Genomic DNA, 56793 nt, shown 5'->3' on the forward strand with positions numbered 1-56793 from the left:
CACCGGCTCACCGTGCTTCATGTGGACGACGATTTCGGCTCCATCGCCAAGGTGTGCCCGGACATCGCCATGGTGCGACTCCAGCCCCTCGACAGCCGAGCCCCCGGATCATGACCCGCCGCCCGCCGCACCCGCTGCCAGGCAATTCGTTCGACACCGGCCACCCCGCCCCGGCAGGGTTCGACCATGAAACCGCACCACTGGCCCCTGTACGGGCTCCGCGTCCGCACCCCCCGTCTGGAGCTGCGCCTTCCGGACCTGGAGCTGCTGGACGAGCTGGCCTCGGTCGCCGCCGACGGGGTGCATGACCCGGACACCATGCCGTTCACCGTCCCCTGGACCGACGGTTCGCCCGCCGAGCGCGGCCGGGCGGTGTTCCAGCACGTGCTGGCATCCGTCGCCAACTGGGCGGAGCGTGACTGGTCGTTGAGCCTCGCGGTGCTGCACGAGGGCCGGGTGGTCGGGCGGCAGGACGTGATGGCGAGGGACTTCGCGGTGACCGGTGAGGTGAGCACCGGGTCCTGGCTGGGGCTCGGGTACCAGGGGCGGGGCATCGGCACCGAGATGCGGGGCGCCGCGCTCCATCTCGCCTTCGCCGGGCTCGGGGCCCGTACGGCGGTCTCGTCCGCGATGACGGACAACCCGCGCTCGCTCGGTGTCTCGCGGCGGCTCGGCTACCTCCCGGACGGGCTGGAGACCGCCGCCCTGCGGGGTGCGCCCGTCACGCTGCAACGGCTGCGGCTGGAGCGCGGCCGGTGGGAGGAGCACCGCAGAGTCGAGGTCGCGGTGGAGGGGCTCGACGGGTGCCGGGAATTGTTCGGCGGGTGAACGGGGGGCTGCTCGCGCCGACCCTCGTGCCACACCCCCAAGTAGGCGTGGCACGCACTGAGTTCGGGCCGTAGGTTGTTCCTGCCGCGAACGTCACGGCCCTGGCATCAAGTTGCGCTTACGTGAAGAGGATGAGGAGAAGGCCTTGATCGTCGAGTACATCCGCTACCGGATAACCGATGCGGCACGCCGAGGCGAGTTCGAGGATGCCTACACGACAGCCTCGCAGCAATTAGATCTTGCTCCCCAGTGTCAGGGATATGAGCTCGCTCATGGCATCGAAGAGCCTGAGCGCTACATATTGCGCATCGTGTGGACCTCCGTGGCGGAACACGAACAGGGCTTCCGTCACGGCCCGCACTTCCCCCCGTTCCTCGCAGAGATACGGCCGTACATCGGGGACATCGAAGAGATGAAGCACTACGAACAGACAGCCGTGACCTCCGCTGCGGGAGGGCAGTCATGACCGAGCGTTCCCAGACCCTGGCCGATGCCGTCGGCGGGATCGACGCGCTCCGACGGCTCAGCAACACCTTCTACGAACACGTCCTCGCCGATCCCCTGCTCGCACCGGTCTTCGCGGACTTCTCCGCCACGCACATCGAGCACGTCGCCGTCTGGCTCGCCGAGGTCTTCGGCGGCCCCGCCGACTACACCGACCGGCTCGGCGGACACCAGGCCCTGCTGCGCTCCCACCTCGGCCTGCGGATCACCGAGGGGCAGCGTCTGCGCTGGATGGAGGTGATGAGGACCGCCGTCGACAAGGAACTCCCGGACGACGAGCTCCTGCGCCTACGCGTCATCGAGTACTTCGACTGGGGCACCAAGATCGCTCGCGATGTCTCCGCCGGGGACGCGGACGACGATCTGGGCGCTCCGGGCCCGACTCCCCGCTGGGGCTGGAACGGGCTCTCCTGACGCCTCCGACAGATCTTCCGTGAGCGAGGGCGTCGGCAGGGGCGTCGGCAGGTTCGACAATTCATGAGGTTAGGCTTACCTTCGCTCGAACCTGTCACCGGCCGGCCTCCGGCTCGTACGAAAGCGGATTCCGTCATGCGCACAACCCGACCGTCCCGCCCCACCCGCCGTGGCCTGCTGGCCATGGGCGGCGCCGTAGGTCTCGGCGCCGTCCTCGCCGCCTGCGGCGACAGCGACGGGAAGGACGCGGGTTCCGGCGGCTCCAAGAGCGCCGACGCCGGGCCGTGGAGCTTCAAGGACGACCGGGGGAAGACCGCGGAGGCCAAGTCCGTCCCGAAGAACATCGTCGCCTTCACCGGTGTCGCCGCCGCGCTCCACGACTACGGCGTCGAGGTCAAGGCCGTCTTCGGTCCGACGAAGGCCAAGGACGGCAAGGCCGATGTGCAGGCCGGTGACCTGGACGTCAGCAAGGTCGAGATCCTCGGCAACGTCTGGGGCGAGTTCAACGTCGAGAAGTACGCGGCGCTCGGCCCGGAGCTGCTGGTCACCGCGATGTGGGAGAAGGACGCCCTCTGGTACGTGCCGGACCAGTCCAAGGACAAGATCCTCAAGCTGGCCCCGAGCGTCGCCCTGTGGGCCGCCCAGACCACCATCCCGAAGGCCATCCAGCGCCACGAGGACCTCGCCGCGTCGCTCGGCGCCGACCTCAAGGCCAAGGCGGTCACGGACGCCAAGGCCCGCTTCGAGAAGGCGGCGGCCCGGCTGCGCGCCGCCGCGAAGTCCAAGCCGGACATCAAGGTCATGATCGGCTCGGCCAGCCAGGACCTCTTCTACGTCACGCTCGCGAAGACCGCCGCCGACACCCTGTACTTCCAGGAGCTGGGCGTGAAGTTCGTCGAGCCGAAGGTGAACTCGGCCGGCTTCTTCGAGGAGCTGAGCTGGGAGAACGTCGACAAGTACCAGGCCGACATCATCATGATGGACAACCGGTCCTCGGCGCTCCAGCCCGGCGCCCTGACCTCCAAGCCGACCTGGACGCAGCTGCCCGCCGTCAAGGCCGGCCAGGTCATCCCCCGTACCGCGGAGCCGATCTACAGCTACGACAAGTGCGCACCGATCCTCGAAGACCTCGCGAAGGCCATCGAGGACGCCAAGAAGGCCGCCTGACGCCGGAACCAGGCGCTCCGGTCGACAGCAGGTCCGAGGGTTTCAGCCGTCCGGCGATGGAGGACAGCGCCTCCACCGCCGGACGGCGGCCCGTCACCTCAGGTCAGCCCGCCGAAGCCGGCTCCGCCGGCCACGGCACCTGCGGCGACCGGTAGTAGTCGATGCCCATCGCGGTGAACCTCGGGCCGAGCGCCGCCAGCCGCAGCTTGTACGTGTCCCAGTCGTGCGTCGCCGCCGGGGACCAGCCCAGCTCCGCCGCCCCGGGCAGCCGCGGGAACGCCATCGCGTCGATGTCGTCGCTGTCCGTCAGGGTCTCCGCCCAGATCGGCGCCTCGACGCCCAGCACCGCGTCCGCCGGAGCACCGGCGAGATACGTCGCCGGGTCCCAGTCGTAGGAGCGCTGGACCTCGACCAGACCGGCCCACTTCAGGCCCAGTACGGTCTGGTCGTTGTACTTCATGTCCAGGTACACCCGGTCGGCCGGCGACAGCACCAGCCTGGTGCCGTTCTTCGCGGCGTCCACCACCTGCTGCCGGTCCGCGGCGGACGTCTTGTCGTAGCCCCAGTACTGGGCGACCGCGCCCTTGACCGGCGTGGCCCCGGTGATCTGGTGCCAGCCCATCACGGTCTTGCCGTGCTTGCCGACGGTGGCCTGCGCGTGGTTCATGATCTTGGCGTAGTCCTCGTGGCTGGTGGAGTGCGCCTCGTCACCGCCGATGTGGAGGTACCTGCCGGGGGTCAGCGCGGCCACTTCGCCGATGACGTCGTCGATGAAGTCGTACGTGACGTCCTTGCCCGCGCACAGCGAGCTGAAGCCGACCTCGATGCCCGTGTAGAGCGGCGGCGCGACGCCGTCGCAGTTCAGCTGGGCGTACGAGGCGAGCGCCGCGTTGGTGTGGCTCGGCATGTCGATCTCCGGCACCACCTCCAGGTAGCGGGAGGCCGCGTAGTTCACGATCTCCTTGTACTGGCTCTTGGTGTAGTAGCCGCCGGTCCCGCCGCCGACCTCCGTCGAGCCGCCGTACGTGGCCAGCTTCGGCCAGGAGTCGATGGCGATCCGCCAGCCCTGGTCGTCGGAGAGGTGCAGGTGGAACGTGTTGATCTTGTACAGGGCGAGCTGGTCGATGTACCGCTTGACCTCGGTGACCGAGAAGAAGTGCCGCGAGACGTCGAGCATCGCGCCCCGGTAGCCGTAGCGCGGCGTGTCGGTCACGGTGCCGCCCGCGACGCTCCAGGGCCCCTTCTGGCGGCTGTCCGACTCGATCCGGGCCGGCAGCAGCTGACGCAGCGTCTGGACGCCGTGGAAGAGCCCTGCCGGCTTCCGGGCGGTGATGGTGACGGAGCCCCGCCCGGAGGTCAGCGCGTACCCCTCCGCGCCGAGCTTGCTGTCGCTGGAGCCGAGCCGGAGCCGGATGCCGTCGGCGCCGCCCTTGGTGGTGACCGGCAGGGCGTAACCCGTGGACGGGCGCAGCACGCCCGCCAGGTACTCGCCGATCCTGCGGGCCTCGCCGGACGAGCCGTCGACCCGGATCCGGGTGCCGTCATTCAGGGAGTACGGGGAGCCGCCCGGTCGTACGGAGGCGGGGACGGGCACGAGCTGGCCGAGGGGTCTCGGCGCCAGGACCGCCTCGCTGCCCGCCGCGGACGCCGTGGGCGCCGCGCACGCGGTGGAGACACCGGCCGCGCCGATGAGCAGCAGCGAGCCGAGAAGTCGGGGTAGAGCATGGGGAAGAGCACTGCGCCGCGCGGTGTGCAGTCTCACAAGCCGGGTCCCTTTCTACGGGGTCACATCTGCGGATCTCCTGACCGACCGAACCGTCGCCATGCGTACCGCTTACCCAATGGATGGTCAAGGTGTAGACCACTTCCGCGCGTTGCCCGTGCCGGAACGTGGCCGACGTACTGCGGCTTATGGCCGAATTCATCCCGGCGGCCCCGTCCGTCACACGGACGAGCGGGTGTCACAGCCCGTCGGCCGGACCCACCCGAAACCTGCACTGACCACAGAACCAGGGCCACTCGCCCCGAGTCCTGCCCGATATCGGGCAGAATTGTTGCGCTGGAGCCCCTTCCATCGCAGTATCGACGAGTGCTCGAACGCCGCTCGTCGTATGACGACCTCATTGACCACCTGGTGCGCAGCACCGCGCTCCAGCGCGGCGAGGCCTCCCGGGTGATCCTCGACGTGCTGGCGTACTTCGACGAGACGACCGAGGACTTCGTCCGCCGCCGCCACCGCGAACTGCAGTCCGGTGGCCTGGTCAACGCGGAGATCTTCGAACGGATCGCGGCCGAACTGCCGCACCGGGCGGTCGCACCGCCGGAGCTGTCGCTCCGCCAGCTGCGCCGCATCGTCTACGGCTGAGACCTGCCCGGTACCGGGCAACCACTTACTTGCACGTCTTACGTGTACGTCTACTTGTACGTCGATGGATTGACGGAGGGGCAGGGACGCCATGTGCGGAATCGTCGGTTATATCGGAAAGCGTGACGTGGCTCCGCTGCTGCTGGAGGGACTGCAGCGGCTGGAGTACCGGGGTTACGACTCCGCGGGCATCGTGATCACCGGCAAGCCGGCGGCCGGTAAGCCCGCCACGCTGAAGATGGTCAAGGCCAAGGGCCGGGTCCGCGAGCTGGAGGCCCGGGTCCCCAAGCGGTTCACCGGCACCACCGGTATCGCCCACACCCGCTGGGCCACCCACGGCGCCCCGAGCGACGAGAACGCCCACCCGCACCTGGACGCCGGCGGCAAGGTGGCCGTCGTCCACAACGGGATCATCGACAACGCCTCCGAACTGCGCCCCCGGCTCGAAGCGGAGGGCGTCGTCTTCCTCTCCGAGACCGACACCGAGGTGCTGGTCCACCTGATCGCCCGCTCGGAGGCGGACACCCTGGAGGAGAAAGTCCGCGAGGCCCTGCGCTCCATCGAGGGCACGTACGGCATCGCCGTGATGCACGCGGACTTCAACGACCGCATCGTCGTCGCCCGCAACGGCTCCCCGGTCGTCCTCGGCATCGGCGAGAAGGAGATGTTCGTCGCCTCCGACGTCGCCGCCCTGGTCACCCACACCCGCCAGGTCGTCACCCTCGACGACGGCGAGATGGCCACCCTCAAGGCCGACGACTTCCGTACGTACACGACGGAGGGCTCGACCACGACGGCCACGCCGACCACCGTGGAGTGGGAGGCCGAGTCGTACGACATGGGCGGCCACGACACGTACATGCACAAGGAGATCTCGGAGCAGGCAGAGGCGGTCGACCGGGTGCTGCGCGGCCGGATCGACGACCGGTTCGCCACCGTGCACCTGGGCGGCCTCAACCTGGACGCCCGGGAGGCGCGCGGGGTCCGCCGGATCAAGATCCTCGGCTGCGGCACCTCGTACCACGCGGGCCAGATCGGCGCCCAGCTGATCGAGGAGCTGGCCCGCATCCCCGCGGACGCCGAGCCGGCCTCCGAGTTCCGTTACCGCAACCCGGTGGTGGACCCCGACACGCTGTACGTCGCGGTCTCCCAGTCGGGCGAGACGTACGACGTGCTGGCGGCCGTCCAGGAGCTCAAGCGCAAGGGCGCGCGGGTGCTCGGGGTGGTCAACGTGGTCGGGTCCGCGATCGCCCGGGAGGCGGACGGCGGTACGTACGTGCACGCCGGTCCCGAGGTGTGTGTCGTCTCGACGAAGTGCTTCACCAACACCGTCGTCGCGTTCGCGCTGCTCGCCCTGCACCTGGGCCGCATCCGGGACCTGTCGGTCGCCGACGGCAAGCGGATCATCGAGGGCCTGCGCAAGCTGCCCGGCCAGATCAGCGAGATCCTGGAGACCGAGGACGAGATCAAGAAGCTGGCCGCGGAGTACGCGGACGCGAAGTCGATGATGTTCATCGGCCGGGTGCGCGGCTACCCCGTCGCCCGCGAGGCCTCGCTGAAGCTCAAGGAGGTCTCGTACATCCACGCGGAGGCCTATCCGGCCTCCGAGCTGAAGCACGGGCCGCTCGCGCTGATCGAGCCCGCGATGCCGACCGTGGCGATCGTGCCGGACGACGACCTGCTGGAGAAGAACCGCGCCGCGATGGAGGAGATCAAGGCCCGCAGCGGCCGCATCCTCGCCATCGCGCACCAGGCGCAGGACAAGGCCGACCACACCATCGTCGTACCGAAGAACGAGAACGAGCTGGACCCGATCCTGATGGGCATCCCGCTCCAGCTCTTCGCCTACCACACGGCACTGGCCATGGGCCGGGACATCGACAAGCCGCGCAACCTGGCGAAGTCCGTCACCGTCGAGTAGCCGCGCCGCCGCCCCGGCCGCGAACGGCCCCGCACCCCCAGACCGAGCGGGGGTGCGGGGCCGCTTCCGTCCATCAACCGAGGCGGGGGCCGCCGCGGGACCTGTTCGCATGCAATCACACCATTTCCCAGCGGCTCTTATGCACCCCTCACAACCGCACAATCCACGTTTTCGGCTTGGCGGTTTGTTTCACCCCCCTGTTTTGGTAGTCGAGTTGACGCCATGCGCCGTACCGGGCGTCCGGAACGGGACCGGCCGCCCCGGAGAACCCAGAGGACGGTCGGACGGGTGCACTCGAACGAGCGAGGGAGAGCGAGGGGAACGGGGGGAGCGCGAGGGGCCGCTACGGGATGACGACGACCGGGCGCTGTGCGCGCCGCGCCAGCCGGCCCGCCACCGAGCCGAAGATCCGGCCGACGATGCCCTGGGTCGAGCCCACCACGATCGCGTCGGCCGAGTACTCGCGGCCGACCTCCTCCAGCTCGTGGCAGATGTCCCCGCCGCGCTCGACGAGCACCCACGGGACCTCGGTGAGGTAGTCCGCGCAGGCGAGCTCCAGGCCGAGGACCTCGGTCCGGTGATCGGGCACATCGACGAAGACGGGCGGCTCGCAGCCTGCCCAGACGGTGGTCGGCAGCCGGTTGGCGACATGGACGATGATCAGGCCGGAGCCCGATCTTCGGGCCATGCCGATGGCGTAGGCGAGGGCTCGTTCGCTGGAGGTCGAGCCGTCGAAGCCGACGACGACCCCGTGCCGGAACGCGGGATCGCAGGAATGACGTGTTTCTTCGACCGCCTGCGGGCCCGACTCGGGGTCGGCTACCTGCTTGCGGTCCGCGGGTTCAGGGATTTCGTGACCGGCCATCGGTGTCTCGGCGAAGAGAGTCCTCGTGAGGAGAGCGACTAGCGACTTGGGGAGCTGCGTCAGAGCTGTGTGAGAGCTGCGTCAGTGGGCGGTGTGGCGGTGTCCGGGAATCATCTTCCCAACCCCTTACCCCCAAGGGTACGGCGCCACTCCTCCACGGCCCAGACCCGCGCAAAGCGCGCGCGACGTTTCACGGAGCATGCCCGAGACCGCCCCGTATGGCAATGCCGGTTGCGCCGTACACCGACGTCGCGGGAGCCGGGCGGCCACGGTCGGCGGCCGGCGAGGACGCCGGACGCCGGTCCGGCCGGCCCGCCGCACGGCCACTTCTCCGCAGACCGACGGATTCACCGCCGGATCTCGCCCGGTTGCCGCCGATTCACCGTCGTCGGTCGACGATCCGTCGTCGGGTTGCGTTCGATCCGTCGTCGGGCTGTCGCCGAGTTGCCGTCGGTCCGTCGTCCGGGCTGTCGCCGGATTGCCGTCGGTCCGTCGTCGGAGGGTCGCCGGTCCGTCGTCGGGGTGTCCGACCGCTCGGTACCGACCTCCGCGCCGCCCTGCGGACCGGGTGGCGATACCGCGTCCGGACGCGTCCGGCCCCGCCCGTCCGGAACCCGCCGCACAGCCGGCGCGCCCGCACACCCCCCGATCGGCATCCGGACACCCCCGACGGCACCTCCCACCCCCTCCGGACCGGCCGAGGGGGGCGCATGGAGGCGGCCGTCCCTCCGGGGCGTGCGCCGGTTGAACGAATGATTTCCGCACACGCGACCGTATGTTTTCAGCCAACTTCATTCCCCAGCCAATCCCTTGCCGAAATGGCCGATCAACCCCCTTGCCAGCAGGCAGAAGGAGACCGCGCGGTACGCTTCCACCCAACGGGGACGGGCCATGAACGCCAGGCGCACTTCCCTGCACGACTCACGAGTGAAACGCTTCGTGATCGAATGCTTCCCGCCAGGTTGCCTTGTCGACATAAAGCCGGTTGGTGAACTTGTCACGACGGCACCACGGGACGCAGTAGATTCGATCTTGGGTGTCGAAGGCTGGGGACTCGTGCACGACCGAGGGGACAAGTGCAGGTGCGACAGGCCCGTAAGGACCAGGAAGACGCGAACACCGAGGGGGGCTTAGCGTCATGAGCCAGGACTCCGCCACCGCAACGGAGGCTGTACGGAAGCTGAGCGGGCGCCGGCGCCGGGAGGTCGTGGCCGTACTGCTGTTCAGCGGCGGCCCCATCTTCGAGAGCTCCATCCCGCTCTCCGTGTTCGGTATCGACCGCCAGGACGCGGGAGTTCCGCGCTACCGGCTTCTCGTGTGCAGCGGCGAAGAGGGACCGCTGCGCACCACAGGGGGACTCGAACTCACCGCGCCCTACGGGCTGGAGGCGATCAGCAGGGCAGGCACCGTCGTGGTGCCCGCCTGGCGCTCGATCACCTCGCCACCGCCCGTGGAGGCACTGGACGCGCTGCGCCGCGCCCACGAGGAAGGGGCCAGAATCGTCGGGCTGTGCACGGGGGCCTTCGTCCTCGCCGCGGCCGGACTGCTCGACGGCCGCCCGGCGACCACGCACTGGATGTACGCGCCGACGCTGGCCAAGCGCTATCCGTCGGTCCACGTCGATCCGCGCGAACTGTTCGTCGACGACGGCGACGTGCTCACCTCCGCGGGCACAGCGGCGGGCATCGACCTCTGCCTGCACATAGTCCGCTCGGACCACGGCACGGAGGCCGCCGGGGCACTCGCCCGCCGGCTCGTCGTGCCACCGCGGCGCAGTGGCGGCCAGGAGCGCTACCTGGACAGGTCTTTACCCGAAGAGATCGGCTCCGACCCGCTCGCCGAGGTCGTGGCCTGGGCCCTGGAGCATCTGCACGAGCAGTTCGACGTGGAGACGCTCGCCGCGCGCGCCTACATGAGCCGGCGGACCTTCGACCGGAGGTTCCGCTCGCTCACCGGCAGCGCACCGCTGCAGTGGCTGATCACCCAGCGGGTGCTGCAGGCGCAACGGCTGCTGGAGACGTCCGACTACTCGGTCGACGAGGTCGCGGGCCGCTGCGGCTTCCGCTCACCGGTCGCGCTGCGCGGGCACTTCCGGCGTCAGCTGGGCTCCTCCCCCGCCGCGTACCGGGCCGCCTACCGGGCCCGTCGTCCGCAGGGCGGAGGTCCGGAGCCGGCCGGTCAGGTCACCGAGCAGGTGGTGCCCGCCCAGGCCGGTCCCGGGAGCCGTCGCACCGTGGCAGCTCCCGCTCCCGCGGGCCAGTCCGGTGCTGTCCCGGCAGCGCTGGACCAGGGCCGCGGCGAGCAGGGGCGGCCGGGCTCCGACGCGTACGCGACAGGGCGCCCGGCCCTGCCGGGGCAGCGGAGTGCCCCGTAGGGTGGGGCGCATGAACGACCGCATGGTGTGGATCGACTGCGAGATGACCGGGCTCTCGTTGACGGAAGACGCACTCATCGAGGTGGCCGCGCTGGTCACCGACTCGGAGTTGAACGTGCTCGGCGACGGGGTGGACATCGTGATCCGCCCGCCGGACGCGGCCCTGGAGACCATGCCCGAGGTGGTGCGGCAGATGCACACCGCCTCGGGCCTCCTCGACGAGCTGGCCGGGGGAACCACCCTGGCCGACGCCGAGGAGCGGGTCCTGTCCTACGTGCGCGAGCACGTGAAGGAGCCCGGCAAGGCCCCGCTCTGCGGAAACACGGTCGGCACCGACCGGGGCTTCCTGCTGCGCGACATGCCGTCGCTGGAGGGCTACCTCCACTACCGGATCGTCGACGTCTCCTCGGTCAAGGAACTGGCCCGCCGCTGGTTCCCGAGGGCGTACTTCAACAGCCCGGAGAAGAACGGCAACCACCGGGCGCTGGCGGACATCCGCGACTCCATCACGGAGCTGCGGTACTACCGCGAGGCGGTCTTCGTACCGCAGCCGGGACCGGACTCCGAGCGTGCGAAGTCGATCGCGGCGCGGCTGTCGTCGCCCTCGGCCTAGGTTCAACGGAAAACTGCTGGTCACGGCCCTTCCGGGGGCCGCGACCGGCGGCGGAACAATGAGGGCGCGAGCACCCTCAAAGACCCTGTACACTTTTTCTCGGCCGGTCGGAAAGACGACCGGACGTGGTGGGTATAGCTCAGACGGTAGAGCACCTGGTTGTGGTCCAGGATGTCGCGGGTTCGAGTCCCGTTACTCACCCTGAATGAAGAAGGCCTGACCTGTGAAAACAGGTCAGGCCTTCTTCATGTCCGAGCTCCGGGAACGGCCCCGCGCCGCTGGCCGCCCGACCCCGCCTCACGACGAGTCGCGCACGACCAGTTCCGTCGGGAGCACGATCTGCGGCCGCTCGTCGCTCTCGCCCGCGATCAGGTCGAGGAGCACCCGGGTCATCGTGCGGCCCATCTCCTCGATCGGCTGGCGCACGCTGGTGAGGGCCGGGTCCATGTGGCGGGCCACGGCCGAGTCGTCGAAGCCGATGAGGGCCACGTCGTCCGGGATGCGCCGGCCGGCCTCGCGGAGCACCTGGCGGGCGCCCGCGGCCATCAGGTCGGACGCGGCGAAGACCGCGTCCACGTCGGGGCGGCGGTCGAGCAGCTCGCGCATGGCGCGGACGCCGCCCTCCTCGGAGAAGTCGGCGGGGGCGATCAGCCGCTCGTCGGGTTCGAGGCCCGCGTCGGCCAGGGCCTTGCGGTAGCCGTCCAGGCGTCGCTGGGAGGCGTAGACGTCGAGCCGGCCGGTGATGGTGGCGATGGAGCGGCGGCCCCGGGAGGCGAGGTGCTCGACGGCCCCTCTGGCGCCCTCGAAGTTGTCGGAGTCGACCGAGGGCAGCGGCTCCGCGGCGGACCTGCGGCCGTTCATCACGGCGGGCATGCCCAGCTGCTCCAGCAGGTCGGGCAGCGGGTCGTCCGCGTGCACGGAGACCAGCAGCACGCCGTCCACGCGGTGGGCGGTGAGGTACTGGGCCAGCCTGCGGCGTTCGCGGTCGCCGCCGACCAGGGTGAGCAGCAGCTGCATCTCGGTGTCGGCCAGGGCCGCGCCGACCCCCCGGACGATGTCGGAGAAGTAGGGCTCCGCGAAGAAGCGGCTCTCCGACTCCGGCACCACGAGCGCGATGGCGTCCGTGCGGTTGCCTGCCAGGGCGCGGGCGGCGCGGTTGGGTACGTAGCCCAGTTCGGCGACGGCCGCCTCCACCGCCTCCCTGGTGTGCGCGCTGACCCGCGGTGAGCCGTTGATGACCCGTGAGGCCGTGCCCCGGCCCACCCCGGCCCGTGCCGCGACTTCCTCCAGCGTGGGCCGGCCCCCGCTCCGTACTCGCGCTGCCGTCATGGCTGCCTCCCGTTCGCGGTCAATTTCTCACAGTCGGATAACCAAACCAAGTGCCGGTGTTGGCTCTGCTGACACTCGGCGGGACCGGTCGGCGCTCCCCCGCCCCCGCCGTGGGAGCGCTCCCACACTACTCGTGCGGTCAAGCGCTCGCGCGGGGCGGGGGTGCGGCCGCACCCCGGCTGACCTCAGGACACGACTGAGACCCGGCACCGGGCCGGGTCTCAGAGGCGGTGACCGCTCAGGCGGTGAAGATCAACTCCCTTGGAGGCGACGGGGGTTGACCGTCAGGGCTTCAGGCGGGGCCGGTCGGCGGCAGGCCGTGGCGGCGGATCACGTCGGCGTACCAGTGGGCACTCGCCTTGGGGATGCGGCGCTGCGAGGCGTAGTCGACGTACACCGCGCCGAAGCGCTTCGAATAGCCGTACGCCCACTCGAAGTTGTCCATCAGCGACCACAGGAAGTAGCCCCGGACGTCGGCGCCGTCGGCCACCGCGCGCTGCACGGCGTCGAGGTGGCCGTGCAGGTACGCGATCCGCTCGGGGTCCTCCACCCGGCCCTCGGGCGAGACGTAGTCGTCGAAGGCGGCGCCGTTCTCGGTGACCATCAGGGGCAGCCCCGGGTGGTCCCGGGTGACGTCCATGAGGAGGCTGTAGAGCCCGTTGGGGTCGATCGACCAGTTCATCGCGGTGCGCTCCTTCCCCTCGGCCAGGTGGAAGGCGACGTGCTCGGAGCCGGGCCACGGGGAATAGTCGCTGGCGCCGTGTCCGTCGTTGCGCGTGTCGCCGGAGCCCTCCGCGGGCGTGGAGACCAGCGTCGGCGTGTAGTAGTTGACGCCGAGCAGGTCGACCGGGCGGGAGATGGCGGCCAGGTCGCCGTCCTGGACCAGCTGCGACCAGTCCACCAGGTGCCTGGTGTCCGCGATCAGGTCCTCGGGGTACTCGCCGCGCAGCATCGGACCGGTGAAGATCCGGTTGCCCACCGCGTCGATCCGGCGGGCGGCGTCGGCGTCGGCCGCGCTCGCGGTGAGCGGGCGGACCTGGTGGAGGTTGAGGGTGACCGAGGTCTGCACGGCAGCGGGGAGTTGACCGCGCAGAACCTCGATCGCCCGGCCATGGGCGAGGTTGAGGTGATGGGCCGCCCGCAGGGCGGAGGCGGGCTCGGTGCGGCCCGGCGCGTGCACACCGGAGCCGTATCCGAGGAAGGCCGAGCACCACGGCTCGTTGAAGGTGGTCCACGTACCCACGCGGTCGCCGAGCGCGCCCGCCATGATCGCGGCGTAGTCCGCGAACCGGTCCGCCGTCACCCGCTGCGGCCAGCCGCCGGCGTCCTCCAGCTCCTGCGGCAGGTCCCAGTGGTAGAGGGTGGCGACCGGGGTGATGCCGGCTTCGAGCAGCTCGTCGACGAGCTTGCGGTAGAAGTCGAGGCCGCGCTCGACGGCGGGGCCGCGCCCGGTGGGCTGCACCCGGGACCAGGAGATGGAGAAGCGGTACGCCTTCAGTCCGAGCCGCTTCATCAGCGCCACGTCGTCGCGGTACAGGTGGTAGTGGTCGGCGGCGATGTCTCCGGTGTCGCCGTTGCGGACCTTGCCCGGCGTACGGCTGAAGGTGTCCCAGATGGAGGGGGTGCGGCCGTCCTCGGCCGCGGCGCCCTCGACCTGGTAGGCGGCGGTGGCCGCCCCCCAGACGAAGCCCGTCGGAAATCTCGTTGCCTCGGGCGCCTGCTTCGGGGCGATGTCGGGTCGTACAGCAGTCATGCGGGAGCGCTCCCAGGAGTGGACGGACAGGGGCGGGAAAGGGTGGTGCTCCGGAACCCGTACGGCCCGCGGTCAGGTACGGGCCGTACGGGACTTCCGGTACGGCCCCCGGTCGGGGACGGGCCGTACGGACTTCCGGCAGTGGTCGTCGGCGGGTGGTGGGTCAGCCCTTGACGGCGCCGGACATGATCCCGCCGACGATCCGCTTGCCGAAGACCACGAACACCACGAGCAGTGGCAGCGTGCTGATCAGCGCGCCGGCCATCACGATGCTCTGGTCGGGGGTGTAGGAGGCGCTCAGCTGGCCGAGGGCCACCTGGAGCGTGGGGTTCTGCTGGTTCAGCGCGAGGTAGGGCCAGAAGAAGTCGTTCCACGCCTGGACGAAGGTGAGCATGCCGAGCACCATCATCGCCGGACGGGCCACCGGCAGCACGATGCTCAGCACGATACGGAAGTTGTTCGCGCCGTCGATCTTGGCCGCCTCGATCAGCTCGTACGGGAGTGCCTCGCTCAGGTACTGCCGCATGAAGAACACACCGAACGCGCTGACCAGGGTCGGGAAGATCACCGACTCCAGCTTCCCGCCCCAGCCGAGGTCGGCCATCATCATGAACAGCGGGACGACACTGAGCTGCGGCGGGATCGTCAGGGTCAGGATGACCCCGGTCATCAGGCCGCCTCGGCCCCGGAACCGCATCTTGGCGAAGGCGTAGCCGGCCAGGGTGCAGAAGAACAGCGTCGCCGCCGTGATGCAGGACGAGACGATGAAGCTGTTGACGATCGCCTTGCCCAGGTGGGCCTGGTTCCAGGCGGCGTCGAGGTTGTGCATCAGCCGTCCGCCCGGCAGGAACGGCGGGGTGGAGGCCAGCACTTCGTCCTGGGTGTGGGACGCGGCCACCAGGGTCCAGTAGAGCGGCAGCAGCGAGCCGATGCCGACGACGGCGAGCGCGATGTAGGCGAACGGGCCGCCGTTCAGCTGCTTGCCCGCGCCGGGCTTGAAGCGGCTCGCTCGCTTCGGCGCGCGGTGCACGGTGGGTGCCGGGAGGGCGGTCCCCGGAACTTGGGTGGGGCTGGTGATGGTCATGGATATCGCTCCCGGTCAGACCGCGGATGTGCGTACGAAGCGGCCGAACAGCCAGTTGATCCCGGCGATGATCAGCAGGAGGGCGAGCATCGCCCAGGCGACTGCGGCGGCCGGACCGAGATGTCCGAGGTTCCAGCCGTAGTTGTAGAGGTAGACGCTGAGCGTCTCGTACTGATTCTCGTTTCCGCCGGTCGCGCCGAGCGTGCCGCCCTCCAGCAGCAGGGGCTCACCGAACAGCTGCATGGAACCGATGGTCGAGATGACGATCGTGAAGAGGATCGTGGGCCGCAGCGAGGGGATGGTCACCTTGCGGAACTGCTGCCAGCGCGAGGCTCCGTCGAGCGAGGCGGCCTCGTACAGATCGGTGGGTACGGCCTGCATCGCCGCCAGGTAGATCAGGGTGTTGTAGCCGGTCCAGCGCCAGATCACGATGACCGAGATGGCGATCTTGGACGTCCAGTGCCCGTTGGCCCAGTTCGTGTCGCCGAGACCGACGAAGTGCAGCACCCAGTTCAGCAGGCCGCCGTCGGCCCGGAAGACCAGGGCGAAGACCAGGGCCGCGGAGGCCACAGAGGTCGCGTACGGGGTGAGGATGATCGTCCGCCAGAAGGTGCTGGCGCGGAGCTTGTAGTTCAGCAGGTGGGCCAGGCCCAGGGCCACGAGCAGCTGCGGGACCGTCGACATGACACCGATCAGGAAGGTGTTGGAGACGGCCGTCCAGAACTCCGCGTCGTGCAGGATCTTGTCGAAGTTGCCCCAGCCGACCCACTCCATCTGGTTCATGCCGGTCATCTCGACCCGGTGCAGGGCGATCCACCCGGTGTAGATCAGCGGATAGAGCCCGAAGGCGCCGAAGACGAGGAAGAACGGGGCTATGTAGGCGTAGGGCGACGCCTTGTCGTCGAAGCGCCAGAGCCGGCTCCGCCACGTCTGCCGGCGGGCGTTCACCGGCTTCTTCTGGGAGCCGCGCGGTGGCGGAACGTATGCGTCCCGAGTGGGAGTCGAGGTGGCCACGGGCGGGAGTCCTTCCCTGGATTGCTTGGTTGCCCGGGTGCGGGGGGGCGGTGTCCGCGGTGGGCTTCCACGGGGCGGCCGGGGAGGTACCCGGCCGCCCCGTGGAAGCCCACCAGGAGACGGGGCGCGCCCGGCACGGGGCGGGGACACGCAGGTGCGGGCGGCCCGGAGGCCGCCCGCTGCTGCGACGGTCAGCCGATCACCTTGTCGATGGCCTTGGTCGCCGCGTCCCACGCGTCGTCCGGCTTGGTGCCGCGCTGCTCCATGTTGTTGATCTGGGTGGAGATGCTGTCCTTGATAGCGGCGTCCTTCGGGCCGAGCACGGTCTCGGGGATGGACTTGGCCTCATCGGCGTAGATCTGGCCGATCGGCGCGTCGTTGAAGTAGGGGAGCGTTCCGTTCTTCACGTCGGGCAGGTCGTACGCGCCCTTGTTGGACGGGAAGACACCGATCGCCTTGAAGACGGCGGCCTGCTGCTCGGGGGCGGTCAGCCACTTGACGAGCTTGCCGGCCTCCTCGACGTTCTTGCCGGACTTCGGCACCCCGAGGAAGGAACCGCCCCAGTTGGCGGCGGTCTCGCCGGGCGCCGTGGTGATGTCCCACTTGCCCTTGTTGCCGTCACCCGCGGCGAGCGAGATCTGACCGGCCATCCAGGCGGGGCAGACCACGGTGGCCATGGTGCCCTTGCGCAGCGCGGCCTTCCACGGGTCACCGAACTGGGCGAGGCCCTGGGTCAGCTTCTTGTCGGCGGCCTCGGCGGAGAGGTCCCAGCCCTGCTTGACGCTGGGGCTGTCCTTGTAGATCGGCTTGCCCGACTCGTCGTAGTACTGCTTCGCGTTCGAGCTGACCACGGCGTTGAACATGGCGCTCGCGGAGTCCATGAAGTAGGTGCCCGCCGGGGCCTTCTTCTTGTACTCCTCACCGAGCTTGAGGTAGTCCTCCCAGCCCCCGGCGAACTTGGCCGCGACTTCCTTGCGGTCGGTCGGCAGGCCCGCCTTCTTGAACAGCTCGGTGTTGTAGCAGAGCGACATCGGGCCGATGTCGGTGCCCGCGCCGATCACCTTGCCGTCCTTGGTGGTCGCCTGCTTCTCCTTCCAGGAGACCCAGTCGTTGACGTCGATCACCTTGCTGAGGTCGGCGAACTGGTCCGCCTTGGTGTCGACGACCTCCTTGATCCGGCCGACCTCAAGACCCTGGACGTCCGCCAGACCACTGCCCGAGTTCAGCTGCTGGAGCAGCTTGGGGTAGTAGTTCTTCTCCTCGGCGGTGGTGTCTTCCTTCACCGTGATGTTCGGGTGCAGCTCGTGGTACTTGGCGAAGAGGCCGGCTTCCTTGTAGCCGAACTGCCCGTAGTCGGCGACGGTCAGCGTGATCTTCCCGTTCGCATCGGAGCTCGTGTCCGATGAGTCCGAGTCGCTGCTGCAGCCGGTCAGCATCAGTGCCGAGGCTGTCAGGCCCGTGGTGACCAGAACCGCGGCTTTGCGGCTCCGACCGGCGACGGTGCGGGTGATACGCATTCCACTACTCCTTGTTCCAGGGTGGGACTGGCTCACTGCGTGGCATTCGCACAGCTGAGTGCGGGTGCCGGAGGGTTCAGGGGGGAGGACACGGGCAGTGCCGTTCGCGCGAGAAATCCTCTTGCGATGTGGGAGCGCTCCCATGCGTCGATGTCGGAAGGTTGCTGCCTGGGAGGGGTGGGTGTCAAGAGTTGAAGACGCTTCCGTTGCGCGAGCGTGTCCTGCAAGTCACGAGACCGTGTCCGGCCAAGGGCTTGCCAAAGCGTGTGGACGAGGAAACCGGAACGCGCGCCTCCCGAATACCCGCAGGTGAGAGGGGTGTTGGGACCGGACCAGCGGAGTGCGGGCGGGAAGCCGAGCCGATCGGCCCGGATTTCCGGAGCCGCCCGGAAACGACCGCCACCACCCCCGGCCGGCCCCTGAGAGCCCGACGGAAGGTGAACGGGACACCGCCTCACGGGGGCGGCCCGGACCACCTCCGCGTTCTTTCCCCGAATCCGGCCGGCGGCGCACCGGGGCACATGGCCAACTGTCGGTCGGCTACCGAGTGGCCGACATACGGACAACTGGCTGGAAATGCCTTGCACCTCACGCCCTGTTAAATTCACCGCTATGTACCTATTGATCCTTTATATTCGCTCGGGTGGGTGAGGCCGGATGGGAGTCATCCGGGACCATCCCGAGCTCGCGCTCTTCCTCTGTCTGTCTCTCGGCTACCTGGTCGGCAAGATCCGCGTCGGCCCGATCACCCTCGGCGGCATCTGCGGGACACTGATCGTCGCGCTGCTGATCGGCACCCGGCACGTCAGCGTCAACGACGACGTCAAGACCGTCTTCTTCGCGCTGTTCATCTTCTCGCTGGGCTATCTGGCCGGGCCGCAGTTCTTCGCCAACCTCAACCGCAAGAGCCTGCGCTTCTTCGCCCTCTGCCTGATCGAGCTGGTCTGCGTGCTCGGCATCGCCTTCGGTATCGCCAAAGCGTTCGACCTCGACGTGGGCACCGCCTCCGGCATCCTGGCGGGCGCGGCGACCGAGTCCGCGGTGGTCGGTACGGCCACGGAGGCCATCGGCAAGCTCGATGACCTGAGCCAGAGCCAGATCACCCAGTACCAGGGGCACGTCGCCACCGCGTACACCGTCTGCTACCTCTTCGGTCTGATCACCATCGTGCTGTTCACCAGCCAGATCATGCCGATGGTGCTGCGCATCAACCTCGCCGACGCCTCGCGCGAGCTGTGGGAGAAGATGCGCGGCGGGGCCGCAGGGCTGGAGTCCGACGAGCGGGAGGCGCTGCCGGGGACCGTCGGCCGCACCTTCCTGGTGACGCTGGCGGACGGCCGCCGGATCGGTGATCTGGAGGCCGGCCTCGGCAACGCCGTCACCGTCGAGGGCGTCAAGCGCGGCAGCAAGGTGCTCGACCCCTCCCCCGATCTGGAACTGACCCTGAGCGACCTGGTCCAGGTCGTCGGACGGCGCTCCGCGATCATCACGGCCGGCCGGGAGATCGGCCCCGAGACACCGGCGGTACCCGGTCTGGACACCCCCCTGGCCACCACCCAGGTCGCGGTGACCGAGAAGGCCACCGCGGGGTCGACCATCGCCCACTTGGAGCAGACGCATCCCGAGTTCCGCAAGGACGGGGTCTACATCACCGACGTGCTGCGCAACGACCAGCATCTGCCCGCCTCTGCCGAGACCACGGTCGAGCGCGGTGACGTGCTGACGCTGGTCGGTGCCCGCGCCGGGCTCAACCGGCTCGTCGCGAAGATCGGTGCCGTCGTCAAGAACGACACGACCGACTACATCTACCTCGGGGCCGGCATCGTGGCGGGCTCACTGCTCGGCCAGATCGTCGTGCGGATCGGTGACATCCCGTTGTCGCTCGGCACCGGCGGCGGCTGCCTGATCACCGGACTGCTCTTCGGCTGGTTCCGCTCCCGCAAGCAGACCTTCGGGGCCTTCCCGCCGCAGGCCGCGAACACCCTGAAGGACCTGGGCCTGGCCGTCTTCATCGCCTGCACCGGGCTGACCGCGGGACCGCAGGCCTGGCCGCTGCTGAAGGAGTACGGCGCGCTGCTGCCGTTCGCCGGCATCGCCATGGTGCTGATCCCCGCGACCGTCTCGCTGATCGTCGGGGTGAAGTTCCTGCGGATCGAGAAGCCGCTGCTGATCGGGGCCATCGCGGGACAGCAGTGCTCGACCCCGGCGATCACCTCCATCACCCAGGTGGCGCAGAGCTCCGTACCGCTGCTCGGCTACACGATCACGTACGCGCTCTCGAACTTCCTGCTGCCACTGACCGGACCGATCCTCGTCGGGGTCCTGGGGTCCTGAGGCCTCTCGTTCGGACCATGCCGGGCTCGCGGGGCCCGGCACGCACATCTGGCGGCCTGACCCAGACGAAAGACCCTAGGGGCCCGAATGATCGATTTCCTGAACCGCAACATCTTCACTCCCCATCCCGAACTGCTGGTCTTCCTGGTCGTCGCGTTCGGCTTCCTGATCGGGAAGATCCGCTACAAGGCCATCGCGCTGGGTGCGGTGACGGGCTGTCTGGTCGCGGGTCTGGTGCTGGGGGCGCAGTTCAAGGTCCAGATCGACGGAACGGTGAAGAACCTCTTCTTCATCATGTTCCTGTTCGCCCTCGGCTACCGGGTGGGCCCGCAGTTCTTCCGCGGGCTGCGCAAGGACGGACTGCCGCAGGTCGTCAACGCGGTCGTGGTCTGCGTGACCGGCCTGCTGGTCTCCTGGCTCTTCGCCTCGATCCTCGGCTACGGGCCAGGGCTCGGCGCCGGCCTGATGAGCGGCGCGCTCACCCAGTCCGCGGCCATCGGTGTCGCCCAGGACGCCATCGGCACCCTGCCCGGCCTCTCCTCCGCGCAGGTGAAGTCCGAGCAGAACCTGGTGGCGGTCGGCTACGCGGTCACGTATCCGCTCGGCACCATCCTGTGCGCGATGCTGCTCGCCAACGTACTGCCTCGGCTCTACCGCAAGAACCTGGCGAAGGAGAGCGCAGAGCTCGCCGCCGAACTGGACGCGCCGAACGACAGCCCGGACGAGGGCGAGGGCTACTACGAGACGGTGCTGCGCGCCTACCGGGTCGAGCGCCCCGACATCGTCGGCCGCAGCATCGCGGACTTCGAGAGCCAGCAGCAGGCGCTCGGCCGGCGCGTGTTCATCACCCAGGTCCGGCGAGAGGGAACGGTGCTGCCGCAGGCCCAGACGCTGGTGCTGCGGGACGGCGACACCGTCGCGGTCAGCGCGCTGCGGCACGACCTGGTGGACTTCGACGCCCGTACCCACGTGGGCGCGGAGGCGGACGACGTGGCGCTGCTCGGGTACCGGACGGAGACCCTGCACGTGGTGGCCTCCGAGAAGGCCCAGCTGGGGCGGACGGTGGCGGAGGTGCGCCGGGAGCCCTTCATGGCCGGTGTCTACATCGAGAAGATCTACCGGGCGGGCGCCGAATTCCCCTTCCGGCTCTCCACCCCGGTCGAGCGCGGCGACACCCTGGTGCTGACCGGACCCGAGCGGCTGGTCGGCCCGGCGGGCCGGGAGCTCGGCAAGCCGGTGCCGACGAGCTTCGCCACCGACATGATCTGGGTCGGCCTCGGCATCTTCCTCGGCGGCTGCATCGGCATTCCGGCGCTGACCGCCGGCGGGGTGCCGATCTCGCTCTCCACCTCGGGCGGCGGCCTCATCATGGGGCTGGTCTTCGGCTGGATCCGGGGCAAGTACCCGACGTACGGGAACGTGCCGCCGGGCGCCCAGTGGTTCATGGACACCCTCGGGCTGTGCATGTTCGTCGCGGTGGTCGGCATCAACGCCGGTCCCAGCTTCACCAGCGGTCTGTCCTCCGCGGGCTGGGGACTGCTGCTCCTGGGCGCCGTCGCCACGGTCGTACCGCTGCTCGTCGGCTTCCTGGTGGGCCACTACATCCAGAAGATCAGATTCCCGATCCTGATGGGCGTGCTGGCCGGTGGCCAGACCACCACGGCGGCGATCGGCGCCATCAACGAGACCTCCAAGTCCCAGATCCCCACGCTCGGCTACACGATCCCGTACGCCGTCGGCAACGTGCTGCTGACCGTGTGGGGCGCCGTGATCGTGATCCTCAACCACTGAACGTGCCCGGTGTCCCCAACTACCGAACGTGCTCGTGATCCCCAACCACCGAACCTGAACACGGGAGCGCAGACATGCCCAAGGCCACTCTCAGCCGTGCCGAGATCCGCTCTTTCGCCCAGCTCAGCCCGTTCGAGCTGAAGGACAAGTTCATCAGCATCGCCCAGGCCGAGCAGAGCGACAAGCCCGGCCAGAAGGGCAAGGCGATGCGCGCCATGCTCAACGCGGGCCGAGGCAATCCCAACTGGATCGCCACCGGACCCCGGGAGGCGTACCACGCGCTCGGCTACTTCGCGCTCTCCGAGTCCCGCCGGGTCTGGACGGCCGACAACCTGGGCGGGATGCCCGAGGAGGCCGGCTGCGCGGAGCGCTTCGCCACCTTCGTCCGCACGCATCCGGAGCTGCCCGGGATCGAGCTGCTCCAGTCGAGCATCGATCTGGCGGTCAAGCGGTTCGGCTTCGTGCCGGACGCCTTCGTCCACGAGCTGGCGGACTCCTCGATCGGGGACAACTACCCGGTGCCGGGGCGCATCCTGACGCATGTGGAGCAGGTCGTGCGCGGGTACGTGGCCGACGAGATGTTCGACCACCGGCCGCCGGAGGGCCAGCACCTGAGCCTGTTCGCGACCGAGGGCGGCACGGCGGCGATGTGCTACATCTTCGACTCGCTGATGAAGAACGGAATCCTGCACAAGGGCGACCGGATCGCCCTGATGGTCCCGGTGTTCACGCCGTACCTGGAGATCCCCGAGCTCGACACGTACGGCTTCGACGTCGTCCGCGTCGAGGCGAACCTGTTCACCGAGACCGGTGTGCGGCAGTGGCGCTACCCGCCGGAGGAGATCGAGAAGCTGGCCGATCCCTCGGTCAGGCTGGTCTGCTGCGTCAACCCGAGCAACCCGCCCTCGCTCGCGCTCGCGCCGAAGGTCGCCGAGCAGATCGTGTCCATCGTCGCGGACCGGAACCCGAACCTGATCGTGGTGACGGACGACGTGTACGGGACCTTCGTCGAGGGCTTCCGCTCGCTGGCCGCGGATCTGCCGCGCAACACGCTGCTGGTGTACTCGTACTCCAAGCACTACGGCGCCACCGGCTGGCGGCTCGGCGTCATCGGGCTGCACGACGACAACGTCATCGACGACATGCTGCGGGCCCAGGACGCGGCGCAGAAGGCCCGGCTGGACAGCCGGTACGGAACGCTGTCCCTGGAACCGGAGAAGATCCGGTTCATCGACCGGCTGGTCGCGGACTCCCGGCAGGTGGCGCTGAACCACACGGCGGGCCTTTCGCTGCCGCAGCAGGTGATGATGACGCTCTTCTCGCTGTTCGACATGCTGGACGAGGGCCAGGCGTACAAGGCCCGGATCCGCTCGATCGTCCGCCAGCGCCTCGAACTCCTGCTGGAGGGCGCCCACATGAAGATCTCGGAGGACCCCAAGCGGGCCGCGTACTACATCGAACTCGACCTGCTGGCCGAGGCGGAGCGCACCCTGGGCAAGGAGTTCGCCGACTATCTGGAGCAGAACTACGAGCCCGTCGACCCGCTGTTCCGGCTGGCCGAGCAGACCTCCGTGGTGCTGCTGAACGGTGGCGGCTTCGACGGCCCCGAGTGGTCGGTCCGGGTCTCGCTGGCCAATCTGGACGACCTGGACTACCTGAAGATCGGGCACCAGCTGCGGGCGATCTTCGACGAGTACGCGCAGGAGTGGCGGGACTCGGGGGCGGGCGCCGCGTAGGCGGGACGGCACCGGACGCGGGCCGGTCGGGCGGCGCGGGACGCGGGCCGGGCGGGCGGGACGGCACGCGGGCCGGTCAAGCGCCGCGGGCCGGTCAGGCGGCGCGCAGGCGGGCCAGGGTCTTCTCCAGCTCCGCCTGCGCGGCCCGGCCCGCCGCCTCCGCGTCGCCCGCCACGACGGCCGTGACCAGCGCCTGATGGGCCGCGTCGCCGTGGTGCGGGTCTTCGCGGCGCAGGCCGGTCAGCTCCACCAGGTCGATGAGCGCCTGGCGGAGCGCGGGGGCGAACTCCGCGAAGAGGTCGGTGAGCACCGGGTTGTGGGCGGCCGCCAGGACGGCCCGGTGCAGCGCGATGTCCGCGTCCACGAAGCCGTCGTCGGGCCCCGCGCCCGCTGCCCGCCGTGCCGCGAGTGCCGCGTCCAGGGCGGCCAGATCCTCTTCGGTACGGCGCCGGGCGGCCAGCCGGGCCGCCTGCACCTCGACCAGCATGCGCACCTCGTAGACATCGGCGACCGCGGCTCGGCGCAGCCGGACCGGCCAGTCCTCGCTCGTGTGGTCCGCGATGACGAAGACACCGGCCCCCTGGCGGGACTGGAGCAGGCCGAGCGCCGCGAGGGTGCGTACCGCCTCGCGGACGGTGGAGCGGCCCACGCCCAGTGTTCTCGCGAGGGTGGTCTCGCCCGGGATCTTCGTGCCGACCGGCCAGTGCCCCTCGGTGATCTGCGCGCGCAGATGGCCGGCGGCCTGGTCGACCAAGGGGCTGGGGCTGAGCGGGCCGAGCGAGGACACGGTTCACCTGTCAGGTTGTCTGAGGAGTTGGTTTCTGGCTACTCTACCTGCCATGACGTACCGCGGTCTCCTTCTTCTCGGCTGCCGCGGCGGGGCCTGAAGCGATCGGCACCCCGCCGCGGGGTGCCGTGCTGTGCCGGTCGCGTCCGGCGATGCGAGAAGAGACCCCGCTCATGCCCGAGTTCATGCCTCAGACCCTGTCCGCGTCCACCGCGGCGTCCATGGCGGAGCCCATGTCCGACGCCCCGTCACCGGGGCACGGCTTCCCCACGATCCGCACCCCGCGCGGGCCGGTGCCCACGGCCGCGCCCCGCTGGAACCGGCAGCGCTCCAGCTCGATGCCGTCACACCGCTACCGTTCCGCCTTCGACCGCGTCGAGATCCCGCTGACCGGGCGCACCTGGCCGCAGGCCCGGATCGAGCGGCCCCCGCTCTGGGTACCGGTCGACCTGCGGGACGGCAACCAGGCGCTGGCCGAGCCGATGGACACCCCGCGCAAGCGCCGGATGTTCGATCTGCTCGTCGCAATGGGCTTCAAGGAGATCGAGATCGGCTACCCGTCCGCGAGCCGCACCGACTTCGACTTCGTCCGGCACCTGGCCACCAGCGGGGCGGTGCCGGACGACGTGACGGTGGTCGTCTTCACCCCGGCCAGGGCGGATCTGATCGAGCGGACCTTCGAGTCCGTGACGGGGATGGACCGGGTGGTCGTCCACCTCTACATCCCGACCGCCCCCGTCTGGCGGGACGTCGTCCTGGGACGCGACCGGGCCGGGGTGCACGGGGTGGTGCTGGACGCCGCGCGGCGGATGGAGCGCCTCGCGCGGGCCAGGCCCGGCGCGGACATCCGGTTCGAGTTCTCGCCCGAGGTCTTCATCCTCACCGAGCCGGACTACGTACTGGAGATCTGCAACAGCCTGACCGAGCTGTGGGACGCCTCACCGGACCGCCCGGTGATCCACAACCTGCCGGCCACGGTGGAGATCGCGACGCCCAACGTCTACGCCGACCAGATCGAGTACATGCACCGCCACCTCGACCGGCGCGATTCGGTGATCCTCTCCGTCCACCCGCACAACGACCGGGGTACGGGGGTGGCGTGCGCGGAACTGGCGGTGCTGGCCGGGGCGCAGCGCGTGGAGGGCTGCCTGTTCGGCAACGGGGAGCGCACCGGCAACGTCGACCTGGTCAACCTGGCGCTGAACCTGCACGCCCAGGGCATCGACCCGATGATCGACTTCTCGGACATCGACGAGATCCGCCGCACGGTCGAGCACTGCAACCGGCTGCCGGTGCCGCCGCGCCATCCGTACGCCGGCGAACTGGTCTACACCGCGTTCTCCGGCACCCACCAGGACGCGATCAGCAAGGGGTTCGCGCACCACGAGAGCAGCAGCTCCGAGGTGTGGTCGGTGCCGTACCTGCCGATCGACCCGGCGGACGTGGGACGCGGCTACGAGGCCGTCATCCGGGTCAACAGCCAGTCCGGCAAGGGCGGCATCGCCCATCTGCTGCGCGGGAACCACGGGGTGGACCTGCCGGTCCGGATGCGGGCGGACTTCTCCCGTGCGGTGCAGGACGCGACCGACGACAGCGGTCTGGAGGCCACGGCGAAGGATCTGTGGGAGCTGTTCGAGGCCACGTACCTGACCCCGGGCCGGGACGGGACGATCGCCCTGACGTCCTGGTCCGCGGAGCGCGATCCGGCCGGTGGCCGGCGGTTCGTCTGCACGCTGCGGGTGGACGGGCGGGAGGGCGACTACGAGGGCACGGGCGCCGGCACGGTGTCCGCGTTCACGGACGCGCTGGCGGCCGCCGGGGTGGAGGTCACGATCCTCGACTTCTCGGAGCACGGGGCGGACGCGGCCTGGTCCACGGTGACCGCGTACGCGGAGTGCCGGGTGGACGGCGAGGTCCGCTGGGGGGCGGGCCAGGACGCGTCCGCGCTCGCGGCGTCGGCGGCGGCGGTGCTGTCGGCGGTCAACCGGGCGACATCAGGCCCGTCCGGCGCCTGAGGACATATGGGGGCGCACCCCGGCCGGTTGTGGGGGGACGTGGGGACCGGCCGGGATGCGCGAGGGGGTGGTGGCTACTTGTAGGCGCCGAACGCCTTGGTGAAGGCGAGCGGCTCCTGGGCGATCGAGCTGCACGACGCGTCGGCGGTCGGCTTCGCACCGCCCTCGCACTCCTTGTCCCGGGTGCCCGACCACATCGCGAGCCAGGCCAGGCCCTTCTGCTGGGCGAACTCCACCAGCTGGGTGGCGTCCTCGACCTTGAAGATCTCGGTGCTGACGTCGTTGACCCCGATCATCGGGGTGACGGCGACGGCCTTCCAGGCGTCCGCGTCCGAGAGCCCGAGCACGCCCTTGATCTGGGCCTGGGTGGCGGTGGCCGCCTGGATCGCGTACTCACCCATGTCACCGCTGTACGAGGCGCCGTAGTCCATCGCCATGATGTTGACGGCCCCGACGTCGACGCCGTTCTTCTTCGCGTCGGCGACCAGGTCCACCCCGGGCTGGGTCAGGCCCTCCGGCATCACCGGCAGGGTGAAGGAGACGTCCAGGCCGGGGTGGTCCTTCTGGAGCTGCGCGATGGCCTGGGAGCGACGGGAGTTGGCCGCGGTGTCGGGGAGCGCGCCGCCCTCGATGTCGAAGTCGACCTTGGTCAGCTTGTAGGTGTCCACGACCTTGCCGTAGGCCTCGGCCAGGTCGGCCGCCGAGGTGCAGTTCAGTGCCAGCTCGGAACCGGACGCGCCGCCGAAGGAGACCCGGACGTCGCCGCCCGCCGCGCGCAGGCCGTCGATCTGGGAGGCGACCTGGTCGTCACCGAGGCCGGTGACGCCGCCCCAGAGCGGGGCGCAGCTGCCGCCGGAGGTGATGAAGGCGAGGTTGAACTGCTTGACGCCGGTCTTGGTGGCGGTGCCGGTGAGGTCGAAGGCGGGGTAGAGGGAGGTGTCGACGTACGGGGCGAAGCCCGCCCCGCTCGCCGTACCGCCGCTGCCGCCGCCCGCCTCGGTCTTGGTGGGGGTCGGCGTGGGGGTGCCGGACCCGGTGGGGGTGGAGGTGGGGGTGGGGGTCGCGGTGCCGGTGGGGCGGCCGCTGGGCTCCGGGGTGGCGCCGGTGTCGACGGAGCACTTGGCGCCGTCGATGAGGCAGCCGGTGGGGTCGGTCGCCTTGTCGTCCGCGCCGGAATCGGCTGTTTTACCGTCCGAGCTGGTGACGAAGCCGATGGTGACGGACTTGCCGGGGGCCAGTTCCTTGTCCCAGCTCGACGGCTTGACGGTGACGTGGCCGCCGTCGACGGTGTGCTCGCCGTTCCAGAGGGAGCTGAGCTTCGTGCCCGCCGGGAGGTCGAACTCCAGCGTCCAGCCGGACTTGGCCCGGTCCGTGTCGTTGGTGACGACGTACTGCGCGGTGTAGCCGCCCGTCCAGCCGCTGGTCCTGGTGTAGGCGGCGCCGACCGCCGATGCCTGGGCCGTGCCGGTGAGGGCGAAGACCGTTCCGCCGATCACGGCGGCGGCGACGACCGCGCCGACCGCTTTGGTCCGGGTGCTCGCCGTGCGCCGGTGCGTGCTGGTGCCCATCGCGTTCCTGCCTCGTCATACGGAAGTGGGGGATGCGAGAGCACGCTAGCGGTACTGATTCCGGCAAATGCGGCACTTGGGAACGGAGTTGATGTTCTTAGGGTGGGCTTAAGGAGCGCATCGGCCGGTCTAAAGGTTCGGGCCCGTTCCGGAGCGGAACCGGGCCCCCGTACCCCGCCGGTTCACCGCGCGCCGCTGCCGCCCGAGCCGGTGCCCGCGCCCCTTCGGCCGCTGCCCGCCGAGCCCGATCCAGACGCGCACCTCCGTGCCGCCGAGCACCGAGCGGCCGATGCGCACATCGCCGCCGGTGGACTCCGCGACCCGGCGGACGATGTCGAGGCCGAGCCCGGTCGAGCCCACCGCGCCCTTCGCGCCGCCCTGTCCGTTGCCGCCGCGCGCCAGCGCCGCCCTGGGGTCCGCGATGCCGCCGCCCGCGTCCGAGACCAGCACGATCACCGCGTCGCCGCTGTGGTACACGTCCACGGCGAAGGCGGTGCCCTCCGGGGTGTGCCGGAAGACGTTGCCGAGCAGCGCGTCCAGCGCCGCCGCCAGTTCGGGGCGGGCCACCGGGATGCGTACCGTGCGGTCCACCCCGGCGAGGCGCACCTCGCGGCCCTCGTCCTCGGCCAGCGCGGACCAGAAGGCCATGCGTTCGCGGATCACCTCGGAGGCGTCGCAGCCGGCCCCCGGACCGCCGCCCTGCCCCTGGGTCTGCGGGCGCTGCTCCCGGGCGGTCCTGATGATCGTGTCGACCTCGCGCTCCAGCTGCTCGACGGCCGCCCGGGTCTGCTCGGCCGCCGGGCCCTCCCCGAGCGAGGCGGCGTTGAGCCGCAGCACGGTGAGCGGGGTGCGCAGCCGGTGCGAGAGGTCGGCGGCCAGTTCGCGTTCGTTGGCGAGGAGCTGGACGACCTGGTCGGCCATGGAGTTGAACGCGACGGCGGCGGAGTGCAGTTCGGTCGGGCCCTCCTCCGGCACCCTGGTCCCGAGCCGCCCCTCCCCCAGGTCCTGGGCGGCCCCGGCGAGCCGCCGGGCGGGCTCCACCATGCGTACGCCGAGCCGGTCGGCCACCGCGACCGAGCCGACGATCAGCGCGATGCCGACACCCGCCAGCATCAGCCAGGCGGTGGTGACCCCGTTGGAGACCTCGGCATCGGGCACGAACACCTCGACTACGGCGGTGCCCCCGGCGCCGAGCGCGGTGGGCTGGAGGAGCGCGGAGCCGCCGGGCACCTCGGAGATGGAGGCGCGCCCCGATGCCCGTACGGTCTCCAGGTCCTTGCGGGTGGCGCGCCGGCGGCCGATCTCCACCGCCTGCCTGTCGGCCTCCGCGGCGGCGGGTATGTGGACGGCCATCCGGTCATGGGCGCCGGGTTCCGTGGTGAGCACGGCCTTGAGGAGTTCGGCGCGGTCGGTGGTGATGGAGAGCGTGGGGCCGATCGTCGCGGCCTGCCGTTCGGCGTCGGAGAACGCCCGGTCGCTGGCCATCTCCTTGACGACGAGACCGAGGGGGACGGCGAAGGCGATCACGACCATCGCGGTGACGGCCAGGCAGACCTTGACGAGCGCCCATCTCATGCGGGCTGCTCCGGGGGCGCGGCGGGCGGCTGGAGTTTCACGCCGACGCCGCGCAGGGTGTGCAGGTAGCGGGGCCGGGCGGCCGTCTCGCCCAGTTTCCGGCGGAGCCAGGACAGGTGGACGTCGATGGTCTGGTCGTCCCCGTACGACTGCTGCCAGACCTCGGCGAGGAGTTCCTTGCGCGGGACGACGACGCCCGGCCGGCCGGCCAGGAAGGTCAGCAGGTCGAACTCCCGCCGGGTGAGGTCGAGGTCGGTGCCGTCGAGTTCGGCCAGTCGCCGCAGCGGGTCGATGGAGAGCCCGCCGACCCGGATGACGCGCGGGGAGGCCGACCGTCCCTCGGCCGCGCGCGAGCGGCGCAGTACGGCGGCCATCCGCGCGGCGAGGTGCTCCACGGAGAAGGGTTTGGTCAGGTAGTCGTCCGCACCGTCGTTGAGCAGCCGGACGATCTCGCTCTCGTCGTCCCGGGCGGTCGCGATGATGACGGGCACGTCGGTGATGCCGCGCAGCATCTTGAGCGCCTCCGAGCCGTCGAGATCGGGCAGCCCGAGATCGAGGATGACCACGTCGAAGCGGAAGTGGGCGACCTCGCGCAGCGCTTCGAGCGCGGTGCCGACACTCCGTACGGTGTGGGACGCCTCGGTCAGGTGCCGGATGAGGGCGGAACGTACGAACTGGTCGTCCTCGACCACAAGCACACTTGGCATGGGCGGCACCGTACGCCATCGGGGACCTCCGGGGCCGCCCCGATCCGGAGGACGGTCCCCCATGGTGCAGGATGTGCCGGATGCGACGAGGACTCGTACACGGGCTCGCGTGGTCGCTCGCCACCGGCGCCGCGGTCACGCTGTCGTGGTGGGGTGTGCACACGGTGATGGCGGGGACGGCGTACGACCCGCCGCGCGCGGTGCCGATCTCCGCGAGCGCGCGGGCGGCCACGGAGACCCTGTCGTCCTCGACGCACCGCCCCGAGCCGTCCCCGTCACCCTCACCCGGCGCCGACAGGACCGCTTCCGCCCCGAAGCCGTCCGTGACGTCGGTGAGCCCCTCCCCCGCGCGCTCGCACGCCCCGGCGGGCACGCCTCGGCCCACTGCCACGGCCACCCCCGCGGGGACGGCGCGGAGTTACGCGACGGACGGCGGACGGGTCGTGTTCGAGCTGGGCGCGGACAGTGCGAAGCTGGTGTCCGCGACGCCGGAGCAGGGCTGGTCGATGCAGGTGTGGACGGAACCGGCCTGGATCCGGGTCAACTTCGCCCGGGACGACGGCACGACGGTCTCGGTGTTCTGCACCTGGAACGGCTATCCGCCGAGGGTCGAGATCGTGAACTGACGGCGTTGCGTCGGCGGGCGCTCAGTCGAAGGCGGACGCGGGTGGCGGCGGCGAGGGCCTGGCGTCGGCGTCGTGCACCGGGGCCGCGCCCCCGGTGAAGTCCGCGAGGGCCCGGCCGTGTTCGACGCGCCCCGGATGCGGATCGGTCGCCACCCGGCGGGTCAGCTCCGCGAGCTTCGGCACCACGTCGGAGGCGAGCAGTACGGCGTTGCCGAAGCGCCGGCCGCGGAACACGGTCGGGTCCGCGGCGAGCGCCAGCTCGGGGAAGACGGTGGCGGCGGTGGCGATCTGGCCGCGCAGATGGGCGAGCGGGGGCCCGTCCGCGAGGTTGGCCACGTAGCTCCCGCCGGGCTTCAGGACGCGGCGCACCTCCGCGAGGAACTCGGTGCTGGTGAGGTGGGCGGGGGTCCTGGCGCCGCTGAAGACATCCGCGATGACGAGGTCCGCCCAGCCGTCCTGGATCTTCCCGAGCCCGGCGCGGGCGTCGGTGGCCCTGACCCTGATCCTGGCCTGCGGGTCCAGCGGCAGTTCCCGGCGCACCAGCTGGACGAGCGCCGCGTCCACCTCGACGATCTGCTGGGTGGAGCGGGGCCGGGTCGCCGCGATGTAGCGGGCGAGCGTGAAGGCCCCGCCGCCCAGGTGCACGACGTGCAGCGGCTGCCCTGCGGGCGCGGCCAGGTCCGCGATGTGGCCGATCCGGCGCTGGTACTCGAAGGAGAGGTACGCCGGGTCTTCGAGGTCCACATGGGACTGCGGGGCGCCATCGATCGTCAGCGTCCAGGCGCGTCTGCGTTCCCGGTCGGGGACCAGCTCGGCGAGGCCGCCGTCCACCGGTTCCGAGACGTTGCCCCCGGGGTGCCCGGAGCCGCGGGCCGCCTTGCGGTCGGTCCTGCGGTCCGGGCGCTGCTTGCTGCTCCCCGCTCCGCCGGAGCCTCCTCGACGTGCCATTGCCGCTCGTACCTGCTCAATGCTCATGGGGTCCGGGACCGGCCGGGTCCGGCCGTGCGGGGCGGCCGCGCTCACCGCCCCTGCGGACATTATGGGCTCAGCGGCAGTTGTCGGCCGCCTCGATCAGCCGGGCGGCCTGGTCGAGCGCGGCCCGCAGCGCGGCCGGGTCGGTGACCGAGGTGTCGTCGCCGGGCGGCAGCAGCCAGTCGCTGCCGGGGACGGGCGGCTCGGCGGGGACGCGGAACCCCCGGCCGTCGGACTGCGTACAGGCACTGCCCGGTACGTCCCAGGCCTCGGCAGTGCCGGACGGCACCAGGAAGCCGAGGGTGGCGCACGTCCCGTCGTGCAGGACCGGGCCGACGGCCTCCTGGTCGGCGCCCCGGCGCAGGATGTCCACTGCCTCCAGGCCCTGCCGGGCGGGAACGGTCACCACGTCGCAGGGTTCCGCGCCGGGGAGCGGGCCGGACGCGGCCGCCTCCTGCGCGGGTGCCATGGGGCCGGTCGTCGCGGTCTGTGCGGCCGTTGTCGCGGTCGTCCGCGAGCCGGTCGCCATGTCGGTGTGCAACAAGGGACCTCTCCTCTCATCGCCGGGCGGAGCCGGACTCCGTCGCCACATGGACCAACGCGCGGAGCACGTCAAGGGCTACGGCCCCACACCGCCGCAAAGGGTGGCAGTTCATGGCGGATCGCGGGCGAGATACCCGTTTTGTCAGTAAACGCAGCGTGTGGGACTTGTCACAGCAGGTACGTTCTTGCCCGCCGGGACACCGGAATCAATCGCCCGGCTCGCACCAGAGAGGGTCCCGCCATGGTGTCGACACAGGCAGTTCCCAACCTCGCCTTCCGGCGGCTGCGCGGACAGCGCTCCGCCGGGGAGTTCGCTGCCGCGGTACGCAGGTCCGCCCGCGAGATCGGCGAGCAGGTCGCGTGCGACGCCCGGTACATCGGACGCGTGGAGTCCGGCGAGATCCGTTGCCCGAACTACGCGTACGAGCGGGTCTTCCTGCACATGTTCCCCGGGGCGACCCTGGTGGACCTGGGCTTCTCGCCGCGTGAATCGGTACGCGGCCGGGGGGCTCCGTCCGCTGCGGACGCCCCTTCGTCCCCGACTTCGCCGCTGCTCGGCAGCGACACCGACGAGGAGTGCGACGTGCTGCGTCGCGTATTCATGACAAGCGGCTCCACCACGATGGCGGCCGCGTCCCTGAGCCTGGGCCTGGGCGGCATGGCCGCCTCCGTCTCCCTGCCCGCGCAGCGGCGGGTCGGCGAGGCGGAGGTGCACGCCGTCGAGAAGGCGGTACGGCAGATCCGTCTGCTGGACGACCGGCACGGGGGTGACGGCCTGTACCGCCGCGCCTCGCAGCCGCTGCGCGCGGCGTACGCGCTGCTCGACTCCGGAACCACGACCCGGCGGTCCACGGCGGACCGGCTGCACTCCGGGGCCGGTGAGCTGGCGATCTCGGTGGGCTGGCTGGCCCATGACTCCGGCCGGTTCGAGGACGCCCGCTCGCACTACGCGGAGGCGCTGGCCACGGCGCGGGTGGCCGGGGACCACGCGCTGGAGGCGCACGCCTTCTGCAACGCGTCGTTCCTGGCCAGGGACACCGGGCGCTCGCGCGAGTCGCTGCGGGCCGCGGAGGCGGGGCTGCGGGCCGCGCGGCCGCTGGGCTCGCCGCGGCTGATGGCGCTGCTCTCGCTGCGGGAGGCGGGCGGCCGGGCGGGGCTCGGGGACCGTACGGGCTGTGAGCGGGCGCTCGGCCGGGCGCACACCGCGTTCGGGCAGGGGCCCGCCCCGTCGGACCCGGAGTGGATGAGCTTCTTCCGGGAGGCGGAGCTGGAGATGCTGGAGGCGCAGTGCTGGGCGGCGCTCGGCGACTGGTCGCGTGCGGCCAGGCACGCGCGGCGTGCGACGCGGCTGCAGGACCCGCACTTCACCCGGAACCTGGCGCTGTACCGGGCCGAGCTGACCACGGACCTGGCCCGCGCGGGCCTCGCGGAGGAGGCGGCGGCCACGGGCCACCAGGTGCTGGACCTGCTGGACCAGGTCCGGTCCTCCCGGATCAGGACGATGCTGGCCGGCGCGGTGGCGGTCCTGAGGCCCCGGGGCCGGGGCTCCGTCGACATCACGGACTTCCTCGACCGCCACGGCACGGCGAGCGCGTAGCGCTCTCGGGGGGCCTCAGCCTGCCGGCCCGGCCCGTCCGGCCTTCGAGGACGGACGGGCCTCGCCTCTGGGAGCGCGCTCCCCGACCACCCCGGCCAACCCCAGCCCGTCCGGCGTTTGAGGACGGAACCCTCTGCCCGGATCGGGGTGCGAAAACCAGCCCGCCCGGCGCTTGAGGGCAGATCGATGCACCCGGACCGGGGCGCGGGGTTCCGTCCTCAAACGCCGGACGGGCTGGATTTACCCCGGGCCGCCGGACACCGGGCGGGCAGGGCCCCAGCGGCAGGCGTTACCGCTCCAGGTGACCCGTGTCGTTCCAGCGTTCCAGGGCCGGCGTCCCGTAGGCCCAGCCCAGGACGGACAGCGACGTCGGCTCCAGCCGGATGCGCGCCGCGAAGGACACGTCCTCGCCCAGCCACCGCGCCCCCAGCGCCCGCAGGATGTGGCCGTGGGCGAAGACCAGGACATCGCGGTCGGCCGACAGGGCCCACTCCACGACCTCGTCCGCACGGGCGGAGAGCTCGGCCAGGGTCTCCCCCTCCGGGACCCCGTCGCGCCAGATGAACCAGTCCGGGCGGCCCGCCTTGATCGCGGCCGGCGTCATCCCCTCGTACGCCCCGTAGTCCCACTCCATCAGCGCGTCCCACGGCTCGGCCCGCTCGCCGAACCCCGCGAGCTCGCAGGTCTCCGAGGCCCGCACCAGCGGGCTGGTCCGGACCTCCAGACCGGGCAGATCCACCCACGGGCCCCGGTGCAGCCGCTCCCCGAGCAGCTTGGCGCCCTCGCGCCCGGTGTCGAGCAGGGGGATGTCCGTCCTGCCGGTGTGATTGCCGTTGACGGACCATTCCGTCTGGCCGTGCCGGGCAAGCAGGATTCGCGGTGCCATGTAACGGCTCTCCCTGAAACTGAGACCTCTGATGCTGGGATCTGAGATCTTGGACATCGACAGGGACGCAACCGTCCGACACGCTACGGGTGAACGGGTGGGAACGGAACGTCCGGTTTTCCATCATCCCGCACACGCGCGTGACGCAACCCCTGGGGCCGTACGGGCGTCCCTCTCAACGCAGACCGAACAGAGCGGCTGAGGGGTGCCGAGCGCACCCCTGGGGGAATCCCGGCCGCACCGCACCGTACGGTTGAACGTCCGCCGTCGGCCGCATGAACTCATGATGGAGAACTTCCGGATGCCGCCTGCCACCACCGCGCCCGCGCAGCGCCCCCGGCCCCGCTGGTGGACCGAGCTCCCGCTGCTCGCCCTGGTGTACGCGGCGTATTCGGGCGGCAGACTGCTGGTGCGCGGCGACGTCTCTGCGGCCGTCGACCACGGACTGCGCATCCTGGACCTGGAACAGACGCTCCGTATCAACTTCGAGCACCCGCTGAACCGGCTGCTCACCGCGCACTCCTCGATCGGGATACCCGCCGACTTCGCGTACGCGTCGCTGCACTACCTGATAACCCCGGCCGTGCTCATCTGGATGTTCCGGCGGCACTCGCAGGCCTACCGCAGGGCCCGCACCTGGCTGATGACCTCCACGATGCTCGGCCTGATCGGCTTCACGCTGATGCCGACCTGCCCGCCGCGGCTGCTGGCCGCCGGACACGGCTTCGTCGACACGATGGCGCAGTACAGCTCGTACGGCTGGTGGGGCACGGAGGCGTCCGCGCCGCGCGGCATGGGCGGAATGACCAATCAGTACGCGGCGATGCCGAGCCTGCACGTCGGCTGGGCGCTGTGGTGCGGGATCCTCATCTGGCGCCACGGGCGCCACCCGCTCGTCCGGGCGGCAGGCGTCGCCTACCCGCTGATCACCATCTTCGTGGTGATGGGCACCGCCAACCACTACTTCCTCGACGCGGTGGCCGGTGCCGTCGTGATGGGTCTCGGCGCCCTGCTCGGCCGGTACGTGACCCGGCTCGCCGACAAGGTCGCCGACGCGGCCAAGGCCCGCTTCGCACGGGGGAGTACGGCCACGGTGTCCCCGGATGTCAGTGCCGGATGCAAGACTTCCACGGGTGAGCGAATCCCCGGCCAGCGGACCTCCTCCGCAGATCCCACCGATGCCCCGGCACCGGCCGGTCCACCTGCCCCGGCCGACGTCCCCGCCCCGGCCACCAGCGCCGCGGGACGTACGGTCGGCGGTGACACTGCGGCAGCGGCTCGCTGAGCTGAGGGGCCCGGCCGTCGCACCCCGTCCGCTGGACGCCCGCGCACTGGCCGCCCTCGCCGCCAACCCCGGCTGCAAGCGGCGCGCCCTGCTCGACGGGGCCGGGGTCGACAAGACCGCGCTGGCCACCGCGCTCGGCTCACCGGCCCCCTTCGGCCAGTCCCAGTTCGCCTTCATGCGGGGCAACGCCTTCGAGGCCAAGGTCAAGGCCGACGGCGGTACGGAGCTGATGCGGCTGCTGCACGAGCGGCTCGGTGAGCCCGGCGAACCCCCGCGCGATGTCACGGTGCCCGATCTGAGCGCCGCCGGTCCCGAGGGCCGCGCCGCGCGCACCGCGCTGGCCCTGCGGGAGGCCACCGGGTCGGGCGGCTGGGCGCTCCTGGACCACCCCATGCTGGCCCTGGAGGTGGCGGGTTCGCCCGCCTATCTGGAGCCGGACGCGGTGGTGGTGCACCCCGACGGCACCTGGACGGTCGTCGAGATCAAGTCCTTCCCGATGCTCGACGGTTCCGCCGACGCGGCGAAGGTCGGCGCGGCCGCCCGCCAGTCCGCGGTCTACGTGCTGGCGCTGGAGCGGATCGCCGCCGCCACCGAGGGGGCGCAGGTCGGCCACCGGGTGCTGCTGGTCTGCCCCAAGGACTTCTCCAACCTGCCGGCCGCCTCCGTCGTCGACGTGCGCAAGCAGTGTGCGGTCACCCGCCGCCAGCTCATCCGGCTCACCCGGATCGAGGACATCGCGGCGGCCCTGCCCGAGGGCACCACGTTCGACCCGGAGCGCTCCCCGGAGGAGCTGGGCCGCGCCGTCGAGTCGGTCACCGCGGCGTACGCGCCGGAGTGCCTGGCCGCCTGCGAACTGGCCTTCCACTGCCGGGGCAAGGCGCGCGCCGAGGGCGCCGTGGAGGCGCTGGGGCGCAGTGTGCGGGGCGAGCTCGGCGGGCTGACCACGGTCGGCGCGGTGCTGGCCGCGGCCGCCGGCAAGGAGGGCGATCCGGCGGACCCGACGGTCTCCGCGCTGCGCCACGCCGCCGCGCTGCGCGCCGAGGCGCTCAGCGCCTCACCGGCCCTGATCCACCGGACAGGTCCTGAGGGCGGGTCCGGATGCCACTGATCTCCACCCTGGCCAGGCTGGAGGCCGTGGAGAGCGGCCGCGCGCAGCCGCTGGCCACAGTCCGCCACCGCCGCCTCACGGACCGGCCGCTGGTCCTGGTGCCGCTGACCACGTCCGGCGAGGCGGGCGCCCCGCTCGGCGCGCTCGTCGGCTCCGAGCGGGACGCGCCCCGGCTGCTGGTCGTGGCCCAGCCGCGCGACCGGGATCTGCGGTTCGCGTTCCTCGCGGAGCTGGCGGAGGCGGTGCTGCCGCACATCGAGTCGTACGCCGATGTGGTCGAACCCGCAGAGCGCAGCGAGAGCGACCCCGCGACCGGCAAGAAGGTCAAGGTCGAGACCGAGCTGTGCACGGACGCCGCACAGCTGATCGTGCCGAGCCGGGCGGGCATCGAGTTCGTCCGGCTGCTGGGCCGCTCCATGCGGTTCCGGCGCACCGCGGAGGACGACCCCGACACCCCGTATCCGGCGCCCGCCCGCGTCCCGCTGCTGGGCCGCTGGCTGACCCACTACGGCGAGCGGGCCCGGGTGCCGGGCTCCTCGCTGCTGCTGGCCTGCACGGATCTCCTCAACCGGCACTGGGCGAGCGGCCAGTCCAGCCTGGAGGACCAGCACCTGGGCGCCCTGCTCGCCTGGGTCGATCCGCCGGCCGGCGAGTCCGGGGCCGAGGCGGCGCTCCGCGCCGAGCTGGCCCGGGACCGCGCGGGGCAGCTGCTGTGCCCGCCCGCCGGACCGGCCACCGATCCGGACTTCGACAACCGGCTGCTGGCCCCCGCGATCGAGCGGTACGACCGCGCGCGCACCGCGCTGGCCGCCGCGGAGGACGGGCTGGCGGCCGATGCCGGGCTCGCCGCGCTGACGGCGGCCGAGCGGGAGATCAGGGGCCTGCTGGCGGATGTGCTGCGGCCGACCTGGGACGCCGTGTGGCGGGGCCTGGACCTGCTGCGGGAGCTGCCGGAGGGGGCCAGGGCCGAGGACCGCTGGACGCGTGACCGCTGGTCGTTCACCGGCCACCGCGACCGGGTGCGGTCCGGGGAGCCGCCGCAGCCGCGCCGGGACGACGCGGTGACGGCGGCCCGCAAGCTCGCCTCTCGGGAGACCGCCCAGGCGCAGCTGGAGGCCCAGGAGGCGCTGGACGATCCGCTGGTGCTGGCCGGCCGGCGGCTGGCGGGCGAGGCGTTCCTCGGGGAGGTGACCGGGGTGGAGATGACGTACACCGAGTCGAAGCGCCCCTCGCCGCGCCCGCTGGTGACCGTCCGCACCGACGAGCAGCCGCAGCTGGGTGAGCGGGTCAAGGTCTACCGCTCGCTGGACGGCAAGCCGCAGACCGCCGAGTTCGCCGGGTACGGGCCGGCGGAGGAGGGCGAGCCGCCCGCGCTGGTGCTGCGGATCACCGACCGGATGGGCCGGGGCAAGGAGCCGGCGCCGGGGTCCGTCCCGGAGCCGGGCGACAAGATCGCCTGGACCCTGTTCGAGCACGATCAGCGCGGTGGCCCGAAGCTGCCGGACGCGGAGGAGACCCCGTGGACCCACGGCGGCCCGCCGGGCGCCGGTGCGACGGCCGAGCGCCCCGACCCCGTGACCCCGGAGGACCTGCTGTGAGCGACCGACTCGACCCGGGGGCGGCGGCGGGCCGGGCCACCGCCCAGATCCTGGACGACACGCTGAACGGCACCGCGCGCGGCATCGTGGTGGACTCCCCGCCGGGCGCGGGCAAGTCGACCCTGGTGGTCCGCGCCGCGCTCGAACTCGCGGCGGCCGGGCGCCCGCTGATGGTCGTCGCGCAGACGAACGCCCAGGTCGACGACCTGGTGGTGCGGCTGGCCGAGAAGGACCCCGGGCTCCCGGTCGGCCGGCTGCACAGCAGCGACTCGGACCCGTACGACAAGGTGCTGGACGGGCTGGACAACGTACGCAAGTCGGCGAAGGCGGCGGATCTGGCCGGGCTGGACATCGTCATCTCGACGGCCGCCAAGTGGGCCCATGTGAAGAACGTCGAGCCGTGGGGGCACGCGATCGTCGACGAGGCGTACCAGATGCGCTCCGACGCGCTGCTGGCCGTCGCCGGGCTCTTCGAGCGGGCCCTGTTCGTGGGCGATCCGGGCCAGCTCGACCCGTTCTCGATCGTCGGCGCGGACCAGTGGGCGGGGCTGAGCTACGACCCGTCCGCGAGCGCGGTCTCCACCTTGCTGGCGCACAATCCGGAGCTGCCGCAGCGCCGGCTGCCGGTCTCCTGGCGGCTGCCCGCGTCGGCCGCGCAGCTGGTCTCTGACGCGTTCTACCCGTACACCCCGTTCCGCAGCGGTACGGACCACGGGGACCGGCTGCTGTCGTTCGGCGTCGGCTCGGACGGCTCGGCGGCCGACCGGGTGCTGGACGAGGCCGCGGAGTCCGGCTGGGGTCTCCTTGAGCTGCCCGCCCGGCACACCCCGCGCACGGACCCGGAGGCGGTCCGGGCGGTGGCCACGGTGGTGCGCCGGCTCCTGGACCGGGGCGGCGCGGCCACCAGCGAGCGTTCCCCGGACCCGGCCCCGGTGACGGCGGACCGGATCGCGGTCGGCACGGCCCACCGCGACCAGGCGGCGGCGGTGCGGGCGGCGCTCGCGGAGCTGGGGGTGACGGGCGTCGCGGTGGACACCGCGAACCGGCTCCAGGGCCGGGAGTTCGATGTGACGGTGGTCCTGCACCCGCTGTCCGGGCGGCCGGACGCCACGGCGTTCCATCTGGAGACGGGCCGGCTGTGCGTGCTGGCCTCGCGCCACCGGCACGCCTGCATCGTGGTCTGCCGCGCGGGCGTCGCGGAACTGCTCGACGAGCACCCGTCGACGGAGCCGGTGCAGCTGGGTGTCACCGTGAAGTTCCCGGACGGCTGGGAGGCGAACCACCGGGTGCTGGCGCACCTGGCGGAACACCGGGTGCGCTGGGGGCGTTGAGCCCGGGGGCGCGGGGAGCGGCTCCGCACACGCCCCCCTGGCACGTTCCGGGCGCCCTTGCGGCGGGCTGGACAATAGAGGGTGGCCGTCGGGCCCACCGGAGGAGGAACAACCACATGGCACAACCCGAGCGGAACGAGCGGCAGCGGCTGCGCCCCGCACCCCTGCTCTTCGAGCCGTCGGCGTCGGTCGCCGATCCGGAGCACTTCTTCGACCTGGAGTCGATGGAGGATCCGAAGGAGCTGCTGAGCCGTTCCACCGAGCTGGCCCTGGCGTTCCGCGCCGCGACCGACCGGGCGGTCGAGTTCCAGGCGATCGCCGCCGCCCAGCTGGCCGATCCGCGCCGGTTCGACCGGCTCACCACGGCGGACATCGCGCGGCGGGCGGAGTGGACGGAGGACTACGCGACGAAGATGGTCGAGTTCGGCCGGAGCCTGCTGAACGACCCCAGGCCCTGAGCAAGGCCGACACGCCGGGGCGACGGCTGATAATGACTGAATGCTGACTGTGGGTAGAACCACTGGCATATGCCCTGGGGCAAGATACTCCTCGCCACCCCGGCCTGTCCCGATTTCCGGCAACTCTCGGAATCCGCTTGATCACTCCCGGTAGACCTGTGTGCATGACCGCATGGCTGCCAGACGAAACGACCCTGCATCACGGCAACGGCCCCTACCGGGAAGACCGGGCCGCTGACGTGTTCGCCGTCCTGCGCGAGCAGGCCGGTAACCAGACGGCTCAGGTGACCGCGGCCGGTGCCGCCTGGCTGGCCGGCGCGGCGGCGTACCCGCGCAGCGCCCTGAGCCAGTGGGAGTCGCACCCGTCCGCCCCCGGTGTGCTGCCGTGCGGCTCGTCCTTCGATGTGGTGAACGTGCCCACGCTCTTCGGACGCCGGATGCTCGAACACCTCTGGGCGGACGGGCCGGGCTCCGGACCGGTCGCCACGCACCGCGGCCGGATGCTGCTCTTCGCCTCCCCCGGGACCGCCCAGCGGCTGCCCTCGCTGCTCGACTGGGAGGAGTGGGGCGGGGGCGCCACGTCCCGCTCCGCGGGGGGTTCGGCGGGGCAGGACGAGAGCGGCCGGAAGGTGCCCCCGCTGCTCTGTCACGGCACCGGGGACGCGGTGACCGTGCCGCCCCTGACCTGCGGAACGAACGCCTCGGGCCCCCGCTGGGTGGTCGCCCCCGACACCCGCAGCCCCTGGCTGCCCGGACCCGACGTACTGCTCTGGGCGTGTGTGCGGGTGGCCCGCTCCGTGCCCTCGTCGGGGCCCCGTATTTCGATTTTTCCTCCCGTCGATCAGGGTGCTAAGGTCTACGACGTCAGCAGGCGCCGCTAGCTCAGTTGGTTAGAGCAGCTGACTCTTAATCAGCGGGTCCGGGGTTCGAGTCCCTGGCGGCGCACAGACGGAAGAAGCCCCCTTGCGAGAGCGAGGGGGCTTCTTCGTTGTGGTCCTCGCGATTATGTTCCGGTGGTGATCCGGACCGTCCAGGCGCCGGACGGGGTCCGGTCGGCGACCTCGATCGTGGTGTGCCCGCCGGGCACGGAGAACGTCTCACCGACCCGCAGCGGGGCGTCCGCGAGCGGCGGATAGACCGACTGTTCCCAGCAGGCGTCGGTGCCCGGGTGGGTGTCGATGACGTCGACCGGCCCGCCGCCCGACGGGGTCTCGTTGCGGATCCGGTAGAGCAGTACGCCCTCGCTGCACGTCGACCGGTCGTTGCCGGTGGCGCTGCGAGCCTCGATCCCCACGGCGCTGCCCTCGCCCGTCCTGATCACCGCGAGCCGGGTCCCGATGGACGCGCCGGGCACCGGCACGGCGGCCATCGGCTCCAGGGTGAGCACCCGGTCGCTCTGGACGCAGACCACCTGCCGGTCGTCCAGCCAGCCCAGCTTCCACTTGTGCCAGCCGAAGAGGTCGGGAGCGAGCCCGAACTGGCTGCCCATCACGTCCCAGTCGCCCACGTAGGTGTCCCAGTCGCCCTTGCCGTCCGAGGGCCGGTGGTAGAGGTCGGGCAGGTCGAAGACGTGTCCGGTCTCGTGGGCCAGCACGTTGTGGTCCGGCGGGTGCTGTTCGAAAACGGTGACGACGCGCCTGATGTCCGTACCGTCGGCGTGCAGCGGCTGATCGAAATTGACGACCTTGGTGGCGTCGGAGTCCACGCCCGGGGCGTCCGGGTCCGCGACGAGGTAGACGATGTCGTACTTCGAGAAGTCCACCTCGGGGTCGGCCGCGTCGATCGCGTCGTGCAGATAGGCGCTGCGCCGGTCGCTGGACCAGTCACGCCTTATGCCGTACTGGACCGACGGCTTGGGCATCTGGATCCACCGCTTCTGCGGGTGCGGGCGCAGGGTGAACTTTCCGTAACTGGCGCGCTGGAAGAACCGGGTGGTGGCGGGGAAGTAGTCCGCGGTGAGTTCGGCGGGGGTGGTGACGGGCCGGGCGTCCGGGAACGAGAGGAAGACCATCACGGCGTCGAGCGGATGGTCGGGGCGCGGGTAGGCGCCGTTCCACTCGTCCAGGCCCAGCGAGTGGTGAGCCGAGGTGCGGGGCAGCGCGCAGGCGGCGGCCGCACCGGTGGCGGCCGCGGCGGGACCCGCGACGAGGGAGGTGGCGGCGACCGCCAGCAGGGAGACCAGGCCGGCCGTCACCGCGCGCGGACTCGGCCTCACCACTCCTCCGGGTCCGTGCTGACGCGGCACATCTACCTCCGGGTGCGGGATGCGGACGCCTGGAATCTCCAGCACCCTCCCGACCACCCTGTGGCGATTCAGGCGTTACGTCCTGTTGAGCTGCCCCAGTCGGGTCAGTGCCCCGACCACGCACTCTCTTCACAGACAGTCACAATCGATCACCGACGCAACCGCAGAGAACAGAGCCGCACAGAAACGATCAGGCGCGGGCAAACCGGATCTACGCGCGAATGGCCCATGCACATCGGGCACGGAGCCCGGAACGGTCGGGGCGCTGGAACGGCCGAGCCGCCAGCCTCTATGCTTCACCTCGCTTTCCTCCGCGATTTCCGCCCCTGACAACGGCGCTCCACGCGGCGGGCCAGTCCGACCAGACCTGTCCGGGACAGAACTGCATGGCGGGAGCGAACGGTGAGCGCAACCTCCGATGGGCCGCGGCCCCCGGCAGGCACAGCACCCTCTTCCGCACGACCACCGGTCACGGAGCGTCATGATTCATGGCCCGCCGGAGGCGCCCCTGCGGACGCCCCCGGGCAACCGGCGGTCTCCGCGCCGCACGACTACCGGGCCGCCTTCCTCGCCGCCACCCTCCCGATGGCCGTCGTCGACCACGAGGGCCTGATCGTCACCGCGAACGAGGCGCTGTCCGCCCTGGTCGGTATCGCCGCCCCGGCGCTCACCGCGCAGTCCGCCTCCGATCTGGTCGACCTCGCGGCAGACGGCCGCACCTGGCACGCCTACCGCGAGGTGCTGCACGGCAGGCGCTCCCGCTTCCGCTGCACCCGGCGGCTCAAGCACCCCGACGGGCGCTCCCTGTGGGCCGAGATCACCGTCGTACCGATGCCCGGGGCGCGGGAACCGGAGGCCGGCGCCGCGCACCGGCAGGTGCTGCTCTCCATCGCGGACGTCAGCGACCGGCGCGAGCTCCAGAAGAGGCTGCGCCACCTCCAGATGCACGACCCGGTGACCCGGCTGCCCAACCGCACCCTGTTCTTCGAGCGGCTCGCCGCCGTCCTGGAGACCCCGCCGTACCAGGACGACACCCGTCCCGGACGCGGCCGGATCGGGCTCTGCTACCTCGATCTGGACGGCTTCAAGGCGGTCAACGACACCCTGGGGCACCGGATCGGGGACCGGCTGCTCGCCGCCGTCGCCGCCCGGCTCACCGACTGCGCGGAGCGGGAGGGCCGGCACCCCGGCGGCGCCCCGCTGGTGGCGCGCCTCGGCGGGGACGAGTTCGCGATCCTGGTCGAGGAGTCCACCGGCACCCGGCAGCTGACCGATCTCGCCCGCACCGTGCTCGCCGCGCTCCAGAAGCCCTTCGACCTGGGCGGGCAGCGGCTCTCCGTCTCGGCCTCGATCGGTGTGGTGGAGCGGCCGGTGGCGGGCACCTCGGCCACCGGGCTCATGCAGGCCGCCGACACGACGCTGTACTGGGCGAAGGCCGACGGCAAGGCCCGCTGGACCCTCTTCGACCCGGAGCGCAACGCCCACCGGATGACGCGTCAGGCCCTCTCGTCCACGCTCCGGCCGGCCGTGGAGCGCGGCGAGTTCACCATCGAGTACCAGCCGCTGGTCGGCATGGCCGACGGGGTGGTGCGCGGGGTGGAGGCGCTGGTGCGCTGGAACCATCCGCAGTTCGGCATGCTCTCGCCCAACCGGTTCGTCGCGATCGCGGAGGAGGACGGCTCGATCGTGCAGCTGGGCCGCTGGGTACTGCGGGCGGCGTGCCGTCAGGCCCGGCGCTGGCAGCTCGACCACCCGGCGGAGCAGCCGCTGTTCATCAGCGTCAACGTCGCGGTCCGCCAGGTCTGGGACTCCGACCTGGTCACCGATGTGGCAGAGATCCTCGCGGAGACCGGCCTGGCCCCGGCGCTGTTGCAGCTGGAGCTGACCGAGTCCGCGGTGATGGGCTCTGCGGGCCGCCCGCTCCAGGCCCTCCAGGCACTCAGCGACATGGGTGTCCGGATCGCCATCGACGACTTCGGGACCGGCTACTCCAACCTCGCCTACCTGAGCCGCCTGCCCGTCTCCGTACTGAAGCTGGACGGCGCCTTCGTGCGCGGCTTCCGCTACGAGGACGGCACCCACCCCAGCCCCGCCGACGAGACGATCGTCGAGGCGATGGTCCAGCTGGCGCACCGGCTGGGCCTGACCGTCACCGCGGAGTGCGTGGAGACGGCCGGCCAGGCGGAACGGCTGCGCCGGATCGGCTGCGACACCGGACAGGGCTGGCTCTACTCGCGCGCGGTCGCCCCGGAGCGCATCGCCGAACTGCTCGGCGCCCGCGCCCTGGAGGCCTGAGGCGACGAGCCCGCCGGGGTGAGGGACGGGCGGTCAGGCGGGGTCAGGGACGGGCGGTCAGCCGGGGTCCGGGACGGCCGGTCAGCCGGGCTCCGTACCGGGCCGCAGCTCCAGGCAGCTGCGCACGAAGTCACGCACGGCGGCGGGGACGGCGGGCGTGCGGGGCCAGGCGACTCCGACCCGGGACGGGCTGACCCCGCTGACCGGGCGGTAGACCACATCGGGGCGTTGGTAGAAGCGGGCCGTGGCCTGCGGGGTCAGGCTGACGCCGTAGCCGTTGGCGATCGCGTTCAGCCACTCGTCGGGGTTGTGCGCGACCGCACCGACCGTCACCGGGTGCCCGCCCCGCTCGTCCGAGGCCAGCCAGTAGTCGCGCCACCAGCCCGACGCCTCCGGGGTGGCGACGAACGGCTCGTCGAGGAGGTCGGTGAACGGGATCACCTCCTGGCCCGCCAGCCGGTGGCCGACGGGCAGCGCCACCCACCGGTCCTCGGTGATCAGCACCTCGATGTCCAGTGCCTCCTGGCCGGGGAACGGCAGCCGCAGCAGCGCGGCATCGGCGTCCCCGGACGCCAGCCCCGCCGTCGGGTCGTCCCACGAGGTCTGGTGCAGCTGGACCCGCCAGCCCGGCCGCCGCCGGGCGAAGGCCGCGATGATCAGCTGCGTCAGCTCGTTGGCCCCGCTCGCGACGAAGCCGACCCGCAGCACCCGGTCCGCGCGGCTGGCGGCGCTCTTGGCCGTGCGCAGGGCCACGTCCCAGGAGTCGAGTACGGCGGGGGCCGATCCGGCGAGCGCGGTTCCCGCCTCCGTGAGCGCCATGCCGGTCCTGGACCGGGTGAACAGCGTGACGCCGAGCAGCGTTTCGAGCTGCTTGATCTGTTTGGTCAGGGCGGGCTGCGAGATGAACAGCCGCTCGGCGGCCCGGGTCAGATGGCCCTCTTCGGCCACGACCGCGAAGGAGCGGAGCAGCCTGGTGTCGACATCCATGCCCCCAGGTTATGAAAGCAGGTATTGGACCGGCCGGACGGTGCGGGCCGAAGCTCGTACTCGTAACCACCGCGCCGCACCGGAGAGTTGGCAGGCGACACCGGTCACCTCGCTGACCGGCACGCTCCGGGCGGGCAACGCGGACGGTAAACCGGCCCGGTCGCCACACGGCGTCCTCGCGGCCGGCATCCACCCGCGAACCGCTGAGAGGCTCCCCGATGACCACCGTCACCCCACCCCGGTCCGGGGGCACCCGGACCGGCGCCACAGACCCCGGGGCCTCCGCACTCGGGCCGCGTGGCCTGCTGATCCTGTTCACCCTGTGCGGGGCCACGTTCATGACCGGTCTCGACTACTCGATCATCACCGTCGCGCTGCCGGAGATCGGCAGGGACCTCGGATTCGCCTCCGCGAGCGATCTGCAATGGGTGGCCACCGCCTGCCTGCTGCCCACGGCCGGACTGCTCCCGCTCTTCGGTCGGCTCTCCGACCTGGTCGGCCGGCGCAGGCTCTTCGTCCTGGGCGCCGCCCTGTTCACCGCGCTCTCGCTGCTGGCCGCGGCCGCCAACGGTCCGGCGCTGCTGATCGCCGCACGGGCCGGACAGGGGGTCGCCGCCGCGATGATCGGGCCGACCGCGCTCGCCCTGATGACGGCGTCGTTTCCCGAAGGACCCCGGCGCACCAAGGCGCTGGGGATCAACGGGGCGCTGCTCTCGCTCGGCTTCGTGACCGGCACCATCGGCGGCGGGCTCATCACCAGCGGGCTCAACTGGCGCTGGACGATGCTGCTGCTGGTGCTGATCGGTTCGGCGGTCCTGGTCTGCGCGCTCACCGTGCTCCCCGCGTCGGCCGACGACCGCCGCACGGGCCGTCTCGACGTGCCGGGCGCCCTGCTGTCCAGTGCCGGGCTGTTCGCCCTGGTGTACGCGATCTCGACCGGGGCCGACGCCGGCTGGGCGAGTGCGCCGACCCTGACCGCGCTGACCGGCGCGGTGGCGCTGCTCGGCGCCTTCCTCTTCGCCGAGTCCCGGCACAGCGCACCGCTGGTCCCGCTCGGGCTGCTGGGCCGCCGCACGGTCAAGTGGAGCGCGCTGGTCGGTCTGATCACCTTCTCGATGTGCGGCGGCGCGACGCTGCTGCTCAGCCTGTACATGCAGAACGTGCTCGGCTGGTCGCCGCTGGCCACCGGCTTCGGCTTCCTCGCGGAGGGTGCGGCGGCGCTGGTCGCCGGGACCCTGGCCTCCCGGGTGATCGCGGCGCGCGGTACGACGGCCGCGATGGTGAGCGGTCTGCTGGTCCAGGCCGCGGGCACGGGTGCGATGGTCCTGCTGCCGGGGAACGGCAGCCTTCCGCTGCTGCTGGTCACATCGGGGCTGATGGGGTTCGGCCATGTCCTCGCCGTGGTCGCGTTCATCTCGACGCTGACCTCCGGGCTGCGGGACGACGAGCAGGGCGTGGCGGGCAGCCTGGCCCAGATGCCGCAGTTCGTGGGTGCCATCGGTGTCGCGGGGCTGGCCGCCGTCGCCGCGTCCGGCGACTCACTGCTGGCCGGGCTGCACGCGGCCCTGCTGGTGGCGGGCGGCACGCTGCTGGCCGGAGTGCTGGTCGCGGCGCTCTTCCTGCGCCGCCGCGGGCCGGAGCGCTGACCGGGTGCCCGCCAAGACGGTTACGCCGAAGCCGGTCCGGCCCCCACACGACGTGGGGGCCGGCCCGGCTTCGGCGCGGCTCGGGTCAGGCCCCCGGCAGCCCGTAGGCGTCCGCGATCAGTCCGTAGCTGCGCAGCCGGGCCTCGCCGCCGTGGGCGTTGGCGGTGATCATCAGCTCGTCGGCGCCGGTGCGCTTGGCCAGGTCGTCGAGGCCGGTGCGGACCTCGTCGGCCGTGCCGTGGACGATGTTGACGAGCCAGCTGTCGACGAACTCGCGCTCCATCGGGGTGAAGGCGTACGCCTCCGCCTCCTCCGGCGTCGGGACCAGCCCGGGGCGACCGGAGCGCAGCCGGAGCATCGACAGGGCGCCGGTCAGCACCTGGCGGCGGGCCTCGCGCTCGTCCTCTGCGGCCAGGGCGGCGACGCCGATCAGGGCGTACGGGGCGTCCAGCACCGCGGACGGCCTGAAGGACTCCCGGTACAGCTCCAGGGCCGGAATGGTGTTCTGGGCCGAGAAGTGGTGGGCGAAGGCGAAGGGCAGCCCGAGCATGCCGGCCAGCCGGGCGCTGAAGCCGGAGGAACCGAGCAGCCACAGGGGCGGCCGGGCCGGGGACTGGACGCCGCCCTCGGAGGTGGCCTGGACGGGTCCGGGGACCGCGTGGATGCGGGCGTAGGGGTGGCCGTCGGGGAAGTCGTCGTCAAGGAAGCGGGTCAGCTCGGCCAGCTGCTGCGGGAAGTCATCGGCCCCCTCGTTGAGCCGTTCGGTGCGGCGCAGCGCGGCGGCGGTGGCGCCGTCGGTGCCGGGGGCACGCCCGAGGCCCAGGTCGACGCGGCCGGGGGCCATGGCCTCCAGGGTGCCGAACTGCTCCGCGATGACGAGCGGGGCGTGGTTGGGCAGCATGACGCCGCCGGAGCCGAGCCGGATGCGCTCGGTGTGGGCGGCGGTGTGGGCCAGGATCACGGCCGGTGAGGACGAGGCGACGCCGGGCATCGAGTGGTGTTCGGCGACCCAGTAGCGGTGGAAGCCGCGCCGCTCGGCGAGCTGCGCGATCTCGACCCCGGTGCGCAGGGCCTGGCTCGCGGTACTGCCCTGTCCCACGGTCACCAGATCGAGCACGGAGAGCGGAACGGGTGCCGTTCCCTCCGCCTTGCCACGGATCTCGTCGCCTCGAATCTCGTCCACGTCCTGACCTCTCCGATGGTGCTCGTCTATCCCTCGTACGTCCGGAGAGAACAAACAGGAGGATGACTCCGTTTATTCCGGGACCGCGTCTGCCGCGTTCACTCCGGAGTCCGGCCCGAGCCTCCGCCGTGCGCGTACGAGCGGCCGCTGCCCCAGGTCCGCCGGGCCGGCGGCTCGGCCGGGGCCGGCGGCGCCTCGCGGGCCGCGAAGAGCGTGCCGAGCCGCGCGGCCCAGGCGGGGCGGTCGGCCAGCCGCAGGGCCTCGCGGACGGCCACCTGGTTCGCGGTGAGGACGGGTTTGCCGAGCAGCTCCTCCAGTTCCGTGAGGTGGCCGACCGTGTGCAGGGCGGTGTCCGGCAGCAGTACCGCGTCCGCGTCCGGGCGGTCGGCGGCGGTGGCCAGCTCCTTGATCCGGTCCGGGCCCCAGTCGGCGGCCTCCGCGGCCGTGGCGGCACCGGCCGCGTGGGTGGCGAGCACCTCGATGCCCTCGGCCGTCAGGAACTCGGTGAAGCGCGCGGCGATCTCCTCCGGGTACGTCGCGGCCACCGCGACCCGGGCGGCGCCCAGCTTCCGTACCGCGTGGACGAAGCCGATGGAGGTGCTGGAGACGGGCACGCCCAGCGCGCGGGCCAGCGTCGCGGCCTGGTCGTGGGCGCCCTGCGGTCCGTACAGGAAACTGCCCCCGTCGCAGGCCCAGACGACGGACTCGACCCCGGAGCGCCCCAGCTCCTGCGCCCCGGCCGCCAGCCGCTCCGGGGCGCCCAGGGCTCGCAGGGCGTCCTCACGGTAGGCGTCATCGGGGCACTCGGTGTGCTGGACGACGAGTCTGATGGTGCTGTCGAGCAGGATCTCCATGCGCGGGAAGTCGCCCGCCGCGAAATGGCCCGGGTAGAGGAATCCAACGGTCGTCATGTCCACCCTTCCTGTGCGCCGGCAGCTGTCCTTCCGCTGTCCGGCTGTCTTCCGGAGCTCCCCCGTCTCCGTTCAAGTATTCCCCCATCCGCCCGGGTCATCGCTGCGAGCTGTTGACGGGGGCGGGAGCGGCTGCGAGCGTGGGCCCTGAGCCCACCTCGGCCGACGCGGGAGGAACCGTCCCCCATGCCGGAGCCCGTTCTGCTCGTCCTGGACGCCGATCCACCGCCCCGGCTCGGCCGGCTGGCCGGGCGGGTCGCGGTCCGGCACACCGACGCGGCCGGCCTGGCCGCGCGGCTCCCCCATGCCGATGTCCTGCTGGTCTGGGACTTCACCTCCGACGCGGTACGGGAGGCCTGGCCGGGTGACGGGCCCCGGCCCGCCTGGGTGCATACGGCGAGCGCGGGCGTGGACCGGCTGCTCTGCCCGGAGCTGGTGGACAGCGACACCGTGGTGACCAATGCCCGGGGCGTGTTCGAACAGCCGATCGCCGAGTACGTGGCGGGGCTGGTGCTGGCGTTCGCGAAGGACCTCCCCGGCACCCTGGAGCTCCAGCGCGCACGGCGGTGGCGGCACCGCGAGAGCCTCCCGGTCGCCGGCACGCGTGCCGTGGTTGTCGGCGCCGGGCCGGTCGGCCGTGCGGTCACCCGGCTGCTGATGGCGCTGGGCGTCGAGGTGGCGCTGGTGGGGCGCACGGCCCGGCGCACGATCCATGGGGCGGAGGATCTGGACCCGCTGGCGGCGCGGGCCGACTGGGTGATCTGCGCGGCTCCGCTGACCCCTGCGACGCGCGGGATGTTCGACGCCCGGTTCTTCGGGCTGATGCAGCCCTCCGCCCGGTTCATCAACGTGGGGCGCGGACCGATGGTCGTCGAGGGCGATCTGGTGGACGCGCTGCGCAAGCGGTGGATCGCGGGGGCGGCGCTCGACGTGTTCGCCACCGAACCGCTCGGTCCGCGGAGCCCGCTGTGGGACGTGCCCGGCCTGATCGTCTCGCCGCACATGAGCGGTGACACGGTGGGCTGGCGGGACCGGCTGGGTGAGCGGTTCGTCGCGATGTACGAACTGTGGTCGTCCGGCGACCCGTTGCCGAACGTGGTGGACAAACGGCTCGGCTACATCCCGGGGACGGATCTGAACGAGTGAGCCCAACCCGGCCCGTTCCATGCCGACTTCATCACCCCATTGCGGACATCTACTGATAACACCCCGTCATCCACCGCATCCCGCAAGGAAATACACCCTGCGTACATCTCGTCGCGCTCCGCCCAACTTCGGACACGGGAAGGTCACCCTCCGGCCACCGTTCGGTTACATGCGATCTCGCGCTGCATAGACGTACAGGAGCGGGCAGGCGTTCACCCTGTCCGGACTGTTCGACCTTCCAGGAGACTGCGAACCATGGCTGACTTCCCTAACCTGTCCCGCCGGGGCTTTCTCAACCGATCGGCAGCCGTGGGCGGTCTGCTCGTCGTCCCCGGCCTGCTCACCGCGTGCAGCAAGACCGGCGCCGACTCCGCGGACGGCGAGGGAGCCCTCGACAAGCTCCGCAAGCAGGGCTTCGTCCGGGTCGCGTACGCGGATGAGGCCCCGTACGGCTACATGGAGGGCAAGCAGCTCAAGGGCGAGGCGCCGGCGCTGCACAGCGAGATCTTCAAGGCCCTCGGGGTCAAGGAGCTGCGTCCCACTCTCTCCGAGTGGGACGGGCTGATCCCGGGCCTCCAGGCCAAGAAGTACGACGTGGTCAGCGCCGGTATGGCGATCACCCCCGAGCGCTGCGCCAACGCGCTGTTCTCCGAGCCCGAGTTCATCTCGCCGACCGCGATGATGGTGAAGAAGGGCAACCCGAAGAAGATCACCGACCTGGCCTCCGCGAAGGCGGCCGGGATCACCATCGGTGTGATGGCGGGCGCGGTCGAGGGCTCGTACGCCGAGGGCGCCGGCATCTCCAAGAGCAAGATCAAGACACTGCAGAAGCCGCAGGACGGTGCGGACGCGGTCAAGGGCGGCCGGGTCGACGCGTTCCTGCTCACCGGCATCTCGCTGCGCTGGCTCGCCAAGACCAACGCGGGCACCGAGGTCACCGAGGCCTTCCTGCCGGAGCTCAAGGGGAAGAAGCAGTACAGCCCCGGCGGCGCCGTCTTCCGCAAGGGCAACGAGGACCTGCGGGACGCCTTCAACCGTGAGCTGAAGAAGATCACCGCCGACAAGTCGCGCTATGTGGGCCTGCTCCAGGACTACGGCTTCGGAGCCAGCGAGCTTCCGCCGGCCACCCTGAAGACGGCCGATCTGTGCAAGGGCTGACAGGGACGGAACCCACCGCATGAGTGATTTCTTCTCCGCCTTCATGGACGATCTCCCACAGTTGCGCTCGGGCCTGTGGGTGACGCTGGAGGCCACGATCCTGGGCGCACTGGTGGCCCTGGTGCTGTCGTTCGTGCTCGGCCTGATGTCGATCAGCAGGAAGCTGCTGGCGCGCGGCGTCTCCCGCGTCGTCGTGGAGTTCTTCCGCGGCACCTCGCTGTACGTCCAGCTGTTCTGGTTCTACTACGCGATGCCATCACTGACGGGGTACGAAGTGACGCCGCTGGTCTGCGGCGTCCTCGCCTTCGGCCTCAACTACGGTGCGTACGGCGCCGAGGTGGTGCGCGGGGCGATCAACTCCGTGCCGCGCGCCCAGTACGAGGCGGCGGTCGCGCTGAACATGACGCCGCTGCACCGGATGCGCAAGGTGATCATGCCGCAGGCGTGGGTGCAGATGCTCCCCTCGCTCACCAATCTGCTGATCCAGCTGCTGAAGTGCACCCCGCTGCTCTGGCTCATCTCCGCCGCCGACCTGATGACCGCGGTCGAGAAGCTGCGCAGCCGTACGGGTGAGACCCTCACCGCGTACCTGACCCTGCTGGTCTGCTACTTCGTGATCGCGTACGCGCTGACCCTGCTGATGAACCTGCTGGAGCGGTCCGCCAAACGGCGGCTCGGCCTGGAGACCAGCGGGGGCAGCCTGCTGAAGTCCCGCAGCGCCGTGACCGCCGCTGCCGCCGGAGGTGCCCGATGAACCAGGGATTCAAGTGGGACGCCGTCGGCGATGCCCTGCCCCTGCTCCTGCAGGGCTTCAGGATCACCCTGCTGGCCACCGTGCTGGGCATCGTGGTCGCCGCGGTGCTCGGGCTGGCGATCGCGGTCGCCGGACGGGCCCCGAGCCGGTTCGTGACCGTGCCGGTGAAGGCGGTGATGGAGTTCATCCGCTCGACTCCACTGCTGATCCAGCTCGTCGGCGCCGCCGCCGTGTTCAGCTCGGTGGAGCCGCTGTACGTCGGCATCGTGGTGCTGGGCATCCACTACGCGACGTACACCTCCGAGGTGTACCGCGCGGGGATCGACAGTGTGCCGAAGGGCCAGTGGGAGGCCTGCCGGGCGCTGTCCATGTCGCCCCGGCGGACCTGGCAGGTCGTGATCCTGCCGCAGGCGGTGCGCAACGTACTCCCCGCCCTGGGCAATTACGCGATCCTGATGTTCAAGGAGACCCCGTTCCTCGCCGTGATCACGGTGGAGGAAATGGTCTTCAAAGCCCGTGAGTACGGGGCCGAGCACTTCGTGTACACCGAGGTGTTCACCCTTGCCGGCCTGATCTTCCTGGTCGCGAGCTACCCGACCTCGCTGTTGATGAGAAAACTGGAGAAGCGCCTTGGCCACTGAACCTCTCCCCGTGCAGAAGACCGCGGCCACGGCCCCCGAGGATGTCGTGCCGGTCTCCACCTCCAAGGACACCGGGCATCCGCTGGTCCGCTTCGACAAGGTGGTCAAGCAGTACGGCGACCACGTCGTCCTGGACCAGCTCGACTTCTCCGTCGAGCGCGGCGAGCACGTCACCCTGATCGGGCCCAGCGGCTCGGGCAAGACCACGATCCTGCGGCTGCTGATGACGCTGGAGAAGGTCAGCGACGGCGTGATCCGGATCAACGGCGACCCGCTGACGCACATGACGGCGGCGGACGGTTCGCTGAAGCCGGCCTCCGAGAAACATCTGCGTGAGGCGCGGAAGAAGATCGGGATGGTCTTCCAGCAGTTCAACCTCTTCCCCAACATGAAGGTGCTCCAGAACATCACGGAGGCACCGGTCAACGTCCTGGGCATGGACCGCGACAAGGCGGAGACCCGGGCCAGGGAGCTGCTCGACCTGGTCGGGCTCTCGGCGAAGGTCGACGCCCACCCCTCCCAGCTCTCCGGCGGCCAGCAGCAGCGGGTCGCGATCGCGCGGGCGCTGGCGATGGAGCCGGAGATCCTGCTCCTGGACGAGGTGACGTCTGCGCTCGACCCGGAGCTGGTGGCCGGCGTCCTGGAGCTGCTGAGCGATATCGCGCGCAACACCGACATCACCATGCTCTGTGTGACCCACGAGATGAACTTCGCCCGGGATGTCTCGGAGAAGGTACTGATGTTCGACGCCGGGCGGGTCGTGGAGTCGGGTTCGCCGGAGAAAATCTTCACGGACCCGGAACACGAACGCACGCGCGAATTCCTCAACGCGGTGCTGTGACCTCGGCATCCGTCGCTCACTCTTGACTCTGGCATATGCCAGTCGAGTGCGCCCCGGTCCGCGGAGCCGGGGCGCACGGCGGAGTCGTCAACACCAGCCCTTGAACAGGCCATTGGCGGCTATCGTGAGGGCAGAGCTTGCGGTCACAACCTGGTAGGGGGAAACCGTGGCATTGAAGCCCGAACCGACCGCGCCGTTCCATTCGGTGCAGTACGCCCTCCGTGTTCTCGAAACGGTCTCCAAACACGGCAACGGCGTGACAGACACCCAGATCGCCCGGGAGACGGGACTGCCCGTCGGGCATCTCGCCTCCCTGCTGCTGATGCTGCGCCGCGAGGGGTACGTCGAGCAGATCGCCGACGGCGCGTATGTGATCGGCGCCTCGCTGCTGCTGCTCGGTTCCGGCGCGGCGCGCAGACAGGCCGTGGAGGCCCGGCTCCAGCAGGCGCTGGTGCAGCTGCGCGACTCGGTCGGCGCGGCGATCTACATCAGCCGGTACGTGGACGGCGAGATCCGGGTCACCCAGTACGCCGACGGGCCGCGCACCCCGGCGGTCAACGAGTGGGTGGACTTCCGGTCCTCCGCGCACGCCTCGGCCATCGGCAAGTGCCTGCTGACCCAGCTGGACCAGAACGGCCGTCGCGACCACATCTCCCGGCACAAGACCGCCCGGCTGACCTCGCGGACGATCACGAGCGAGCAGGTCCTCTTCTCCAAGCTGGACAGCCAGCCGGCGACGGTCCCGGTGCTCGACCTCCAGGAGTACGCGGTCGGCACGGTGTGCGCGGCGGTGCCGCTGACCGCCGGGGCGTCGGCGGGATGCCTGGCACTCTCGCTGCCCGTCGAGGACGCGCACCGGCTGCGCGAGGCGGCGGACACCCTGAACCGGCGAGCGGCCCCGGTACTGCTGTCGCTCGCCCTCTAGCGGAGGGCCCACGGAAGGGCCCGAGGAAGGGCCTGCGGCCGGGTCCGCCGGGGGATGTCATTCGCACCCCCGAGGACCAGGTATTATTTTCGAGTCAGCAGGCGCCGCTAGCTCAGTTGGTTAGAGCAGCTGACTCTTAATCAGCGGGTCCGGGGTTCGAGTCCCTGGCGGCGCACAGACAACACACGAGGCGGTCTCCGTTCGACGGAGACCGCCTCGTGTGTTTTGTGCTGCCCTGTGAGATGTACAAGCGTTTTACACGAACGTACTAGACAGCTGTTTTAAACGATCGTATATTCCCAGGCATGACAACTCCTACGCGCACCACCACGGCACCCGGCGAGCGCGCCGGCCGCAAGGAGTGGACCGCTTTCGTGGTCCTGCTGCTCCCCCTTCTCCTGGTCGCGATGGACGTCTCCGTCCTCTTCTTCGCGATCCCGTCCATCGACCGGGACCTCGCGCCCAGCGCCACCCAGCAGCTCTGGATCTTCGATGTGTACGCCTTCGCCCTCTCCGGTCTGCTCATCACGATGGGCTCGCTCGGCGACCGGATCGGCCGCCGCAGACTGCTGATGATCGGCGCCCTCGCCTTCGGCGCCGCCTCGGTCGGCGCCGCCTACGCCTCCAGCCCCGAGATGCTCATCGCGGCCCGCGCCCTGCTCGGGATCGGCGGTGCGACGCTGATGCCGTCGACGATGGGTCTGGTGCGGAACATGTTCCGCGACGAGAAGCAGCGCAGCCAGGCCGTCGGCATCTGGTCCGGCGCCATGGCCGGCGGGATCGCGCTCGGCTCGGTGCTCAGCGGCGTCATGCTGCAGCACTTCTGGTGGGGTTCGGTCTTCCTGATCAACGTGCCGGCGATGGTGCTGCTGCTGGTCCTGGTGCCGGTGCTGGTGCCGGAGTTCAAGGACCCGAACCCGGGGCGCTTCGACCTGCTCAGCGTGCCGCTGTCGATGGGCTCGGTGCTGCCGGTCGTCTGGGGGGTCAAGGAGACCGCCGCCCACGGCATGGACGCGCGCAACGCTCTGGTCATCGTCGCCGGGCTCGTCATCGGCTGGTTCTTCGTCCGCCGGCAGCGCGGCCGGGAGGACGCGATGATCAGCCGGGCGCTGTTCCGCGGCCGCGGCTTCGCCGCCGGGATCGGGCTGAACGCACTGGCCTCCTTCGCGATGATGGGCTCCGCCTTCTTCACCACCCAGTACCTTCAGTCGGTGCTCGGCATGAGCACGATGGAGGCCTCGCTGTGGAGCATGGCACCGTCCCTGGCGGTCGGCGTTGCCGCGCCCACCGCCACGGCCGTCGCCCAGCGGGTCGAGCGGAGCCGGGTCGTCTGCGCCGGATTCGTGATCGCGGCGGCCGGCTTCGGCGTCCTGGCCCTGTCCGGTACCGACTCGCT

At 71.1% G+C, this 56793-nt stretch carries 48 protein-coding genes and 3 tRNA genes (2 of these 51 running past the window's edge); 33 read left to right on the forward strand and 18 right to left on the reverse strand.

Translation table 11 applies throughout. From position 1 onward, the window contains the following. The 5 genes from ACZ601_RS08675 to ACZ601_RS08695 all read left to right on the forward strand — a co-directional run. On the forward strand, positions 1–114 hold the end of the coding sequence (locus ACZ601_RS08675; protein ID WP_469534732.1) for a PIN domain-containing protein. 312 nt of this gene lie to the left of the window's left edge; 114 of the gene's 426 nt are visible here — the last part of the coding sequence; the start codon falls outside the window, past its left edge; it ends in the stop codon at positions 112–114. A gap of 72 nt (positions 115–186) precedes the next feature. Further along, entirely contained in the window at positions 187–828 is a 642-nt protein-coding gene (locus tag ACZ601_RS08680; protein ID WP_469534734.1) for a GNAT family N-acetyltransferase, read from the forward strand. Between the two features lie 145 nt (positions 829–973). Beyond that, positions 974–1294 carry an antibiotic biosynthesis monooxygenase family protein gene (locus ACZ601_RS08685; RefSeq protein WP_469534737.1) on the forward strand — a complete coding sequence of 107 codons (321 nt, stop codon included), beginning with the start codon at positions 974–976 and terminating at the stop codon, positions 1292–1294. After that, positions 1291–1746 (forward strand): group II truncated hemoglobin, encoded by a 456-nt coding sequence (locus ACZ601_RS08690; RefSeq protein WP_469534740.1) that lies wholly within the window; start codon positions 1291–1293, stop codon positions 1744–1746. The genes ACZ601_RS08685 and ACZ601_RS08690 overlap by 4 nt, the downstream gene beginning before the upstream one ends. 183 nt (positions 1747–1929) lie before the next feature. Beyond that, positions 1930–2913, forward strand: coding sequence for an ABC transporter substrate-binding protein (locus ACZ601_RS08695; protein ID WP_469535286.1), 984 nt, complete (start codon positions 1930–1932; stop codon positions 2911–2913). Positions 2914–3016: 103 nt separating this feature from the next. On the opposite strand, the gene ACZ601_RS08700 is transcribed toward ACZ601_RS08695, so the two are convergent. Next, positions 3017–4675 (reverse strand): beta-N-acetylhexosaminidase, encoded by a 1659-nt coding sequence (locus ACZ601_RS08700; RefSeq protein WP_469534743.1) that lies wholly within the window; start codon positions 4673–4675, stop codon positions 3017–3019. Positions 4676–5002: 327 nt separating this feature from the next. Here ACZ601_RS08700 and ACZ601_RS08705 point away from each other — a divergent pair, with 327 nt between their 5' ends. Both ACZ601_RS08705 and glmS read left to right on the forward strand, forming a co-directional pair. Beyond that, positions 5003–5278 carry a hypothetical protein gene (locus ACZ601_RS08705; protein WP_024489833.1) on the forward strand — a complete coding sequence of 92 codons (276 nt, stop codon included), beginning with the start codon at positions 5003–5005 and terminating at the stop codon, positions 5276–5278. A gap of 91 nt (positions 5279–5369) precedes the next feature. After that, a complete protein-coding gene (gene glmS / locus ACZ601_RS08710; protein WP_440574739.1) occupies positions 5370–7199 on the forward strand; it encodes a glutamine--fructose-6-phosphate transaminase (isomerizing) in 1830 nt (609 codons plus the stop codon). Positions 7200–7542: 343 nt separating this feature from the next. Here the strand turns inward: glmS and ACZ601_RS08715 are convergent, their stop codons facing one another. Then, positions 7543–8064 (reverse strand): universal stress protein, encoded by a 522-nt coding sequence (locus ACZ601_RS08715; protein ID WP_024495021.1) that lies wholly within the window; start codon positions 8062–8064, stop codon positions 7543–7545. Positions 8065–9202: 1138 nt separating this feature from the next. Between ACZ601_RS08715 and ACZ601_RS08720 the strand changes: the two genes are divergently transcribed. From ACZ601_RS08720 to ACZ601_RS08730, 3 genes are all read left to right on the forward strand, one after another. After that, positions 9203–10438: a helix-turn-helix domain-containing protein gene (locus ACZ601_RS08720; RefSeq protein ID WP_469534748.1), complete on the forward strand. Its 1236-nt coding sequence runs from the start codon at positions 9203–9205 to the stop codon at positions 10436–10438. Between the two features lie 10 nt (positions 10439–10448). Further along, entirely contained in the window at positions 10449–11051 is a 603-nt protein-coding gene (gene orn, locus ACZ601_RS08725) for an oligoribonuclease (protein WP_073738392.1), read from the forward strand. Between the two features lie 128 nt (positions 11052–11179). Then, positions 11180–11252: transfer RNA gene (locus tag ACZ601_RS08730), tRNA-His, on the forward strand. A gap of 96 nt (positions 11253–11348) precedes the next feature. On the opposite strand, the gene ACZ601_RS08735 is transcribed toward ACZ601_RS08730, so the two are convergent. The 5 genes from ACZ601_RS08735 to ACZ601_RS08755 form a co-directional block, all read right to left on the reverse strand. After that, positions 11349–12380: a LacI family DNA-binding transcriptional regulator gene (locus ACZ601_RS08735; RefSeq protein ID WP_469534751.1), complete on the reverse strand. Its 1032-nt coding sequence runs from the start codon at positions 12378–12380 to the stop codon at positions 11349–11351. A gap of 292 nt (positions 12381–12672) precedes the next feature. Then, positions 12673–14133: a GH1 family beta-glucosidase gene (locus tag ACZ601_RS08740; RefSeq protein ID WP_469534754.1), complete on the reverse strand. Its 1461-nt coding sequence runs from the start codon at positions 14131–14133 to the stop codon at positions 12673–12675. 163 nt (positions 14134–14296) lie between these two features. Continuing rightward, the gene (locus ACZ601_RS08745) at positions 14297–15217 is read right to left on the reverse strand and encodes a carbohydrate ABC transporter permease (RefSeq protein WP_440578397.1); all 921 of its coding nucleotides are present in this window, start codon (positions 15215–15217) and stop codon (positions 14297–14299) included. A 15-nt stretch (positions 15218–15232) separates the two neighbouring features. Next, on the reverse strand, positions 15233–16231 hold the full coding sequence (locus ACZ601_RS08750) for a carbohydrate ABC transporter permease (RefSeq protein WP_469534757.1): 999 nt from the start codon (positions 16229–16231) through the stop codon (positions 15233–15235). Positions 16232–16422: 191 nt separating this feature from the next. Beyond that, complete coding sequence (locus ACZ601_RS08755) at positions 16423–17748, reverse strand: ABC transporter substrate-binding protein (RefSeq protein ID WP_469534759.1); 1326 nt, start codon at positions 17746–17748, stop codon at positions 16423–16425. 657 nt (positions 17749–18405) lie between these two features. On the opposite strand from ACZ601_RS08755, the gene aspT (ACZ601_RS08760) reads away from it, so the two are divergent. From aspT (ACZ601_RS08760) to ACZ601_RS08770, 3 genes are all read left to right on the forward strand, one after another. Continuing rightward, positions 18406–20082 carry an aspartate-alanine antiporter gene (gene aspT / locus ACZ601_RS08760; protein ID WP_469534763.1) on the forward strand — a complete coding sequence of 559 codons (1677 nt, stop codon included), beginning with the start codon at positions 18406–18408 and terminating at the stop codon, positions 20080–20082. 87 nt (positions 20083–20169) lie between these two features. Then, positions 20170–21873 carry an aspartate-alanine antiporter gene (gene aspT, locus ACZ601_RS08765; RefSeq protein ID WP_469534767.1) on the forward strand — a complete coding sequence of 568 codons (1704 nt, stop codon included), beginning with the start codon at positions 20170–20172 and terminating at the stop codon, positions 21871–21873. Between the two features lie 74 nt (positions 21874–21947). After that, positions 21948–23609, forward strand: a complete 1662-nt coding sequence (locus tag ACZ601_RS08770) for a bifunctional aspartate transaminase/aspartate 4-decarboxylase (RefSeq protein WP_440577666.1) — start codon at positions 21948–21950, stop codon at positions 23607–23609. A 94-nt stretch (positions 23610–23703) separates the two neighbouring features. Here ACZ601_RS08770 and ACZ601_RS08775 read toward each other — a convergent pair whose 3' ends face one another. Beyond that, positions 23704–24396: a FadR/GntR family transcriptional regulator gene (locus ACZ601_RS08775; protein WP_469534770.1), complete on the reverse strand. Its 693-nt coding sequence runs from the start codon at positions 24394–24396 to the stop codon at positions 23704–23706. 173 nt (positions 24397–24569) lie between these two features. Between ACZ601_RS08775 and ACZ601_RS08780 the strand changes: the two genes are divergently transcribed. Continuing rightward, positions 24570–26411 (forward strand): 2-isopropylmalate synthase, encoded by a 1842-nt coding sequence (locus ACZ601_RS08780; RefSeq protein ID WP_469534775.1) that lies wholly within the window; start codon positions 24570–24572, stop codon positions 26409–26411. Positions 26412–26485: 74 nt separating this feature from the next. On the opposite strand, the gene ACZ601_RS08785 is transcribed toward ACZ601_RS08780, so the two are convergent. From ACZ601_RS08785 to ACZ601_RS08795, 3 genes are all read right to left on the reverse strand, one after another. Then, entirely contained in the window at positions 26486–27979 is a 1494-nt protein-coding gene (locus tag ACZ601_RS08785; RefSeq protein WP_469534778.1) for a glycoside hydrolase family 18 protein, read from the reverse strand. A 129-nt stretch (positions 27980–28108) separates the two neighbouring features. After that, on the reverse strand, positions 28109–29554 hold the full coding sequence (locus ACZ601_RS08790; RefSeq protein ID WP_469534782.1) for a HAMP domain-containing sensor histidine kinase: 1446 nt from the start codon (positions 29552–29554) through the stop codon (positions 28109–28111). After that, positions 29551–30261: a response regulator transcription factor gene (locus ACZ601_RS08795; RefSeq protein ID WP_311305551.1), complete on the reverse strand. Its 711-nt coding sequence runs from the start codon at positions 30259–30261 to the stop codon at positions 29551–29553. The genes ACZ601_RS08790 and ACZ601_RS08795 overlap by 4 nt, the downstream gene beginning before the upstream one ends. A gap of 80 nt (positions 30262–30341) precedes the next feature. On the opposite strand from ACZ601_RS08795, the gene ACZ601_RS08800 reads away from it, so the two are divergent. After that, entirely contained in the window at positions 30342–30887 is a 546-nt protein-coding gene (locus ACZ601_RS08800) for a hypothetical protein (protein WP_469534786.1), read from the forward strand. A 21-nt stretch (positions 30888–30908) separates the two neighbouring features. On the opposite strand, the gene ACZ601_RS08805 is transcribed toward ACZ601_RS08800, so the two are convergent. Both ACZ601_RS08805 and ACZ601_RS08810 read right to left on the reverse strand, forming a co-directional pair. Further along, positions 30909–31835: a spermidine synthase gene (locus ACZ601_RS08805; RefSeq protein ID WP_469534788.1), complete on the reverse strand. Its 927-nt coding sequence runs from the start codon at positions 31833–31835 to the stop codon at positions 30909–30911. A gap of 97 nt (positions 31836–31932) precedes the next feature. Next, positions 31933–32403 (reverse strand): hypothetical protein, encoded by a 471-nt coding sequence (locus tag ACZ601_RS08810; protein WP_440578626.1) that lies wholly within the window; start codon positions 32401–32403, stop codon positions 31933–31935. A gap of 240 nt (positions 32404–32643) precedes the next feature. On the opposite strand from ACZ601_RS08810, the gene ACZ601_RS08815 reads away from it, so the two are divergent. Next, the gene (locus tag ACZ601_RS08815; protein WP_469534792.1) at positions 32644–33999 is read left to right on the forward strand and encodes a tetratricopeptide repeat protein; all 1356 of its coding nucleotides are present in this window, start codon (positions 32644–32646) and stop codon (positions 33997–33999) included. A gap of 289 nt (positions 34000–34288) precedes the next feature. Here ACZ601_RS08815 and ACZ601_RS08820 read toward each other — a convergent pair whose 3' ends face one another. Next, positions 34289–34885 (reverse strand): histidine phosphatase family protein, encoded by a 597-nt coding sequence (locus tag ACZ601_RS08820; RefSeq protein WP_469534795.1) that lies wholly within the window; start codon positions 34883–34885, stop codon positions 34289–34291. Between the two features lie 301 nt (positions 34886–35186). Here ACZ601_RS08820 and ACZ601_RS08825 point away from each other — a divergent pair, with 301 nt between their 5' ends. The 7 genes from ACZ601_RS08825 to ACZ601_RS08855 all read left to right on the forward strand — a co-directional run bounded on the left by ACZ601_RS08825 (position 35187) and on the right by ACZ601_RS08855 (position 41610). Then, the gene (locus ACZ601_RS08825; RefSeq protein WP_440574762.1) at positions 35187–36170 is read left to right on the forward strand and encodes a phosphatase PAP2 family protein; all 984 of its coding nucleotides are present in this window, start codon (positions 35187–35189) and stop codon (positions 36168–36170) included. Then, positions 36064–37278, forward strand: coding sequence for a hypothetical protein (locus tag ACZ601_RS08830; protein ID WP_469534800.1), 1215 nt, complete (start codon positions 36064–36066; stop codon positions 37276–37278). Before ACZ601_RS08825 ends, ACZ601_RS08830 begins: the two co-directional genes overlap by 107 nt. Next, entirely contained in the window at positions 37269–38876 is a 1608-nt protein-coding gene (locus ACZ601_RS08835) for a hypothetical protein (RefSeq protein ID WP_469534803.1), read from the forward strand. The genes ACZ601_RS08830 and ACZ601_RS08835 overlap by 10 nt, the downstream gene beginning before the upstream one ends. Beyond that, positions 38873–40207 carry an AAA domain-containing protein gene (locus ACZ601_RS08840; RefSeq protein WP_469534805.1) on the forward strand — a complete coding sequence of 445 codons (1335 nt, stop codon included), beginning with the start codon at positions 38873–38875 and terminating at the stop codon, positions 40205–40207. The genes ACZ601_RS08835 and ACZ601_RS08840 overlap by 4 nt, the downstream gene beginning before the upstream one ends. Before the next feature lie 116 nt (positions 40208–40323). Continuing rightward, complete coding sequence (locus ACZ601_RS08845) at positions 40324–40665, forward strand: hypothetical protein (RefSeq protein ID WP_389208623.1); 342 nt, start codon at positions 40324–40326, stop codon at positions 40663–40665. Positions 40666–40829: 164 nt separating this feature from the next. Continuing rightward, positions 40830–41546, forward strand: a complete 717-nt coding sequence (locus ACZ601_RS08850; protein WP_469534808.1) for a bifunctional DNA primase/polymerase — start codon at positions 40830–40832, stop codon at positions 41544–41546. Continuing rightward, a tRNA-Lys gene (locus ACZ601_RS08855) sits at positions 41537–41610 on the forward strand. Before ACZ601_RS08850 ends, ACZ601_RS08855 begins: the two co-directional genes overlap by 10 nt. A 58-nt stretch (positions 41611–41668) precedes the next feature. On the opposite strand, the gene ACZ601_RS08860 is transcribed toward ACZ601_RS08855, so the two are convergent. Next, complete coding sequence (locus ACZ601_RS08860) at positions 41669–42910, reverse strand: M6 family metalloprotease domain-containing protein (protein WP_469535288.1); 1242 nt, start codon at positions 42908–42910, stop codon at positions 41669–41671. Positions 42911–43312: 402 nt separating this feature from the next. Between ACZ601_RS08860 and ACZ601_RS08865 the strand changes: the two genes are divergently transcribed. Beyond that, positions 43313–45205, forward strand: a complete 1893-nt coding sequence (locus tag ACZ601_RS08865) for a putative bifunctional diguanylate cyclase/phosphodiesterase (protein ID WP_469534811.1) — start codon at positions 43313–43315, stop codon at positions 45203–45205. Positions 45206–45286: 81 nt separating this feature from the next. On the opposite strand, the gene ACZ601_RS08870 is transcribed toward ACZ601_RS08865, so the two are convergent. Further along, a complete protein-coding gene (locus ACZ601_RS08870; protein WP_469534814.1) occupies positions 45287–46192 on the reverse strand; it encodes a LysR family transcriptional regulator in 906 nt (301 codons plus the stop codon). A 218-nt stretch (positions 46193–46410) separates the two neighbouring features. Here ACZ601_RS08870 and ACZ601_RS08875 point away from each other — a divergent pair, with 218 nt between their 5' ends. Continuing rightward, positions 46411–47838 (forward strand): MFS transporter, encoded by a 1428-nt coding sequence (locus ACZ601_RS08875; protein WP_469534817.1) that lies wholly within the window; start codon positions 46411–46413, stop codon positions 47836–47838. A gap of 85 nt (positions 47839–47923) precedes the next feature. On the opposite strand, the gene ACZ601_RS08880 is transcribed toward ACZ601_RS08875, so the two are convergent. Beyond that, positions 47924–49021: an LLM class flavin-dependent oxidoreductase gene (locus ACZ601_RS08880; RefSeq protein WP_440574769.1), complete on the reverse strand. Its 1098-nt coding sequence runs from the start codon at positions 49019–49021 to the stop codon at positions 47924–47926. 98 nt (positions 49022–49119) lie between these two features. Further along, positions 49120–49932: a maleate cis-trans isomerase family protein gene (locus ACZ601_RS08885; RefSeq protein ID WP_469534821.1), complete on the reverse strand. Its 813-nt coding sequence runs from the start codon at positions 49930–49932 to the stop codon at positions 49120–49122. A 186-nt stretch (positions 49933–50118) separates the two neighbouring features. Here ACZ601_RS08885 and ACZ601_RS08890 point away from each other — a divergent pair, with 186 nt between their 5' ends. The 8 genes from ACZ601_RS08890 to ACZ601_RS08925 all read left to right on the forward strand — a co-directional run. Beyond that, the gene (locus ACZ601_RS08890) at positions 50119–51078 is read left to right on the forward strand and encodes a D-2-hydroxyacid dehydrogenase (protein ID WP_469534822.1); all 960 of its coding nucleotides are present in this window, start codon (positions 50119–50121) and stop codon (positions 51076–51078) included. Between the two features lie 255 nt (positions 51079–51333). Continuing rightward, positions 51334–52236, forward strand: a complete 903-nt coding sequence (gene ehuB, locus ACZ601_RS08895; protein ID WP_440574772.1) for an ectoine/hydroxyectoine ABC transporter substrate-binding protein EhuB — start codon at positions 51334–51336, stop codon at positions 52234–52236. Positions 52237–52255: 19 nt separating this feature from the next. Next, positions 52256–52990, forward strand: a complete 735-nt coding sequence (gene ehuC, locus ACZ601_RS08900) for an ectoine/hydroxyectoine ABC transporter permease subunit EhuC (protein WP_469534825.1) — start codon at positions 52256–52258, stop codon at positions 52988–52990. Then, positions 52987–53631: an ectoine/hydroxyectoine ABC transporter permease subunit EhuD gene (gene ehuD, locus ACZ601_RS08905; protein WP_440574774.1), complete on the forward strand. Its 645-nt coding sequence runs from the start codon at positions 52987–52989 to the stop codon at positions 53629–53631. Before ehuC ends, ehuD begins: the two co-directional genes overlap by 4 nt. After that, a complete protein-coding gene (gene ehuA / locus ACZ601_RS08910) occupies positions 53621–54472 on the forward strand; it encodes an ectoine/hydroxyectoine ABC transporter ATP-binding protein EhuA (protein WP_469534828.1) in 852 nt (283 codons plus the stop codon). Before ehuD ends, ehuA begins: the two co-directional genes overlap by 11 nt. A 166-nt stretch (positions 54473–54638) precedes the next feature. Further along, complete coding sequence (locus ACZ601_RS08915; RefSeq protein WP_073738297.1) at positions 54639–55397, forward strand: IclR family transcriptional regulator; 759 nt, start codon at positions 54639–54641, stop codon at positions 55395–55397. Positions 55398–55498: 101 nt separating this feature from the next. Beyond that, positions 55499–55572: transfer RNA gene (locus ACZ601_RS08920), tRNA-Lys, on the forward strand. Between the two features lie 130 nt (positions 55573–55702). Further along, a protein-coding gene (locus tag ACZ601_RS08925) for an MFS transporter (protein ID WP_469534831.1) crosses the window boundary here: on the forward strand, positions 55703–56793 show its 5' portion. Its footprint extends 415 nt past the window's final position; only the first 1091 of its 1506 coding nucleotides appear in the window; it begins with the start codon at positions 55703–55705; the stop codon falls past the right edge of the window.

This window comes from Streptomyces sp. NPDC104307, from assembly GCF_055584045.1.

Coding starts and splice junctions, on each gene's coding strand:
- ACZ601_RS08680 (WP_469534734.1), top strand. CDS start 187: ATGAAACCGCACCACTGGCCCCTGTACGGGCTCCGCGTCCGCACCCCC.
- ACZ601_RS08690 (WP_469534740.1), top strand. CDS start 1,291: ATGACCGAGCGTTCCCAGACCCTGGCCGATGCCGTCGGCGGGATCGAC.
- ACZ601_RS08695 (WP_469535286.1), top strand. CDS start 1,930: ATGGGCGGCGCCGTAGGTCTCGGCGCCGTCCTCGCCGCCTGCGGCGAC.
- glmS (WP_440574739.1), top strand. CDS start 5,370: ATGTGCGGAATCGTCGGTTATATCGGAAAGCGTGACGTGGCTCCGCTG.
- ACZ601_RS08715 (WP_024495021.1), bottom strand. CDS start 8,064: ATGGCCGGTCACGAAATCCCTGAACCCGCGGACCGCAAGCAGGTAGCC.
- ACZ601_RS08720 (WP_469534748.1), top strand. CDS start 9,203: ATGAGCCAGGACTCCGCCACCGCAACGGAGGCTGTACGGAAGCTGAGC.
- orn (WP_073738392.1), top strand. CDS start 10,449: ATGAACGACCGCATGGTGTGGATCGACTGCGAGATGACCGGGCTCTCG.
- ACZ601_RS08735 (WP_469534751.1), bottom strand. CDS start 12,380: ATGACGGCAGCGCGAGTACGGAGCGGGGGCCGGCCCACGCTGGAGGAA.
- ACZ601_RS08740 (WP_469534754.1), bottom strand. CDS start 14,133: ATGACTGCTGTACGACCCGACATCGCCCCGAAGCAGGCGCCCGAGGCA.
- ACZ601_RS08745 (WP_440578397.1), bottom strand. CDS start 15,217: ATGACCATCACCAGCCCCACCCAAGTTCCGGGGACCGCCCTCCCGGCA.
- ACZ601_RS08755 (WP_469534759.1), bottom strand. CDS start 17,748: ATGCGTATCACCCGCACCGTCGCCGGTCGGAGCCGCAAAGCCGCGGTT.
- aspT (WP_469534763.1), top strand. CDS start 18,406: ATGGGAGTCATCCGGGACCATCCCGAGCTCGCGCTCTTCCTCTGTCTG.
- aspT (WP_469534767.1), top strand. CDS start 20,170: ATGATCGATTTCCTGAACCGCAACATCTTCACTCCCCATCCCGAACTG.
- ACZ601_RS08770 (WP_440577666.1), top strand. CDS start 21,948: ATGCCCAAGGCCACTCTCAGCCGTGCCGAGATCCGCTCTTTCGCCCAG.
- ACZ601_RS08780 (WP_469534775.1), top strand. CDS start 24,570: ATGCCCGAGTTCATGCCTCAGACCCTGTCCGCGTCCACCGCGGCGTCC.
- ACZ601_RS08785 (WP_469534778.1), bottom strand. CDS start 27,979: ATGGGCACCAGCACGCACCGGCGCACGGCGAGCACCCGGACCAAAGCG.
- ACZ601_RS08790 (WP_469534782.1), bottom strand. CDS start 29,554: ATGAGATGGGCGCTCGTCAAGGTCTGCCTGGCCGTCACCGCGATGGTC.
- ACZ601_RS08795 (WP_311305551.1), bottom strand. CDS start 30,261: ATGCCAAGTGTGCTTGTGGTCGAGGACGACCAGTTCGTACGTTCCGCC.
- ACZ601_RS08800 (WP_469534786.1), top strand. CDS start 30,342: ATGCGACGAGGACTCGTACACGGGCTCGCGTGGTCGCTCGCCACCGGC.
- ACZ601_RS08805 (WP_469534788.1), bottom strand. CDS start 31,835: ATGGCACGTCGAGGAGGCTCCGGCGGAGCGGGGAGCAGCAAGCAGCGC.
- ACZ601_RS08815 (WP_469534792.1), top strand. CDS start 32,644: ATGGTGTCGACACAGGCAGTTCCCAACCTCGCCTTCCGGCGGCTGCGC.
- ACZ601_RS08820 (WP_469534795.1), bottom strand. CDS start 34,885: ATGGCACCGCGAATCCTGCTTGCCCGGCACGGCCAGACGGAATGGTCC.
- ACZ601_RS08825 (WP_440574762.1), top strand. CDS start 35,187: ATGCCGCCTGCCACCACCGCGCCCGCGCAGCGCCCCCGGCCCCGCTGG.
- ACZ601_RS08830 (WP_469534800.1), top strand. CDS start 36,064: ATGCCCCGGCACCGGCCGGTCCACCTGCCCCGGCCGACGTCCCCGCCC.
- ACZ601_RS08835 (WP_469534803.1), top strand. CDS start 37,269: ATGCCACTGATCTCCACCCTGGCCAGGCTGGAGGCCGTGGAGAGCGGC.
- ACZ601_RS08845 (WP_389208623.1), top strand. CDS start 40,324: ATGGCACAACCCGAGCGGAACGAGCGGCAGCGGCTGCGCCCCGCACCC.
- ACZ601_RS08850 (WP_469534808.1), top strand. CDS start 40,830: ATGACCGCATGGCTGCCAGACGAAACGACCCTGCATCACGGCAACGGC.
- ACZ601_RS08870 (WP_469534814.1), bottom strand. CDS start 46,192: ATGGATGTCGACACCAGGCTGCTCCGCTCCTTCGCGGTCGTGGCCGAA.
- ACZ601_RS08875 (WP_469534817.1), top strand. CDS start 46,411: ATGACCACCGTCACCCCACCCCGGTCCGGGGGCACCCGGACCGGCGCC.
- ACZ601_RS08885 (WP_469534821.1), bottom strand. CDS start 49,932: ATGACGACCGTTGGATTCCTCTACCCGGGCCATTTCGCGGCGGGCGAC.
- ACZ601_RS08890 (WP_469534822.1), top strand. CDS start 50,119: ATGCCGGAGCCCGTTCTGCTCGTCCTGGACGCCGATCCACCGCCCCGG.
- ehuB (WP_440574772.1), top strand. CDS start 51,334: ATGGCTGACTTCCCTAACCTGTCCCGCCGGGGCTTTCTCAACCGATCG.
- ehuC (WP_469534825.1), top strand. CDS start 52,256: ATGAGTGATTTCTTCTCCGCCTTCATGGACGATCTCCCACAGTTGCGC.
- ehuD (WP_440574774.1), top strand. CDS start 52,987: ATGAACCAGGGATTCAAGTGGGACGCCGTCGGCGATGCCCTGCCCCTG.